Origin of the sequence: Pseudomonas syringae pv. coryli str. NCPPB 4273, from assembly GCF_000972175.1 — a bacterium.
Taxonomy (GTDB): Bacteria; Pseudomonadota; Gammaproteobacteria; order Pseudomonadales; family Pseudomonadaceae; genus Aquipseudomonas; species Aquipseudomonas syringae.
The window spans coordinates 1-57,671 of sequence record NZ_AWQP01000040.1; the positions used below are offsets into that span (position 1 = coordinate 1).

Here is a 57,671-nt window from a genome sequence, read left to right on the forward strand (position 1 = left end):
TTAGCCAAATTGCCCTAAAGTGCTTTTCAACCGCGATGGCACTGACGACGCAGAGTGCGACGTAAGTGACAGGGCGAAGTCGGGCCGGAAACGGAGCCAGGGGGTTTGGTTACTTTGGCCCCATCAAAGTAACTCGCCGAGGGGCGAAAAGGTGACTTGAGCCGAACCTCAATCCACCTGACATCGCAGAACCCCTGTGTGACGCAGAGCGTCACGAACTGCATTCCCACGCTGGAGCGTGAGGAACGATAGTCAGCGTAGTGTCAGCCCTGTATTTCGGGCTCTCCAAGACGCGTATGTCCACATGAGCACTGAAAAGTGGGAACGAGCAATCACGATCAAACCCGCGCCTGCACGTTCACCCAATACCGCGTGAAGCGCTGCACGCGCACCGGGAGGGCGAGTTCGAGCATATCGAGGATGCGCTCGCTGTCGGCCAGCGGGTAGCTGCCGGAAATCAGCAGCCCTGCAACCCTCGCATCGCAATTCAGACGGCCACGGCGGTAGCGGCTCAACTCTGCGAGAAAATCCGCCAGCCTCATGCGCGACGCCACCAGCATCCCGTCCGCCCAGGCGCCACTGCCTGCGTCCAACGGGCGAACCTTGTCCCAGGCATCACGGCTGAACGTCACCTGTTGGCTGGCCTGCAGCATCAAACCGGGGCCGCTCTTGCCGGCAGGGGCTACTTCGAGGGCTCCGGCGAACACGGCCAACTGCGTGCGCCCATTCAGTTGACGCAGGTTGAAACGACTGGCGCCGGTCGAGGCCCTGACCGTGCCTTCCGCGCTCAACAGGTTCAACGGGCGCGTTTCCGCCGAGGCCGTCATGAGGATTTCGCCCTGCAGCAGTTCGATCAGGCGCTGCTGTGCATCGAAACGCACATCCACCGCGCTGGCAGTATTCAGTTGCACCTGACTACCGTCGCTCAACGCCACCTTGCGCTGTTCGCCCACGCCACTGTCGTAGTCGGCCAGCAAAGGTTGCAGGGCGATCCGCTCGCGCAGGCTCCAGCCCGCTGCCGAGCCTGCGCCGAGCAGCAACAGCAGCTTCAACGCATGCCGACGGCTGGCGGACTTCGGCGCATTGAGTGCCGCATGCGCCAGCGGCGAGGACAGTCCGCTCAGCCGTTGATTGACCCGCTGCATGTGCGCCCATGCCCGTTGATGCTCGGCGTTGCCATTGAGCCACAGCTGCCAGGCGTGCTGACGGCGGGCATCCAGCGTGCCTTCCTGCATTTCCAGCAGCCAGCCAACGGCCTGCTGTGCCACGGTGGGCGAGATGTCGGATTTGTTCAGGGACTCGTTGTTCGGATTCATAGGGCGAAATAGCAGCGCAGGGCGGCCTTGTGCAGATGGCGCTTGACCGTGGCGATGGAAATATCCAGTTCGGCAGCGATCCGGCCATGGCTCAAACCGTCCACCTGCGACAGCAGAAACGCCCGCTTGACCAGGGGCGGCAGGCCGTCCAGCAGTTTATCGAGTTCGACCAGGGTTTCGAGAATGATCGCCCGCTCTTCTTCCGAAGGCGCCACGCGCTCCGGCAGTTCGGCCAGTGCCTGATAGTAGGCGTGTTCCAGGTCCTGACGCCGGTAGTGGTTGCACAGCACGCGCTTGGCAATCGTCGTCAGAAAGGCACGCGGCTCGACGATTTGCGATGTATCGCGTGCGCCCAGCACCTTGATGAAGGTGTCCTGCGCCAGGTCCGCCGCGCTGTGCGGGCAGCCGAGTCTGCGTCGCAACCAGGTCGTCAGCCAGACGTTGTGTGCCCTGTACAGGCCTTCGACAGTGTGATTGAGAGCGGAGTGGGCGACGGGCATCACGGGGGAACAATCCACGGGGACTCATTGGTGGTGTGGATTCTGGCAGACTCTTTTGCGTATGAGAATATTTATCATTAATATTGCGGTTCATTTGTCCCGTTCAGGATCAATGGCGCATACCGCTGGCTTTCGTCGCGACCGGCCTCCCAGGTTTTCTGAATCAATGCAGACCCGCTGATGGATGTCACCACCGCAAGCCGCCCGCTGCCGGCAAACGCACGGCAAAAGCCAGAACCCGGGGCGTAACGTGTGGCGAGAGCAACTGCGGCTGGGCAGCGGTGAGTCAGCTATTGGCCTAACGCCGTTCTGTACTCACCCGGTGTCGCCCCCACGGCCTGACGAAAACGGTTGCTGAAATGGCTGGCGCTGGCGAACCCGCATGCCAGCGCGATCTCGCCCAGCGGCTTGCCGGTGCCGCGCAGTAACTGGCGCGCCTGCTCGATACGCCGCGCCAACAGATACTGGTGCGGCGGCAAACCGAAGCTTTCGCGAAACATGCGTGCGAAGTGATATTCCGACAGCGCACACAGGCCGGCCAGTTGGCCAAGGCTCAGCGGGTCGGCGAGATGCATTTCGATGAAGTCCACCAGATGCCGGCGCAGGTGCGGCGCCAGACCGCCTTTCAGGCGCAGCCCTTCGCGCAGGCCTGCCTGATTGAGCAGCGCATGGCTGACCATCTCATGCGCCAGGCTGCTGGTCAGCAGGCGCTCGCCCGGTTCTGCCCAGTTCAGGCGAATCAGCTGCCGGAAGCGGGCCGCCTGTGCGGGGTCTTCCAGAAAGGTGTTTTCCCGCAGTTGCATCTCGCGCGGCTCGCGATCCAGCAGGGTCACGCAGCCCAACGCAAACTGTTCCGGGCTGAAATACAGATGCGCCAGACGGATCTCGCCGTTCACCACCCAGGCGGACTCATGGCCGGCAGGCAAGATGCACAACTTGCCCGGCGCGCCTTTCTGGTCGGGTCTGCCGCGGCGAAAGGTCCCGGTGCCGTCCTCGATATAGCACGACAAGGTATGGTGGGTCGGTGCGTGATACTCCTGCGAGTCATGCCGATTGTTCCACAACGCCGCCACCAGCCCGTCGCCCAGCGGCGCGCTTTGCTCCAGATTGGCATTGGGTGAACTGTTCAGGGCCTGAAAGACCTGGATGGATTCAATGGCGGGCATGACGATTCCTCTAGGATTTGTATCCTACTCGCTGGCGACGTCGCTGCCAGTAACGCTTGAATCAAATGCGCAAGATTGTGCAAGCGCTGGCAGGCCGGCACGCAGCAGACTGATGGCTCATCAAGGAGCCTGCACCATGAACCTCTCGCTTTATCTGTTGACCGTGCTGATCTGGGGCACCACCTGGATCGCCCTGAAACTTCAACTCGGCGATGTCGCGATTCCGGTATCGATCGTCTATCGCTTCGCCCTGGCGGCGTTGGTGCTGTTTGCATTCCTGCTGCTGAGCAAGCGCCTGCAGCCGGTTAATCGTCGCGGCCAGTTGATTTGCCTGGCGCAGGGCGTGTGCCTGTTCTGCGTCAACTTCATGTGCTTCTACACGGCCAGCCAGTGGATACCCAGCGGCCTGATCGCGGTGGTGTTCTCGACCTCGACGCTGTGGAATGCGCTGAACGCACGGGTGTTCTTTCGCCAGAAAATCGCCAGCAATGTGCTGGCCGGTGGCGCGATGGGTCTGCTGGGGTTGGCGTGTCTGTTCTGGCCCGAACTGTCCGGGCACAGCGCCAGCCGCGAGACCCTGATCGGGCTGGGTTTGGCCCTGCTCGGCACACTGTGCTTCTCGGCCGGCAACATGCTGTCGAGCCTGCAACAAAAAGCCGGCCTGCGCCCGTTGACCACCAATGCCTGGGGCATGTTCTACGGGGCGACGATACTGGGCATGTATTGCCTGCTGAGCGGCACGCCGTTCAGCTTCGAATGGAACACGCGTTATGTAGGCTCACTGCTGTTTCTGGTGATACCCGGCTCGGTGATTGCGTTCACGGCCTACCTGACCCTGGTAGGACGCATGGGGCCGGAGCGTGCGGCTTACTGCACGGTGCTGTTCCCGGTCGTGGCGCTGAATATCTCCGCCTGGGTGGAGGGCTATCAGTGGACCCTGGCTGCCTTGCTGGGGCTGGTAGTGGTGATGGTCGGCAACGTGCTGGTGTTCAGGAAGATCAGGCCGGTTGCCGTCGTGGTCGGCGGCAAACTGGCCTGAGTCGGTGTCTATCCTGCACAGCGGCCCTGCACTGCGAGAGAGGCGGGGCCTCAGCCTTTCCACACCTGCGGGTTGACCAGATCCTGCGGTCGTTGACCGAGCAGCGCGCTGCGCAGGTTGCCGTAGGCGCGGTCGGCCATGGCCTGGCGGGTTTCGGTGGTGGCTGAGCCGATGTGCGGCAGGGTCACCGCGTTCTTCAACTGGAACAGCGGCGATTCGCTCAGCGGCTCTTTTTCGTAGACGTCCAGACCGGCACCGCGAATGGTGCCGTTCTGCAGCGCTTCGATCAGTGCGGGTTCATCGACGATCGGGCCGCGGGCGATGTTGACCAGGATGGCGCCGGGCTTCATCAGGCTCAACTCGCGACGGCCGATCAAGTGTTGGGTCTTTTCGCTCAGCGGTACGACCAGGCAGACGAAATCCGCTTCGGCCAGCAATTGATCCAGGCTGCGAAATTGTGCGCCCAGTTCCTGTTCGAGCTCGGTCTTGCGGCTGTTGCCGCTGTACAGAATCGGCATGTTGAAACCCAGACGACCACGGCGGGCAATGGCTGCGCCGATGTTGCCCATGCCAACAATACCCAGCGTCTTGCCATGCACATCGGTGCCGAAGTGCGGCGGTTCGATGCTGCGCGTCCACTGTCCGGCCTTGGTATAGGCGTCCAGTTCGGCCACTCGGCGGGCGCTGCTCATGATCAGCGAGAAGCCCAGGTCAGCGGTGCTTTCGGTCAGTACATCCGGCGTGTTGGTCAGCAGAATGCCGCGCTCGCTCAGGTACTCGACGTCGTAGTTGTCGTAGCCCACCGAGATGCTGGACACCACCTCCAGCTTCGTCGCGTTCTGCAGTTGTTCGCGACCCAGCTTGCGGCCTGCGCCGATCAGCCCGTGGGATTCAGGCAAGGCTTCTGCAAACTGCGCGTTGATATCACCCTGCTTGGGGTTGGGCACGATCACGTTGAAGTCTTGCGCCAGGCGCTCGGCCATTTCAGGAGAAACACGGCTGAAGGCGAGTACGGTTTTTTTCATTGGGCAGTCACTCTTGAGCGGTTGAATGAGTAGCACGCTAACATTCCTCCCCGCTCTTTGGCAGCCGCTTTTTGCAGTTGTACGATGTCAGAACGATGACTTGAGGGCCTGCACATGCAGATCGGCTTCATCAGCAGCGAGAATTTCCGGCAGGGAACCGCGCAGGTATTCAACCCAGGTTCTGATCTTCGCATCCAGATACTGGCGTGAAGGGTAGATGGCGTACAGGTTCAGCTCTTGCGAGCGGTAATCGGACAATACCCGCACCAGTGTGCCGTTGCGCAGCCCCTCGATCGCCGAGTAGATCGGCAGAATGCCAATCCCCATGCCGCTGGAAATCGCGGTCTTCATCGCATCCGCAGAGTTGACCAGCAGCGGCGAGCTGTTGATGGTGACCATCTCCTGGCCTTCCGGGCCGTCGAACAGCCACTTGTCCAGCGGGAACACCGGGCTCACCAGACGCAGACATGCATGATTCAGCAGGTCGGCAGGCTTGTGGGCCATGCCGAAGGTTTTCACGTACTCGGGCGACGCGCACACGATGCTGTAGGTAATGCCCAGGCGCTGAGACACAAAGCCCGAGTCGGCCAGTTCGCTGGCGAGCACGATCGACACGTCATAGCCTTCTTCCAGCAAGTCCGGCACGCGGTGGGTCATGGTCAGGTCGAACGCGACGTCCGGATGGTTGCGCCGGTAACGGGCGATGGCGTCGATCACATAATGCTGGCCGACGCCGGGCATCGAATGCACCTTGAGCTGTCCGGCCGGGCGGGCATGAGCGTCGCTGGCTTCGGCCTCGGCTTCTTCTACCGAGGCGAGAATCTGTTCGCAGCGCAACAGATAACGCTTGCCTGCTTCGGTGAGGGCAATGCGTCGGGTGGTGCGATTGAGCAGGCGCGTTTGTAAATGTGCTTCAAGGTTGGAGACCGCACGCGAGACGTTGGCGGTGGTGGTATCCAGCACGGCGGCGGCAGCAGTGAAGCTGCCCGCTTGCGCCACGCAGCTGAAGGCACGCATGTTTTGCAGGGTGTCCATGGGTACTTCTCTGAGTAGATGGCAAATTGTGACATGAAGTAACGGATGCATGTATCCAGACCAAAGGATTATCGCCGTTTCAGTAACAAAGATTCACAAATCTCCCCGCTTATCGCCGCGTCGAGTGCCGCCTAGAATCGCCGCCATTCAAGGTGTGTCACCTTCGTTCGGGAACTTGCAGCTGTGCCGCGTCGCATCATCAGAGGGCTCTGGCCCGTCGGTCTTCTGGCTTTTACGCTGGTCACCAGCGGCTGTATCGGAACGCATGGAATCAAACCTCAGGGCAGTGTTCTGCACGCTGACAGCCTGGCCACCGATCAGGCGATTCAGAGCGCTACCCTCGACGCCCATTGGCCCGCAGCGCAATGGTGGCGTGCCTACGGCGACGCGCAACTGGACAGCTGGGTCGAGATGGCGACGCTGGGCAGCCCGAGTCTGGCACTTGCCGCAGCTCGTGTGCGTCAGGCAAAGGCGATGGCACAGGTGGCCGAGTCCGCCGAGTCTGTGCAAGTGCAAGGCAACGCCAGCCTGATGCGTCACGACTGGCCCGAGGATCAGTTTTATGGCCCCGGAGCGCTGGCCGATACTCGCACCTGGGACAACAATGCGTCACTGGGCCTGAGCTACGCACTGGACCTGTGGGGACGTGAACGCAACGCCAGCGAGCAGGCCGTTGATCTGGCGCACGTGAGTGCTGCCGAGCAGCGTCAGGCGCAGCTCGAATTGCAGGAAAACGTGGTCCGCGCCTACATCCGGCTGTCCCTCGACTACGCCCGACTGGATATCGCCGAGGCGGCCCTGGCCCAGCAGCAACAGATACTCGACCTGGCGCAGCGTCGCCTCAAGGGCGGGATCGGTACGCACTTCGACGTCAGTCAGGCCCAAACCCCGCTGCCTGAGGCGCATCGGCAGATCGACGCGCTGCAAGAGGCCATCGCGTTGAGTCGCAACCAACTGGCTGCGCTGGCAGGCAAGGGACCGGGGCAGGGCGCGGCGTTGCAGCGGCCTGCGCTGTCCTTGCACACCGCACTGACATTGCCCTCGGCATTGCCCGCCGAACTGCTGGGTCAGCGACCTGACGTGGTGGCTGCGCGCTGGCAGGTGGCGGCGCAGGCACGCGGTATCGACGTTGCACATGCGGGCTTTTATCCCAATGTCGATCTGGTCGGCAGCCTGAGCTACATGGCCACGGGCGGTGGCATGCTCGAGTTTCTGACCGGCAGCAAGCTGGGTTACAAGGTCGGGCCGGCCATAAGCCTGCCGATCTTCGACGCTGGACGCTTGCGGGCCGAGCTGGGCGGGGCGTCGGCTGCTTATGATCAGGCTGTGGCGCATTACAACCAGACGCTGGTCATGGCGTTGAAAAGTGTCTCCGACCAGTTGATTCGGCGTGCCTCGATGGACAAGCAGCAGGCACTCGCCGCCGAGTCGGTGGCGTCGGCGCAAAAGACCTACGACATTGCCCTGATCGCCTGGCAGCGCGGCCTGACCGATTACCTGAATGTGCTCAATGCGCGCACGCAGTTGTTTCGCCAGCAGCAGGTTCAGCAACAGGTCGAGGCCGCGCGGCTGGAAGCCTACGCCGGGCTGGTGGTGGCGCTGGGCGGTGCCGGTGGCGGGAATGGCAATCCCAATGGTCATTTCGCACACACCGTCGCCGAGTCTGAGGGCAGGCAATGATCGCCTCGCTACAGCGCATCACCGACCTGCCGTGGCGTCGCGAATGGCACAGCTGGGCGCGCAGTGACGGGGTGACCTGGGTTTACATCTTCAAGGTGCTGCTCGCCGCATTCCTCACCTACTGGCTGGCACTGCGCCTGGAACTGCCGCAGCCGCACACGGCGATGATCACCGTGTTCATCGTCATGCAGCCACAGAGCGGACAGGTGTTCGCCAAGAGTTTTTATCGCCTGCTGGGGACGCTGGCCGGGTCGGCGATGATGGTGCTGTTGATGGCCCTGTTTGCGCAGAGTCCGCTGCCGTTTCTCGGCAGTCTCGCGCTCTGGGTCGGCCTGTGTTCGGCCGGCGCGGCGCGCTATCGCAACTTTCGCGCGTATGGCTTTGTGCTGGCCGGGTATACGGCAGCCATGGTCGGGCTGCCTGCGCTGGCGCATCCCGAAGGCTCGTTCATGTCGGCGGTGTGGCGGGTACTGGAAATCACCCTGGGCATCCTGTGCTCCACGGCCATCAGCGCGGCGGTGCTGCCGCAGAGTTCCAGCGCTGCGATGCGCAACGCGCTGTATCTGCGCTTCGGCGGGTTCGCGCGCTTCGTGGTCAACGGCCTGCGCGGTGATATCTCACGCGCCGAATTTGAAACCGGCAACGTACGCTTTGTGGCCGAGGCCATCGGTCTTGAAGGACTGCGCAGCGTCACAGTATTCGAAGACCCGCACATGCGTCGCCGCAACGGTCGACTCAACCGTTTGAACAGCGAATTCATGGCGGTCACCACGCGCTTCAATGCTCTGCACCAATTGCTCGAGCGTCTGCGCCTCGAACAGGCCGATCAGGTGTTGAAGCATATCGATCCCGGCCTTGAACACCTTGCAGAGCTGCTCGACGGGTTCGCCGACCGCGCCTTGACCAACGATGACGCGGCGCTGCTGGTCACCCGTCTGGAGTCGTGCAGGGCGCACTTTCCCGAGCGGGTCAGAAGCCTGCGCGCCGAGCTGGAGCGCACCTTGCCCAGCGACGCCGAACGACTGGACTTTCACACCTCGTTCGAGCTGCTGTACCGCTTGCTCAGCGAGTTGCTCGACTACGCACGAACCCATGCATCACTGGCCGACCACAGCCATGAGCGTGAACAGTGGAAGGGCTCGTTCGTACCGCGTACCCACTGGATGACCGCGCTGGCAGCCGGCGCCCGGGCGACCTGCGTGGTCGGTCTGATTAGTCTGTATTGGGTGCTGACGGCGTGGCCCAGCGGCGCGAGCATGGTCCTGGCCTCGGCGGCCACCGTTGCGCTGTCGTCGACCACCCACAACCCCAGACGCATGTCGCTGCAAATGGCCGGCGGTACATTGCTCGGCGCGCTATCGGGCTTTATCGAAACGTTTTTTCTGTTCCCGCACATCGACGGCTTTCCGTTGCTGTGCCTGCTGTTGGCACCGGTGTTTGTGCTCGGCGCGTACCTGGGCTCACGTCCGCAGTGGACGGGTTACGGCCTGGGGCTGCTGATCTTTTTCAGCCTGGGCTCGGTGCCGGACAACCTGACGGTCTACGACCCCTACACCTTCATCAACGATTACATCGCGATGGTCGTCGGCATGCTGATCTGTGCCGCTGCCGGGGCAATCATCCTGCCGCCCAACAGCCGCTGGATGTGGCAACGCCTGGAACAGGCCTTGCGCAATCAGGTGGTGTTTGCGATCAGCGCGCCGCTCAAGCGTCTGGGCTCAAGCTTCGAGAGCCAGACCCGCGACCTGATGCATCAGGCGTATGGCCTGGCGATCGGCAAACCGCTGGTTCAGCGCGAGTTGTTGCGCTGGATGTTCGTGGTGCTGGAAATCGGCCACGCCATTATCGAGCTGCGCCATGAACAGGCGCTGCTGCCGATTCACCCTGCCTACGCCGAGTACCAGCCCTGGCGCATCGCGCTGCGAGTCATGGGGCGCGCCTTGGTGCGGCTGTTCATTCAGCCTGATGCGGTCAATCTGCAGCGCTGCCTGTCGGCAGTCGATCAGGCCATCAAGCAGGTGCAGGAAGCTGATGAACCCTTCGCCTCGCACTTCGATACGTCGGTGCTGCGCCGGGTGAAAAGCTACCTGCACTTTATCCGCACGTCGCTGCTGGACCCGCAATCGCCGCTGGCCGCTTACAGCGTTGCGCGAACCGTTTCAGGAGTCGTCCATGCCACGTGAAATAGCCTTCCACGGCCTGTACATGCCGACCCTCACGCTGATCTTTCTGCTGGCCGTGGTTCTGGCATGGGCGCTGGATCGCCTGCTGGCCGGTTTTGACCTGTATCGGCATTTCTGGCACCCGGCCTTGCTGCGTCTGAGCCTGTTTATCTGCATCTTCGGCGCGTTGGCGCTGCCCCTTTATCGTTGACGCCTGAGTCGGGAAAAATCTCTGGATGAAAAAGTTCTTCAGTCTGTCTGCCACGTTGCTGGTGCTGGCAATCGCGCTCTGGATCGGTCGCACGCTGTGGGTCGACTACATGGATAGCCCATGGACCCGGGATGGCCGGGTGCGTGCCGATATCATCAACGTGGCCGCCGATGTGTCCGGTACCGTGGTCGACGTCCCGGTGCATGACAACCAGTGGGTAAAGCGTGGCGATCTGCTGATGCAGATCGACCCGGATCATTACCGGATCGCCGTGAAGCAGGCGCAGGCATTGCTGGCTTCACGCAAGGCGACCTGGGAGATGCGCAAACTGAATGCCAGGCGGCGTGCCGACATGGATGAACTGGTCATCTCGGCGGAAAATCGTGACGACGCGAGCAACGTAGCCACCTCGGCCCTGGCCGATTACCAGTTGGCCCAGGCGCAACTGGAGGCGGCCGAGCTCAACCTGTCACGCACGCGGGTACTGGCGGCGGTGGACGGTTACGTCACCAACCTCAATGTTCATCGCGGCGACTATGCGCGCATCGGTGAGGCGAAGATGGCCGTGGTCGACATGAACTCGTTCTGGGTCTACGGGTTTTTCGAGGAAACCAAGTTGCCGCACCTGAAAGTGGGTGATCCTGCGGACCTGCAACTGATGAGTGGCGAGGTGCTCAAGGGCCATGTCGAAAGCATTGCACGCGGCATCTACGACCGGGACAACCCGCAAAGCCGCGAACTGATCGCCGACGTGAACCCGACCTTCAACTGGGTGCGTCTGGCCCAGCGCGTGCCGGTGCGTATTCATCTGGATCAGGTACCGCAGGATGTGTTGCTGGCGGCGGGGATGACTTGCACAGTGATCGTCAGGCCGGTAGACGGCTGATACTTGAGGACGCAGAGCGTCCAGAACGGCATGCCAACGCGGAGCATTGGCACGATAGTGACAAGGCTCGACTACAGATCAGCGTTCAGCCCAAAGCGTTTTCTCAGGCCCATATCCAGCAGCCCTTTGGGCAGCAACCACGCCATCAGCGGCAGCAGACGTGAGCCGTTGCCCAGGCGCAGCAGGCGTGGCGGATGGGTGTGTTGCACAGCTTTGAGCAGATCACGAGCGAATTCGGTGACGGGGGTAGGGTTGTCCAGAGAGGCCCTGGCGCGTGCACGAATGCCTTCGCGAATCGGCCACCAGGGCGATTGTTCGCTGATCAACTGCTCGGCCTCGTGGCTGGCGTTCTGTGCGAAGCTCGACGCGATCGCACCGGGCTGAACCTCCATCACCTGGACGCCGAACGGCGCCAGCTCCAGACGCAGCGCATCACTGAGCGCATGCACCGCCGCCTTCGACGCACAGTAAGCCCCCGCGAACGGCGTGACCAGCACACCGGATACGCTGCCGATGTTCACCACCAGCCCCTTGTTGCGGCGCAGTGCCGGAAACAGCGCCCGGGTCACCCCGATGACGGAAAACACATTGGTTTCGAACTGCCGCTGCAAAGCCTGCACACCGCCGTCGAGCAGAGGACCCATCGCGCCATAGCCAGCGTTATTGATCAACACATCCAGGCCGCTGTGCTCCAGACCGGCGGCCAGTTGCTCCAGCGCCAGGCTGTCGTTGACGTCCAGTTGTACAGCGATGAAACCCGCTGCACTGAGTGCCGCGACATCGTCGGCCTTGCGCGCAGTGGCCCAGACCTCATAGCCAGTGGCCTTGAACGCGTCGGCCAGAGCACGGCCGATTCCGCTGGAACAGCCTGTAATCAAAGCGATGGGCATGTGGGATCCTTGTGGTCAGTCCGAGAAACTGCCTTGTAGATGTTCTGCGCGAAAATCCAGGGTTTGCGGGCGGTACCCGTTGCGCAGTGCCGGCACCGGCACGCAATCCTGCCACGTGCCTTTGGCCTGAAGTTCACCGGGGCCGCGATAGCGTGCGGACGCGTAGGTGTTGTCGATCAGATTCACCGAATCACCAGGCGCATAGGCCGCGATTCGCCAACGCAGTTCCTGCAGGGTGACCTGATTGGTGTTGGTGATGCTGACCTGCAACGGACGATCTGCCGGGCAGCCTTGCGGGTTGTAACTCAGGCGGATATCCAGATGCTCAAGCTGGCGCGTTTCCCGACTGTCCTGCCAGATGACGATAGCCGCCACCGCCCCGAGCGCGACCGCCGCGGCCAGCGAGACGGGCAAGGCCTTCGCCGGATAACGGAGCAGAAGGATCAGCCAGGTGAGGATTAACAGGATGCCGATCAACATGCGGCGGGTCTCCAGCAAGATGCAATGTCAGAGATACTACAGACATTGGGCAGGCGTTGACCAATGGGCAAGGCGTCGGCGCGGAGAGCGCTGCAGTCTGCACTTGTTGTGCCACTGGCATAAGTGTCAGTAGGCGCAACGGCGCCACTTATCTAGAGTGTGGGACAGCGCGGAATTTTCCAGCGTCGTCGGACTTGCTGCAGGTGCCAGTCATGGTTAAACGCTCGATTGCCCTTCATCAGCACACGCCGGCATTACAGTTGGTGGATCCACGCGGGTTGCCTGTGGGGTCAATTGCGCTATGCCGTACGAGTAGCGATATCGAGCCGCAAATCCGTACCAGCCATGCGTCCTTCGACATGGCGGGGCGACCTGTCAGCTGTTGGGACCCGCGCCTGTGGGCTGATCGGGCAACCGCCAATCTCAGCGTCATTCATTCGCTCAGCGGTCAGGTTCTGGCCAGCGACAGCGTGGACGCGGGCTGGCGGGTTTTGTTGGCGGGTGAGGCCGGGCAGGTTCTGAAGGCCTGGGATGCTCGGGGCATTGTGCGACGTACGGGGTATGACGCGCTGCTAAGGCCCATCGAGGTTTTTGAAGATGGACACTGCGTCGAGCGTCTGCTTTATGGCGGCCCTGATTCGACTGATCACAACCAGTGTGGTCAGTTGATTCGTCATGACGATCCGGCAGGTACGCGGCTTGACGATGAGTTCGGTCTTTCCGGAAGTGTGATCAGTCAAACGCGGCGCTTCCTGCAAAACCTCGACGAGCCTGACTGGCCCGAGTCACTGACCGGGCGCGATGCCTTGCTGGAGCTTGGCGAAGGGGCGACTACTCGCTGGCGCTACAACTCCGTGAACGAAACTCTCCGGCAGACCGATGCGCAGGGCAATGTTCAGTGTCTGGGTTACACCGTTGCAGGGCAGCTGAAAGACAGTCGTTTACAGCTCAACGGTCAAGCCGAACAGGTTCTGGTCAGTGCCATTCAATACGATGCACAGGAGCGGGTGGTGTCGGAAACGGCGGGCAACGGAGTGATGAGCACGGCGCGGTATGACACTGAAGACGGCCGTTTGCTGGCGTTGAATGCCACGCGTAGTAATGGGCAGTTGTTGCAGGATTTGCGTTACGACTATGACCCGGTCGGTAATGTAATCCGTGTCGATGATTTTGCTCTGCCAGCCATCTCCAAAGGTCAGCGCATCGACTCGGTTTCGACCTATCGATACGACACGCTTTATCAACTGATCGAAGCCTCGGGCAGGGAATGGGCAGTCGTTAATCACGGCCCGGTGCTGCCTGGTTTCCAGAGTCCTGCCGATCCTTCGACGCTGGCTGATTACACGCAGACGTATCGCTACGATGCCGGCGGCAACTTGCAGCAGCTTACCCATACAGGCACGCAGTCCCATTCGCGCACGCTGGTCACCGCGCATTACAGCAACCGCAGTCTGCCGGTGATCAATGGCCACATACCTGACGAAGCAGAAATTGCTGCTGCCTTTGATGCCAACGGTAATCTGCTCGCACTGCAAGCCGGGCAAGACCTGAGCTGGGACCGACGCAACCAGTTGCAGCACGTGCGCCCCGTTATTCGTGACAACGGCATGGACGACAGCGAACGCTACAGCTACGACGCCAGCGGCCAGCGCCTGCGCAAGGTGCGTACCACGCAAGCCAAAACCATGACCCATACGGCCGATGTGCGTTACCTGCCCGGTCTTGAAATCCGTACCGATACGGCCACTGGCGAAACCCTGCACGTTGTTGTAGCCCAGGCCGGGCGCAATAACGTGCGCGTGCTGCATTGGGCGTCTGGCAAGCCCGACGCGCTTGAAAATGATCAGACTCGCTACACCCTGAACGACCACCTGGGGTCCGGCACGCTGGAACTGGATGGGCAGGCGCAGCGTATCAGCCAGGAAAGTTATTACCCGTTCGGCGGCACGTCATGGTGGGCGGGGCGCAATGCGATTGAGGCGAGTTACAAGACCGTGCGTTACTCAGGCAAGGAGCGCGATGCGACAGGGCTTTATTATTACGGTTTGCGGTATTACGCGCCGTGGTTACAGCGCTGGATCAATCCGGACCCGGCCGGTCTTGAGGACGGGCTTAATCTATACGGTATGTTGAGAAACAACCCGCTCACGTTCATCGACGCGGTGGGAGGAGTCGCTGAAATTCCCAAGCATATTCACTACATCTGGTTGGGCGCTGCTGAACCGCTGATGGAGCACCTGGAAGGGATTAAAAACACTTCTGTGCTGAATCCCGACTATCAGTTGACGCTGCATCTGCATCTGGACCTGCGAAAAGGTGATGAAACGGAAATAGCCTCAGCGCTGCGCGGGCGAAAAAACGTCCATATTTCCGACCTCAGGGAAGAGGAATTTTTCAGAAAATTCCAGAAAACACCGTCATACGAGATTTATAAGGATTTATAAGGATTTGTATGGGGATGACCCTCGACACTACTCGGCAGCCAGTGACGTGCTTCGCTACAGCTTGATCAACCATTATGGCGGTATTTATTCGGACACGGATGACATGTTCAAGCGCGGTGTCATGGATACCGATTTCATTACCAAGCCCAAGAGGATTTTCACGATGCGCCCGACGGACACACCTTGGAACCGGGATGAAATCGTGATTAACAATAACTCGTTCGCGTCACCTGCCAACAATCCGGTGCTGAGCACTTTGGAAAAGGAGATCGTCGACCGGTACAGCGTTTATCGTGAGACGGGCCTTGGCGAAGTGCTCAGTAGCACCGCCGATGTGAACGACAGGATGAGAATCGTTTCTGCTGTCACGGGGCCCAGGGTGTTCACAGAGGTATTGCTTAAAGAAGGGCGCGGGCTAAGCAAGCTGTTTACAACGATGATCGATCACCATATTAAAGGTAAACCATTAAAAAACCCGAAGCGTTATCAGGCAGAAGCCCAAAAAAGAATGCCACTCTCGAACTTCATAAAAATGGGAGGCAGCCACTCATGGCAATAGCGCCGGTGAGGCCGTATGAGCGACCTGAATATGAGAGCAAGCTGTTACAGGGCAATGATGTTTGGGACTCAAGGTAAAAAGCCCCCGGCAATAATGTGCGCATGACACTGCGCAAAGAATTACCGAGGGCTGTTTCACTTGCAGCTAAAAGCGTCTGTTACCGAGCAATCGTCTGTGTCTTCACACCCGCTTCCAGCGCGTTCGAACGACCGTAGATGTCTTCGAAACGCTCGATGTCGTCTTCGCCCAGGTAGCTGCCCGATTGCACTTCGATGATTTCCAACGGGATCTTGCCTGGGTTGCGCAGGCGATGGACCGAGGCGATCGGGATGTAGGTGGACTGGTTTTCAGTGAGCAGGAACACGTTCTCGTCACAGGTGACCTGCGCAGTACCGGATACCACGATCCAGTGTTCGGCGCGGTGGTGGTGCATCTGCAGCGACAGGCAGGCGCCCGGCTTGACGGAGATACGCTTGACCTGGAAACGACCGCCCATGTCCACCGAATCGTAGGAGCCCCACGGACGGTACACTTCGAGGTGGTTCTGGGTCTCGGTGCGGCCCTGTTCGTTCAGGGTGGCGACCATCTGTTTGACGCCCTGGACCTTGTCCTTGTGGGCAATCATCATCGCGTCCTTGGTTTCGACGACCACGATGTTGTCCAGGCCGATCACCGAGACCAGTTTGCCGTTGCCGTGGATCATGCAGTTGCGGCTGTCCTGGATAACGACGTCGCCCTTGGTGACGTTGCCGTTGGCGTCCTTTGCGTTGACTTCCCACAGCGACGACCAGCAGCCGACATCGCTCCAGCCGGCCGACAGCGGTACAACGCAGGCGCGCTGGGTTTTTTCCATGACTGCGTAGTCGATGGAGTTGTCCGGGCAGCAGGCGAAGGTCGAGGAGTCGATTTCAAGGGCGTCGCCGTCCTGTACGCTGCGCTCGAGGGTCAGCAGGCAGGTGTCGTAGATGTCCGGATCGTGCTTTTTCAGTTCTTCGAGGAAGCGGCTGGCGCGGAACAGGAACATGCCGCTGTTCCAGTAGTAACCACCGGCTTCGACGAATTCCTTGGCGCGTTTTTCGTCAGGTTTTTCGACGAACTGCGACACGCGGCTGACGCCTTCGGGCAGCAGGGCATCGGCGGTGGACTTGATGTAGCCGTAGCCGGTTTCCGGCTTGTTGGCCGGTACGCCGAACAGCACCATTTCGCCGCGTTCTGCGGCGACGGTTGCCAGTGCCAGTGCGCGTTGCAGGGCTTTCTGGTCTTCGATGACGTGGTCGGCTGGCAGCACCAGCATCAGGCCGTCATTGCCTTCGTTGACCAGCTTCATGGCGGTCAGTGCAACGGCGGGTGCCGTGTTGCGGCCGAACGGTTCCATGAGGATCGCCTGGGTTTCCAGGTTCAGCGCACCGAGTTGCTCGTTGACGATGAAACGGTGGTCCTTGTTGCAGACCACGATAGGCTCCTGCATGCCCTCGAACACCAGACGCTCCAGGGTTTGCTGGAACAGGGTGTGCTCGCCGGTCAACGCCAGGAACTGTTTAGGGAATTGTTTACGCGAAAGCGGCCAGAGTCGTGAACCACTACCGCCTGACAAGATAACTGGAATCATTTTGTTTCTCCAAAAGCATTCAATTAGGGCCGTACGAGGTGTCTGTCGTTTCTGTCTTGTTCTTGTTCCGCGCTGGCCGGTTCAGTGCTGATGCCCTGAACCGACCGGCATAATCCGTTTAGCGGGTAGCGACCGGTGGCTTGACCCACACTGGCGAGAGGCTGCTGCCACTGCCGGTGATGTAGAGCACAGCGGCTTCGCCACGCTCCAGTGCCACAGGTTTCACATCGGTGACTTTCTTGTCGCCGTCGTACAGCGCCAGGCTGACCTTGACCGGGTTGATTTCACGCTCGCCGGTGCCTTTGGCCGCTACAGCCTTGACCACGTCGGTCTTGCCATCAGCGGTTTTCAGGGTCAGGGACTTGTCGCTCAGGTTCTGCACACGAACCAGGGATTTCTGCTTGTTCTTGAACGGTGGCTCTTCGACCAGCTGTGGCTTGCCGCTGGCGTTGTTGACGATGGTGTAGTAGTGATCACCCGCCAGTTTCACCGGCAGGCTCTGGCTGCCCAGCTTGGCGGTGTAGTCGCCCTGCGGCATGAAGCTGAACGCAGTGCTGCCCAGTGGCGCCACTTCGTTGAGGTTGGTGTTGCCGACGGTGGCGCTGATTTCGGCGTTGCTGGCGTTGTAGACACGCACGAAGGTCGAGCCTTTCGGTGCGGTCGGGCCGTACAGGGCGGAGTCACCGGCGAAAGCCTGCAGGGACATCAGGCCCAGACCTGCGGCCATTGCGCAGGTTTTGAACAGGCGTTTTGCGGCCGAACGGTTGGCAGTAGTGTTGAAAGTCATGAGTCAGTCCTCTCAGTTTTGCGCCCGGTTGGGCGACTCGGATTGTTTGGCGTTGAGCGCCACGTTTTCTTGGGTGTCACGCGATTTCTTCAGCTCGGCGATCCACTTCGGATCGAACTCGCCAAGATCGTTGTGTGCCGGCAGGTAGCGCTCCGGGAATTCCCAGATCACCACTTGCGGCGGGGTGTTCTTGAAGGCATCGGTCTGCAGGTACTTGAGCATCGGCAGGATCGGGCCATGGCCGTCTTCGGCGTAGTTGACGACATCGCTGCGCAGCGCTTCTTTCAAGGCACCGACGAAGTTCCAGTTAGGGTTGGCGCTGTAGCTGGTGCCCACCAGACCCACCGGGATGTCGCTGTCTGCGAACAGTGCGTCACCGCCTGCCGCTTCGCCTGCTACCGGATCGGTGCTGCGTTTCTGCAACTCGTCCGGCTTGGGCAGCATGTTGCTGAACAGCGGATCGAGCGGCAGGAATGTAGTCAGGTCACCCTTGTAGGCTTCGGTTCCCTTGGCTTGTGTGACGAACTGCTCAGGTTCGCCTTCCAGTGGTGTTTTCTGGGCAATCGCGGCGCTCAGTTGCTGCGCGGCGACTTCGGCACCCATTGGCGTCCAGTGGGTGTCGGTGCGCAGGAAGACCTGGCCCTGTTGCTTGGCAGCTTGCAGCGGCGCGAGCAGGTCAGGGGCAAAGATCCCGGCCTTGGCCACCTGAGCGTGGAACTGCTGATACAGGTCGGTGTGCAGGCTGGCAGGCTTGCTGTCACCGATGTGTTCCGGGTACAGACGGGTCTTCGCCGGAACGATCGCCAGGACCAGTTTGGTGCCCTGTTTTTCCAGCGCGTCACGCACACCCTGAATGATCGCCAGGTTGTCGGCTTCGTTTTGCTCGCCGTTGGCAACGGCGTCGAATTCTTCGTCGGTGTACAACCACTGGTCCTTGCCGAGCACGACGCCCGGACGACCTTCGTTGAACAGTTTGAAATCCAGCGCCGCCCAGAGGTTGGTGCCCAGACGCTTGATCGGGAACTCATCGTCGTAATGAGTTTCCGCCGCCTTGGTCCACTTGCCGTTGAGCACAGTGGTTTCCGCCGACGTCGAGAAGGTGCTGAAACTGCGCAGCGACCAGATCCCGAGGGCCAGCAGAATGCCCAGAAAGAGGGCGATATAGAGGATTCGTAATGAACGCGTCATGTCAGGCTCCTCAGAACTGGAAGTAAAGGAACGGCGAGAAGCTTTGCGCCGAGAGTTTGAGAATCGAAGCCACGAACAACAGCAGGATCAGTGCGCGCATGGCGTAACGTGGCCAGTCGGCTTCCCAATAGGCCGGTTGCACCTGAGCTTCGCTGCCCACGGTGTAGCCAGGCATGTGCAGGCTGCCGGGTGCGTCGCCAGGAACGGCCTTGATGGTGCCCGGTTGAGCGGTCGCAGGACCGTCGGCCTTGGTGCTCTTGCCGGTGTCTTTTTCGCGATTCTGGTAGAAGTCGCGCAGACCGAAGAACGCCAGCGTCAGATAAGCCACCACCAGTGTTGCCACTTGCAGACCGGTCAGGCTGGCGCGGTTGAGTTCCGAAAGCTGCCACTCGCCGAAGCTGAACATGGCGCCGTACATACGACCGGCGACATGCAGGTTTTCAGCGCGGAAGATCACCCAGCCGATGATCACCAGGAGGAAGGTCAGTGCCCAGCGGATCGGGTTGAAGCTGTAGGGTTTGGTGTTGATACCGACCGCTTTTTCGATCGCCAGCCACATGCCGTGCCAGGCACCCCAGATGATGTAAGTGACGTTGGCACCGTGCCACAGACCGCCGAGCAGCATGGTCAGGAACAGGTTGCGGTAGGTCGCGACCTTGCCGCCACGGTTGCCGCCCAGGGTGATGTAAAGATAGTCACGCAGCCAGGTGGACAGGCTGATGTGCCAGCGACGCCAGAACTCGGTAATCGACTGGCTGATATAGGGCTGTTTGAAGTTTTCCATGAAGCGGAAACCCATCATCAGACCCAGACCGATGGCCATGTCGCTGTAACCGGAGAAGTCGAAGTACAGCTGCGCGGTGTAGGCCAGCGCACCCAGCCAGGCGTCGCCGGTGGTCGGGTTCTGCAGAGCGAAGCAGTGGTCGGCGACCACGGCCAGGGTGTCGGCGATGAACACTTTCTTGATGAAGCCCTGCATGAAGCGCGTGGCACCTTCAGAGAACTTGTCCAGCGTGTGGGTACGGTTGTTGAACTGGTCGGCCAGATCACGGAAACGCAGCACGGGGCCGGCGATCAGGTGCGGGAAGATCGCGACGAATGCAGCGAAGTCGATCAGGTTGCGCGTGGCCGGGGTGTCGCCGCGATAAACGTCGATGATGTAGCTGATGGACTCGAAGACATAGAACGAGATACCGATCGGCAACAGCACGTGAGTCAGGATGAACGGTTCCAGACCCATCGAGGTCATGGCTGCGTTGATGCTGTCCACGCCGAAGTTGGCGTATTTGAAGTAGCCCAGAATGCACAGGTCTACAATCACGCCAAGCAGCAACCACTTCTGTGCCGGCTTGGTCCGCACACCTGCTGCGCCCACCTTGAGACCGATCCAGTAGTTCCAGACGGTCACGCCGATGAACAGCGCCAGAAAGTCCACTCGCCACCAGGCGTAGAAGATATAGCTGGCAATCAGCAGCAGCAGATTGCGATAGCGTTGCCCGCTCAGATAGTACAGGCCGAGGAAGATCGGCATGAACAGGAACAGGAACACGTTGGATGAGAAAACCATCCTTATCTCTCCGTTTGTCCAACATTCAAGGGCTCAAAGCCCCCCCAAACCCCCCGTTGAAATTGGGGGGTAAAACACGTCGCGTTACGACTTGTCGGTGAAGCAGCTCAGGCGAGGTCCGGTCTTACGGATTTAGCGCCTGGGCGTGCCTCTTCGCGAGCAAGCTCGCTCCCACAAAGAACTCTGTGAATCACGAACCGTCGTTATCGTCCTTGTCGCCTTTCTCGTGCGAGGGGTCGTAGACCTTGGTCAGGTCACCGCCCAGGCGGAACGTCTTGAACGGCTGCTTTTCGTGTTTCTCTTCCAGCACATCCGGGCTGCAGGTGTAGAGCGAGCAGTACGGTTCGAGCCAGGCGAATTTCGGATCTTTCTTCAGGTCCGTCATGTCCTGTTTCTCGCCGTTGTGTTCAGCGAAAATCGAAGGGTCTTTGACGCCGGCCAGAACCCGGTCACCCAGACGCTTCAGGGCACCATTGTTTTCCGGACGCAGGTCCACGCCGTTGGCCTGGGCGAAGCTGGCAATCATCGCGAGCGGTGGCAATGCGTAGTTGTGATACGACAGTGCACGCTGACGACGCTTCATCTCGTTGGGCAGGAAACCGTCCTTGTCCACTTGATTGGCAGCGACCTTGTATTCCTTCACGGCCCAGTCGAACAGGTCCTGACGATTGGTGGCGACAGCGGTTGCCATCACTGACCAGGCAGCCCAGTACGAGTGGTTGTTGATTTTTTCCAGCGGCAGATTGCTCCAGTCGCTGACCACCTGATCGGCCAGTTTGCTGAACCAGGTCTCGATGATCTTGGCGTCCTGCTGACGGTTGGCCAGCGGGTGCGACTCGGAGAACTTCAGACGCAGGTAGGCGGAGGACATGCTGCCCAGTGCCCATTTGCGCATGGATTTACCGGTGTGGTTGAACTCGCGCGACTCCAGCGCATCGGCCTTGGCCCAGGTGGTCATCATGTTCAGCGCGCAATCGAGTTGTTCCGGACGACCGTCGCGCATGTACTGCATCACGACTTTGCTGACGCCACGCTCAAGGGTGGTGATGTCCTTGGTCGCATCGCGGAACGCTTCTTCGGATACCGCATTGAGCGTTGCACGTGCCTTGTCCGAACCCTCGTACTTGCTGCGGAAGACCAGCTTGTCGGTGTAGGGCTTTGGAATGGCTTCACAGCTGAAGTTGTGATCGCCAGTCTTCATTTTTTCGATCGGGGCGTCATAGCCCTTGGGTGGAACCAGTGCGGCGGACGCGCCCGTGGCCCAGGCCATCGATGACAGGATTGCCATCGACAGCAGGGTAGGGCGTATCAGTTTAGGAGTCTGCATAAGTCACCTCATAGTCCGGCTTGAGCGGTGTGTGTCGCAGCGCTCGGGAACACGTTGCGTTTGCATACTTTGGCTTCGACTTTTTGTGGTGCCGTGCCTGCTTCCGGTCCCTGGATTTCCAGCGCCAGCAGTTGCTGGTTGGCCCAATCCTCATCCTCGCGCAATTCAAAGGCGAAGCGTCCATCGGTGTCTGACGTTTCCGGTTTCTCGATTTTCAGATCCTCGTGGCGACCGTTCATGTACCAGAGCCTGGCCTGAAGGACTTTCACCGAGGTGTCGTCAAACTTGATGTCGATCTGATTGCTGCCGTTGCGAATGTCCTTGATGCCATTCTTGCCGTTGACCAACACTTCGTTGGTGCCCGGCTTGAGGGTGGTGCTGGCGCTCATGACGGCAGGCTTGCCTTCACAGCCGTTGTCCAGCAGCGACATCATCTGGCGATAGATGGTCTCCTGATCCAGGCGATACAGTGGCGAGAATTCCCAGATGAGAATTTTCGGCGGACGCTTCTGGAAGTCTTCGCTGCCCAGGTACTGCAGCATCGAACCTTCCAGGCCACCACCAGGGAACGCCACGTTCAACACGTCAGCGCCCATGTATTCCTGCAGGAAGCCAGCGAAGTTGTAGTTCTTGCCGCTGTGGCTGGTACCGACCAGGGTGATTTCCGGGTTACCGGAATCGCCGAACAGGTCGCCGTCGCCCGCCTCACCCTTGGGCTCGGTGGTGAACTGGTCCATGTACTGGATCGCGTAGCTGGTGCCGCACAATTGACCCGCCATATTGTGCAAAGTGCCCGTCTTGCCCATGCGTCCGGAAATATGGCTTTCGAACTCACGCTTGGGGATGTCGCTGTAACCCGGAACTTTCTTCACGGTTTCGGCAACGATCTTCGCCGTACGCTGCGCGCCATACGGCGTCCAGTGCTGGTCACCGCGGAAGTAGAAATCATGCGCCTGCTGCTCGTTGGTCAACGGCGACAGGTCAGGGACCCAGTAGCCCATCTTGCTGAAGCGACCGAGCATGGCCTGATAGTTTTTCAGCGCCTTGTCGTAGTCGAACTTGTCGCGTTCGGCCGGGAACAGCTTGTTGCGATCCACCAGACCACGGGTCGGCTGATACACCACGACCAGCTCGACGCCTTTGCTCTTGAACGCATCGTGCAGTTCTTTCATGCGGCGATAGCCGGCAGGCGTGGTATCGAACTCGGTGCGCAGGTCTTCCTGAGTCCGGAACAGCCAGTCGCCCTGCGCCTGGACCAGCGTGGTGAAGTTCTGCTGATAGCGCGTGGTGTAGTTTTTCGCGTCATGCGCGGCCGGGCACAGCGAGCAGCAAGGCTCGGCCTTGAACGTCGGTGCTTGCGAGTCGTCTGCCCGAGCGACACCCGCAGCGGCCATCAAGGCGGCGGTGAGGCTGGACAGGCTCAACAGCTTGATCAGATGTGCGTGCATAACAATACCCTTCCTCATTCCCGCAGCTCGGTCTGGCTTTCGACGGGGTCGATCAATACGGCTTTCTTCTGGCGTACCAGCAGGTCGAGGATTTCGTCCTGGCGCTCACCGAGGACGCCGTTGAGGCTGATACCGACTTCTTTGGTAGGCATCAGCATCGAGACGCGATACAGCTCGACACTCAGTGGCGAGTCGATGGACAGCGGGCCGGAGCCGTTGCTGGACAGTTCGCCGCCGACCATGATCAGCGAGACCTGAGCGTCGAACGGATCGAGCTCAATGTCGCGGTCGGTGTCGCTCAAGTCCTTGATGTGGCCGTAAACGCCCATCAGGCCGTTGCCCATGGCGACGTTCTCGTACAGCTTGATGTTCACACTGTTACGCACGCGGATACCGTGGCGGCGGTTGGCGATCACGCGATTGCCCCACAGCAGGTTGTTGCCGCTTTCGTACAGGGTGATGCCGTCGGTGTGGTTCTGGTAAATCTCGTTGTAGGCGACGATGTTGCCGACGCTGTTACGGTCCAGAACCACGCCGGACAATTTGTTGTTGTGGCTCTTGTTGCGGAAGATGAAGCTGTTGTCCACTTCCCGGGAAATGATGATCCCGTGCTTCTTCTTGGTCCCGTAAACGTCGTTTTCGGCGATGATCAGACCGTGCGAACGGTCGTGCGGGTCAATGCCGTAAATGATGTTGTCGCGGTAGGTGTTGCCCTTGACCACGAAGTCGCGGGTTTCATAGCAGTAGAAGCCGTACCACATGTCCGAGAACTCTGAATCGATGATCCAGCCCGTCGGTTCGGGACGCTTGAGCACCTTCGCGGTGTTGGGCGTGTACTGGGAAATACTGATGCCGTAGGACTTGCTCTGGTCGTAGCCCATGCTCGCCATTTTGGTATTGGCGATCCAGGTTTCCGAGCCACCCCAGGTCAGCAGGAAAGGACGAAACTCGTCAGGCTTGCGATAGGTCGCCAGGCCGTTGCGGGTTTCACTCCAGGCGTTGACCTGAGTGTGAGTGATCAGCATCTTGCCTTCACTGACGATGAACGAGCCCTTTTCCTGAGACAGACGCAATTCCTTGGTCTTGCTGTCGATCTCGAAGGTCCCGGTTTCCTTGATCAGGATCGGCAGGCGCGCCACGTAGACACCTGGCGAGACTTCGTTGAGGAACTGCTTGGGCACCTTCCTGGCCAGGTCCTGCAGGTTCACGTAGCCGTCGGAAATCATGATGGCCTGCGGGATACCGCGCTGACGGTTCACCCATTCGGCCATCTTGTTGTCACCGCCGATGAATTCCTTCAGGCCGGTTTCTTCCATCATCCGCGAAACAGTGACCTTGCCCGGCTTGTTGCGCACGATCTTTTTCAAGGCGGCTTCGGCGGTGTAGCCCTTGAGATCGGGCAGCACCGGATTGGCCATTTCCAGCGGCTCGGTCGGCGGGCTGGTGATGGTGTAGGTCTTGGCCTGGTGCAACTCCTTGACCACCGCCTTCTGTGTGTCGGGTACGACAGGCGCGTTGGCCAGCGCCACACCGCTGGCCATCAGCAGGGCGCTGGTCAGCAGTGCGCTTTCGAGCAGGGCGTGCGGCCAGTGTCGGCTACGCCCGTTGCTTGTATGACTGTTCATCTCTGGCACTCCTTTGGCGGTTCGCATCAGAAGCGCCAGATGACGTCGACAACAGCGCGGTGCATGTAGCTGTCCACGTTGCTCTGATACGCGTCGCCTGGCTTGAAGACACCTGCGCGCAGGCGCACCAGTGCCGAAGGTTCATCGAACGACTGGCTCAACGAGGCTGGCAGCAGGCCTTGCTTGAAGTACTTGGTCACGACCAGGTCCATTTCCTGACCCAGGTCCTTGCTGCCGTCTTCCAGTGGCAGCGAGCTGAACGTACCGTTCTGGTTGTCGCTCACCGCGTTGATGCCCGAGCCGCCGATACCGGTGTTGCCGTCCACGCGACGGAACTTGTGGTAGATCAGCGACGCGTCGTATTCCTCGTTCATCTGCCAGGAGGCGAACAGCGAGCCGGTTTCCACGTTGGCCATTTCGCCCTGGAAGGCTTCGCCGAAGCGATGGATGCGCGAGCGTGTACCGGTCCAGTTGGAGCGGTTACTTTCCAGACCGTTCTGGACGTAGTCCTTGCTGGCGCGCGAGTAGGCGGCGCCGACTTGCCATTGCGGGTCCAGGCGCAGGCGCAGGCCCAGGTCGGTGGCCCAGCCATTCATGTCACGGCTGTTCTTTTCGCCTGCAATGAACTGGTCGTTGGGAGCGGAGGTCACGCCGATTTCGTCGCGCGTTCCGTTCAGCCAGGTCAGGCTGCCCCAGTAGTTGAGCTGATTGGTGTTGCTGCGATAGTTGTAGGCATCGCTGTCAGCCTGCAGGCCGACCCAGGTCAGATCGCCATTGGAGGTCTTGTCCAGATCATCTACCACCTGGCCCTGAGACTTGAGCTTGCCGTCGTCAGCGCTGTGGTGAGCGCGGATACCGGCCCAGTTGCCCGGTGTCCACTGATAACTGACCGAGCCGAACAGGTGCTTGCGATCTTCGTCGTCAGGTGCCAGTTCGGTCAGGTCGGTGCGGTATTCGCTGAAACGCTGGGCAGCACCCAGTTCAGCGCGCAGCAGTGTGGTATCGAACGACCAGTTGATGGCCTCGATGTTAGTGTCGTGCCATTGACCGTCGTCGTTGCGCAGACGCTGACGACCGACTTTCAGGATCTCGCCGGGGTAGGGCGTGAAACCGCTGTAGCCGATCCAGAATTCACGCAGTGCCGCGTAGGTCTTGTCGGCTTCGCGCTCGCTGGCAGTGCCACGCGAGGTCTGCGTGCCGCTGCCGTCGCTGTTGCTCTGCTCCAGCGGGTCGGTCTGAATGATGTCGGTGGCGGTGACCACCTGGCCCATTGCGTAACCGCTCCAGTCGCCGCGCTCGCCATAGACCCAGGGACGCAGGTCCAGGCCCACACCGTTGACGTCGCCGCCCGAACGGGTGCCCAGATCGCGATCATCCTCGGCCTGCGCCGTGGCTTTGATTTCGATACCGAAATTTTGCGGTTGTTCGGTCAGCGCTGCCAGCGTCGGGCAGGCCCACAACAGGGTGAAGCCAAGGCCCATGCCGGCGGCCATCAGGGGATTCAACTTCATAATGCTTCCTCACCGTCTTTTTCTTCTTGCAGGGCCTGCAATGCCATCGCGTTCTGAGTGGCGTTAGCGCCCCGGACTTTTTGCTCGCGTGCCAACAGGTCTTTGGCGGTGGCGAGCTTTTCAGGCGGCAGTTGTGTGTTGAGGGCCTCGGCAAGCTCGGTCGCTTGCGGGGTCTGACTGGCCAGCGCCAGTTGCGCGAACACCCAGGCGTTAACCGGGTCGGGCATAGTGCCCTTGCCCTGCGAGAACAGCTGCGCAAGGGCGAAGTCGGCGCTGTTCTGGCCACCACGGGCGGCGGTCAGCAGCTCGTCCACGGCTTTTTGCGAGTAGACCTGGCCCAGGTAGCCGCGACGGTAGATCTGACCCAGGTAGTAATGGGCCGAGATTTCCGTTGCGGTGGCTTTCTTCAGGTGCTCCTCGGCCTTGACGGCATCGGGCGTGACCCATTTGCCCTCGTAGTACAGGCGTCCAAGCAGCAGCTCGGCGCGCGGCTGGTCAGCCGCACGGCCGTTGTTCAGGTATTCCATCATCTTGTTGACGTCGCCCAGTTCGGGGAAGTCGTAAAGCAGTTTGGCCAGCGTGACCCATGAGATCGGGTAGCCCGGCGCAACGCTTTCCAGCAATTGCTGAGCGGTCTTTTCGTCCGGTGTGCCGATGGTGGAGTCACCCAGTACGCGCGCGACGCTGTCCACTCGTTGGGCATTGACGCGGCCAGCGGCGTATTCGCTCTTGAGCTTTTCGATCAAGGCCGTGCGTTGCTCGGCCTGGCCGCGTGTCTGGTAGACAGTGGCCAGTTCGACGTAGCAGATATCCGTGGCCGACAGCGCCTGTTTGCAGATGCTCTCGACCTCATCGAGGTGTTGAGCATAAGTGCCTTGGGTGCGATACAGCAGCACCTGAGCCAGACCTGCTTCCGGATAACCGGCGGCGCGCCACTCGCTGATCTTCTGCTGCGCATTCACTTCAGGGAAGGTGTGCGGGTATTGCAGATACAGCATCGCCAGCGGGATCAGCGTGCCGGATTCGCCATTGGCGAAGGCCTTTTTCAGCAGGCCTTCGGCTTCGCGGTGTTCGGCTTCGGTCGCGTCGGGCTTGGCCGCCAGCAGACGGCCCAGACGCGACTGCGCACGAGGCGACGTCTCTGCTGCAGCGCGATAGGTCGCTTCGGCCTGCTTGAGCTGAGCCGGGTCGCGAGTCGCGACCTGAATATCAGCCAGGCCGACCTGCGCGTCGCTATAGCCCAGGTCCGCCAGCTGCCGATAGTTCTGCTCCGCCAATGCCGTGTCGCCGTTTTTCAGGGCTTCATTGGCAAGGCGTTGATCAGGCAGGCCGGCACAGCCGCTCAGGCCGAGCGCGACGGCGAGGCTCAATAGCGTGGGGGTCGACAGGCGTCGTAGTGGGCTGTTCATGGTTACAGACCCGCAGCCATGGCTTTATCGATCAGCCAGTTCACGGACGGGCCGCGATCGCTGACCACTTCGACAGGGCGACCGGCAAGCGAGCTGCTCAGGCTTTCGTCAGGCTTGATCTGCACGCGGATGTCGGTGGACAGGTCGGCGTCGCTCAGGTTGGTGCTGCTGACGATCTGACCGGTACGCAGTTTGTCTTCGCCAGCGATCTGGAAGCTGACACGTGTGCCTGGCTTGACGTCGTTGAACTGGCGATAAGTGAAGCGCGCTTCAACCGTAGCCGGCGCGTTGCGTGGCACCAGTTGGAAGATCACCTGACCCTTGGACGCGAACTGACCGTCGGCCACCAGTTGGCGAGCCACGACGCAATCGCACGGGCTGGTCATGGTGCCGCTCATCTGCTTGCCATACAGCTCTTCGATCTTGGCTGGCTGCAGGTCTTCACCGGTCAGGCTGCCCTTGAGCATTTCCAGCATGCTGGTGTTGAAGGACGCCAGTGGTGCGCCTTTGGCAGCTTCGCCGTTCTGGGCGACCAGGCTTTGCACGGTACCTTCACGCGGCATGGTCACGTCCATGCTTGGAATGGTGACCAAACCAGCCGATGCATGGCTGACGAAGTACAGGCCGTAGATCGTCTTGAAGATAAAACCGAAAGCGGCCAGACCGACAATGAACACGCCCAGGCTGAAGGTCACAGCGCGCAGGCGACCCATGGCGCTCATGCCGCCGTCCTTGCCCTTGACCTTGCGTGCCTTGGTGAAGTTGTCGCGCTGCAGGGTGGCCAGCACTTCGCCCAGGGTGACGACTTCGCCGGACAGGTGCGAGGTGATCAGGTGGCGCAGGGTAGCGATGTCCTGAGGTTCGAGGTTCTGGAACTGGCAACCGATGCGGTTGCTGGCGTTGTCGATCGAGCGCACTTGCAGGTCGACGTCCATGGCCAGGCCAAGGTTGTCGATGATGAATTGCAGGCGGCCCTTGACGATCTGACCTTCGCTGAATTTCTGCCCGGACGGAGCAACGAAACTCAGGCCGCCGGCCGACAGGTCTTCGATACGTACCAGTGGCGCGTTGGGCTGATCATTCAGCAGGCGCAGCTTGGCAGGGATCTTGATCCGCGCGTGTTGGCGCTGGGCTTCGGATTCATGTACGACGTTCGCATTCACGGCTGTATTCATGGCTATTTTTCCTACTTAAGCAATTAATCCGTTGGCCCGGTCAAACCATCGTCAACAGCACAGCGACGAAGATGGTGCCAGCCGAGAAAGTCATGGTTCGGGACGACCACGTGTTGAACCAGCCCTGAAAGCTGGCCATGTCGCGGCTTAGTTTGGTGTCCTGGCGAGTCCAGGACTGGCGGTCCAGGCGGAAGAAGACATAGATCTTCATCAGCGCGCCGACGATCTGGTTGTAATAGAGAATGATCGGGTAGGCAGGCCCGATCCTGTGTCCCGACAGGGACAGCAGCAGGGTGAGGATCAGGCGGGTCATGCCGATCCACAGCAGATACATCAGCAGGAACGCGCCGCCGTACTTGAAGCTGGCGATCAGGGCGACGGTCAGACCGAGAATGGAGGTCCACATCGACACACGCTGGTCGAACAGCACGATGCTGGTGAAGATCCCCAGGCGACGTACGCCCAGACCCAGTGCACGCGAGTTCTGACGCAGGTTGTTGCCGTACCAGCGATACATCAGCTTGCGGCTGGCTTTCAGGAAGCTCTTCTCGGGCGGGTGTTCCACGGTGTTGATCGCTGCGTCCGGCACGTAGAACGTGTCGTAACCCAGGCGCATCAGGCTGAACCAGCTGGACTTGTCGTCGCCGGTCAGGAAGCGGAAGGTGCCCAGACGCCAGTGATTGAGCGAGTCGCTTTCCACGTCGGCAATGAACTCGGGGTCGGTTACCACGGTTGCGCGGAACACCGACATGCGACCGGTCATGGTCAACACGCGTTTGGACAGGGCCATCGAGCACATGTTGATGTGACGCTGAGCAAAACGCAGCTTGTGCCACTCGCTCATGATGTAGCCGCCACGCACTTCACAGAACTCGTTGGTGGTCAGGCCGCCGACATTGTCGAACAGCTGGAACCACGGCACGGTCTTGGCGACCACACCTTCGTTGAGCACGGTGTCGCCGTCGATCACCGCAACCACCGCGCGGCTGTCGGGCAAGTGACGCGAGATGGCGCGGAAGCCATAGGCCAGACCATCGCGCTTGCCGGTGCCCGGAATGCGTACGAAGTCCAGCTTGACGCGCTCTGGCGGATTGAACTTGGCCCACATGCTCTTGACCAGCAGCTCATCGGACATTTCCACCAGCGAGCAGACGATCGTCGTCGGCAGGCCGCAGTCGATGGCTTCGCGGATAACCGAGTTGTAGACCTGTGCGGTGGTCAGCGCGTCGATACGGAAGCTGGTGACCATCAGAAACACATGGGACGGGTCTGCTGCACTGCCCAGCTTGCGAACCTTGCGGCGCAAGTGCGGGTAAACGATGTACAGGAAAATCATCCCGCGCACGAAGTGCGTGATCCCCATCGAGTAGCGCCAGATACCAACGGCGCCAATCAGGAATATAAAGTTCTTCGACTGTGAGTCGAAGATACTGGTAGGCAATGCCGCGGCAAGGCCCATGAGTAAACTTAAATAGAACAGCCAACCTGCGGCCTGTAACAGGCCGTGCTTGAGCCTCTGCATAATCGTATCCCTAAGTCAGTTGCGAGCCTCAAGCCCCAGGCTGCAAGCACATTGCTTGAGCCTGTGGCCTGGAGCCTGGCGCTTGTGGCTTGCGGCTGATTTACCAGCAGATACCTTCGGCACGACCGTCTTCGCTGGTGGCGTTGGCCATGAAGCCCACCAGATCGATGACGCGCTTGCCTTCAGGGGTCTTGTTGGCGAGGGCGCGGAAACGCTCATCGCGGTTGCCGAGGATGATGACGTCGGAGTCATTGATGACCTGGTCGAAGTCCGAGTTCAGCAGCGAGGAAACGTGCGGAATCTTGGATTCGATGTAGTCCTTGTTGGCACCGTGAACGCGTGCATATTCAACGTTGCTGTCGAAGATGCTCAGGTCGAAGCCCTTACCGATCAGCATTTCGGCCAGCTCTACCAGCGGGCTTTCACGCAGATCGTCAGTGCCGGCCTTGAAGCTCAGACCCAGCAGTGCAACCTTGCGGGTGTCGTAGCTGGCAACCATGTCGAAAGCGTTCTGCACTTGCGAAGTGTTACTGCGCATCAGCGAGTTGAGCAGAGGTGCTTCAACGTCCAGGCTGCTGGCGCGGTAGGTCAGGGCGCGAACGTCTTTCGGCAGGCAGGAGCCGCCGAATGCGAAGCCAGGGCGCATGTAGTACTGGGACAGGTTCAGCGCCTTGTCCTGGCAGACCACGTCCATCACTTCACGGCCATCGACGCCGACGGCCTTGGCAATGTTGCCGATTTCGTTGGCGAAAGTAACCTTGGTGGCGTGCCACACGTTGCAGGTGTACTTGATCATCTCGGCAACGGCGATGTCCTTGCGGATGATCGGTGCATCGAGTTCTTCGTACAGCGACTGCAGAACGTCGCCCGAGGCTTTGTCGAACTCGCCGATGACGGTCATTGGCGGCAGGTCGTAGTCCTTGATCGCAGTACTTTCGCGCAGGAACTCAGGGTTGACGGCGACACCGAAGTCAACGCCGGCTTTCTTGCCGGAGCAGTCTTCCAGAATCGGGATAACAACGTTGGCAACAGTGCCCGGCAGGACGGTACTGCGAATCACGATAGTGTGGCGGGTGGCTTTGTCACGCAGGACATAACCGATTTCGCGGCACACCGATTCAATGTAATCCAGTTCCAGATCGCCGTTCTTCTTGCTCGGCGTACCGACGCAGATCATCGACAGATCGGTGGCGCGAATGGCTTCGGCGAAGTCTGTAGTGCCGCGCAGTTTTCCGGTACTGATACCTTTCTGCAACAGCTCTTCCAGACCCGGTTCAACGATAGGTGACTTGCCGTTGTTGATCAGGTCGATCTTGGTGCTGGAAATATCCACACCCACTACTTCGTGACCGCGGGCAGACAGGCAACCGGCACAGACTGCACCGACATAACCCAAACCAAATATGCTGATACGCATCGTATTCTCCTCGATTTTTCACGCCATAGATTGGCTGGATATTAATTTTGGCCAGCAGATGTCACGCGCTATCCCTTACGGCTAACAACGCCGTAGAACTAACGCAGGCATATTTAATGAGTGAGTGCCCAAAACAAGTAAGGCGAACTCAAATGACACTATGTGCAAGCGGCAAGTAACCTGTCCTTTCGGTCAGGGCCCTGCTCTCCTTGGATGCAGTAAACCACTCCTGTTCGACGATTGACGGCGGACCTCGTTAAGCCTGCCTCTGGCGCTAGCCAGGGCCGTCCTGTTCGAATCCTGCGCGTCGCACCGGGCCGGTGCTTCGCCTGTCTACAACATCAACTAGTGATGTGAGTTTAGTTCTGGTACCTGACACCAGGGTCACGTGGACCTGGCTTCCTTGTCGGTAACTTCCCGTTCTTCAAGGCGACCTGTAAGTGATCTCTTACACGTCAGCCCAGAATTGTTACGGGATGTAGGAGCGTACGAATTCGCATTTAGTTCCTGGCCACTCGTCCTGATTTGCAGATTTTGGTGTATCCGTCTTGTGACATGAGCGGTATCGCGATGATGGCTTTTTTCTTAAAAGCCTCGACTTGCAAGGGGTGTAGCGGGGTGAGTACGAAAGTGCCACTACTGCAAAAAGCTGAAATGCCACTACTTAAAAAAATGGATTTTTTTTTAAGAAAAAAACGCACGTGAGTTGGGAGTCGAAAAGTTGACGTTTGTCTGGCGTCATGAAGTTGTCATTCGGTGTTGGATCGTAGGACAGGCCGTGTAACAGCGCTCTGTTACACGACGGTTACAGCAGTTAGTCTTCCGCGATGTTGCGCAAAAATACCAACTTGTCGGGGGTCGACTGTTCGCGGTTGTAACGGTAGCCCTGTACATCGAACGCTTGTAACGCCTGGGGATCGTTGATGCGCTCTTCTATAACGAAGCGGCTCATCATGCCGCGGGCCTTTTTCGCATAAAAGCTGATGATCTTGTACTGGCCGTTCTTGAAGTCCTTGAACTCGGTGTCGATGATCCGCGCTTTGAGCGACGAACGTTTGACGGCAGAGAAGTATTCGGTCGAGGCAAGGTTGAGCAGCAGGTCGTCGCCCTGGTCTGCCAGCGCTTCATTGAGCCATTCGCTGATCCGCGTGCCCCAGAAGGCATAAAGGTCCTTGCCGCGAGCGTTGGCCAGCCGGGTGCCCATTTCCAGGCGGTAGGGTTGCATAAGGTCCAGTGGGCGCAGCAGGCCGTACAGACCTGACAGCATGCGCAAGTGGCCCTGCGCGTAGTCTAGCTGCGCTTCGCTCAGCGTTTCCGCTTCCAGGCCCGTGTAGACATCACCCTTGAAGGCCAGCAGTGCCTGCTTGGCGTTGTCGAGGGTGAAGTCCGGGTTCCAGCTGCCAAAGCGTGCCGCGTTCAATCCGGCCAGCTTGTCGGACAGGTGCATCAGTTCGCTGATCTGCGCCGGCGTCAGTTCACGCAACTGGTCGATCAACTCCTGGGAATGCTCCAGGTACTGCGGCTGAGTGAAGCGGCCGGTCGTGGGCGGTGTCTCGAAATCGAGGGTTTTTGCCGGGGAAATCACCATCAGCATGAAGTCGTCTCCTTTTATCGTCCGGGGATTCTAGGGGCTGATAGCCTGCGACTCCAGCTATGGTGGCGATAGAGGTCGCCCGGATGGTGATGGCAGTCGCACCTGCGGCTTTGTATGCGCGCCGACATAAGAAGCCATGCGCATATCAGCTATAGTGGCGCGCTGGTCATGACGTTAATGGTTGATCGAGAGGGCATCGGGTTTGCGTATCGTTTTAGCAGTGTGTGCAGGTCTGTTCTGGCTTCAGGCGCAGGCGGCAGCGCCGGTCATTGCCACCATTGACCGCAGCGTCTGGCCTGAGCGGCTGGAGACGCCGGGGTTGTTCGACGTCGCGTCGCGTGCAGAGATCCTCGCCTTTGCCCACGAGCTGTACCTCAGCGAAAAGCTCGACGAGGAGGGCCTCAAGCAGCGCCTCGGCCTGCGCTTCGTCAACGTGCCGTCTTTGAATGTGGTTCGTCATCGGCTGTGGCTGCGCTTGCTGGAGAACTACCAGAACGCGCAAAAGAGCTGCGAGCAGGACGCCAATTTCTGTGTGCTGGTCGAGGACATGGACCAGTTGCGACAGCGCGCCGAGGAATATCAGGTATCCAACGATTCGTTCTACGCCAACTGGGCCAGACCCGGCGCCGCATTCCACCAGCGTTATCTGAACGAGCTGCTGTTCATGGCGGCGCTGTTTCCACAGACCAGCAGCGAGATCGAGCGTTACAACTCCGATGAGATGAGTGGCGACGAGATGCCGGATCGTACGTTCATGCTCAACTTCGAAAGTGGCCCGAGCCCGGCCGACGGTGGTACCGACTGGCTGGCCGACTTCATGCGCCAGCAGAAAATGACCGCCACCTTCTTCGTGCTGGGCAAAAGTCTTCAGGAGCGTCTCGAGAGCACGTCGGTTGCAGGTGTGCAGGCGCTGTATCGCCAGCAGTGTGTGGGCATTCAGGGCTGGGAGTACCGCTCGCACAGCCAGTGGCTGGACTGGCAGGACTCGGTGCGACGCAGCGCGGCACTGGTTCAGCAGGTGTTGCCGGACAACTTCGTGCCGCTGTTTCGCCCACCTTATGGTCATCGACGTGCCGACAGCGGCGACTTCTTCCGCGCCGAGCATTTGCGCGTGTCACTGTGGAATATCGACGCCGAAGACGACACCGGACGGCTTTCTGCGGAGCAGGTGGGCGACCGTGTACTGACCCTCATGCTGCTCTGGCGCAAAGGGACGGTGGTATTCCACGACGTGGCCAACAAGGCGCAGTCGGCGCTGCCATTGCTGCTGGCCAATACCGCGCAAAGCGAGTTGATCTGGGACGATTGCCGAAATATCTCTGAAGCGCCCGAGGAACAAGGGCTGCAGAGCAGTGAAGAGGCTGCGCCGGAAGGGGAATGAAGGCAGATTCGGCGTGGGCGGACTTCCGACTTTAAACGTGACGGGTACGTCCGCCAAGCCCTATTCGTCAGGCTGTGAAATAAACTTCAAAAAACTGTCAAAGAGCTTTTTTCTGTCATCCCTTTTGCTGTATTACGAATACAGACCGCCGAAACCTGCAACACAGGTGGCGTCTTCCAAGACCCACCTTGAGCGACATTTCTGCCCTGCCTGAAGGGGAGAATCCGGCGGCCTTTTCGTGGCGCAGTACTGTCGTGGTTCTGCGTCGCCCGGCTTCTACAAAGGTGAGCGAGTATGGATGACCACGGACGCACCCCTTCCACCAACCAGCCAATCCTTTACGTGCTCGATACCAACGTATTGATTCATGATCCAAACGCACTGCTGAACTTCGAAGAACACCACGTCGCCATCCCCATGACGGTTCTGGAGGAACTGGACAAACTCAAGGCCGGTAAACATTCGGTTGCTGCCGAATGCCGCCAGGCCATCCGCCTGATCGACAAGACCCTGGGCGAAGCTTCGCCGGAGGAAGTCGAGAAGGGCGTGCCCATCGACCGTGGAACAGGCGTATTCAAGGGCTACCTGTCGATTTTGATGAGCAAGCGCGAGGAACCCAACAGCCTGCTGCCCGAGCACCTGAACGACAACATCATCATCAACCAATTGATTGACCTGCATGCGCGCAACAAGGACTTGAGCGTCGTGCTGGTGACCAAAGACATCAACATGCGCCTCAAGGCGCGCGCCTGCGGCATTGCTGCCGAGGATTACAGCACCGATCAGCTGGTCGACGACGTTTCACTGTTGTCGCGTGGCTACCATGACATGACCGGTTCGTTCTGGGACCGCGTCAGCAAGGTCGACACCCGTCAGGAGCGCGGCCGTACCTGGCACCGCGTGCAGCTCACTGAAATGCTGCCGGCGGTTCATATCAACGAGTTCATTGTCGATGAACAGGGTTTCGTCGGCTGGATCAAGGGCGTCAAGAACGACGAACTGCTGATTCTGGATATGCACCAGGAGCCTTTGCTGCATCAGGAGGCCTGGGGGCTGAAGCCGCGCGATATCTATCAGGGGCTGGCGCTGTTTGCGTTGCTCGACCCGGATATTCATCTGGTCAACCTGTCAGGTGCCGCAGGCTCGGGTAAAACCATTCTGGCCCTGGCTGCTGCCATCGAGCAGACCATGGTCACCAAGCGCTATCGGCGCATCATCGCTACCCGCAGCGTTCAGGGTCTGGATCAGGAAATCGGCTTCCTGCCCGGCACCGAGGCGGAGAAGATGGAGCCGTGGCTCGGCGCGATCACCGATAACCTCGAAGCGTTGCACATGGATGACGAAAACACCCATGGCAGTGTCGATTACATCCTCAGCAAGGTGCCGTTGCAGTTCAAATCCCTCAACTACATTCGAGGTCGCAGCTTCCAGCAAAGCCTGATCCTGATCGATGAATGCCAGAACCTGACCCCGCACCAGATGAAAACCATCATCACCCGTGCCGGTGCCGGTTCCAAAGTGGTCTGCCTGGGCAACCTGGCGCAGATCGACACCCCTTACCTGTCGGCCACCAGTTCCGGGCTGACCTACCTGACGGAGCGCTTCAAGGACTTCCCGAACGGCGTGCACATCACCCTGCAGGGCGTGCCACGCTCGATACTGGCCGAATACGCGGAGAGTCATCTTTAGCTGAAAAGCAGCTGTAAGCTTCAGGTGGGGGACTTCGGTGTACGAGATCCCTCGCTTGCAGCTTTTGATTGTCGCGCCCATGCGCCAAGCTTATCGTCACACACAAGTTCGCTTCTGGCCGAAAGGCGTAGGAGCGAACTTGTTCGCGAAGGCTATATTGTGGGCGATAAATCATTTGTGCATGTACAGCCCTCTTCGCGAACAAGTTCGCTCCTACGCCCTCCGGGCAGAAGCCAGGATTTTCGTACGCTTTAAAACCTGTGTAAAACGCCGGGCACTTTCAGCTTGTAGCTTGTAGCTTGCAGCTGCCACACTTCTTGCTTCTGCCAAGGAGTAACGTTGTGCTCACTCATCTCGATTCCCAGGGTCGCGCCAATATGGTTGATGTCACGGATAAAGCCGTGACGTCCCGTGAGGCTGTGGCCGAAGCCTTCGTGCGCATGCTGCCGACGACGCTGCAAATGATCGTCAGCGGTGGTCATCCCAAGGGTGACGTGTTTGCCGTCGCGCGTATCGCCGGCATTCAGGCGGCGAAGAAAACCAGCGATCTGATCCCGCTTTGCCATCCGTTGATGCTCACCAGCATCAAGGTCCACCTCGCCGCTGAGGGTGATGATGCCGTGCGCATCACTGCGAGCTGCAAGCTGGCCGGGCAGACCGGTGTGGAAATGGAGGCCCTGACGGCTGCCAGTGTTGCCGCGCTGACCATTTACGACATGTGCAAGGCGGTGGACCGCGGCATGGTCATCGAGTCGGTTCGGCTGCTGGAAAAGCTGGGCGGCAAGAGCGGTCACTTCATTGCCGATCAGGCACAGGTTTCCTCATGAAGGTTCAGGTTCAGTATTTCGCTCGTTACCGTGAACTCCTGGGCCTTGAAAACGAGTCTGTCGAAGGCGAGTTCGCCACGCTGGACGCGTTGCGCCAGACGCTGCTGCAGCGTGGCGAGGCCTGGCAGGTGCTTGCCGAGCAGAACCTGATGTGCGCTCGCAACCAGGAGCTGTGCAAGCCGACCGAGCCGTTGGCCGACGGCGATGAAGTCGCGTTCTTTCCGCCCGTGACCGGAGGTTGATGATGAGCGTTCGCGTCCAGGCGGCAGCCTTCGACCCAGGCACCGAAGTCAACGCGCTGCATGCTGCCAACCTGGGCATCGGCGCGGTGGTCAGTTTTGTCGGCTATGTTCGGGATTTCAACGAGGGGCGTGAAGTGTCCGGCATGTTTCTCGAGCACTATCCGGGGATGACCGAGAAGGCACTGGCAAAAATCATTGCCGAGGCCGAACAGCGCTGGCCGTTGCTGCGCGTCGATGTGCTGCATAGAGTAGGGGCGCTGGAGCCTGGCGAGCCGATCGTGTTCGTCGGCGTTGCCAGCGCGCACCGTCAGGCAGCGTTCGAAGCCTGTGACTTCGTCATGGATTACCTCAAGACCCGCGCGCCGTTCTGGAAGCGTGAAAACACCTCAGAAGGTACGCACTGGGTCGAAGGTCGTCACAGCGATCACCAAGCGGCTGATCGCTGGAAGTAAGCATCAGGCGTTGCTGCGCACCACGGCCCTGAGCAAATGAGTCGGCGGTGTCTCGCAGCTGATCTTGCGGCCCAGTTTTTCCTCGATGGCGGGCAACTGGTAAGAGTCATCCTCACCGGCAAAACTGATAGAGACGCCATCGGCGCCAGCGCGACCGGTACGGCCGATGCGGTGCACGTAATCGTCCGGTACTTCGGGCAGGGTGAAGTTGATCACGTGGCTGATGCCGTCGATGTGAATGCCGCGACCGGCCACATCGGTGGCGACCAGCACGCGGATCTTGCCTTCGCGGAAGCCTTCAAGGGTCTTGATGCGCTTGTGCTGAGGCACATCGCCTGACAGCTGCGCCGCGTTCACGCCATCGCGCACCAGACGCTCTTCGATGCGTCGGACTTCGTCTTTGCGGTTGGCGAAGACCATGACCCGTTCCCAACCGTTGTCGGTCACCAGGTTGTAGAGCAGCTTGTATTTGTCGGCACCGGCGACGGCATAGATATGCTGTTCGACGTTGTCACTGGCAACGTTCAACGATTCGATCTCGACGATCGAAGGGTCCGTGGTCCACTGCTTGGCGAGGTTCATCACGTCTTCGGTGAAGGTCGCAGAGAACAGCAGGGTCTGGCGCTCACCCTTGTGCGGCGTCTGACGAATGATCTGACGCACCTGCGGGATGAAGCCCATGTCCAGCATGCGGTCGGCTTCGTCGAGGACCATCACTTCGACCATGTCCAGATGCACTTCGCCGCGCTGGTTGAAGTCCAGCAGGCGGCCTGGCGTGGCGACCAGAATGTCGCAGTGGCGTGCTTCGAGTTGTTTGAGCTGCTTGTCGAAGTCCATGCCACCAACGAACGTCATGACGTTCAGGTTGGTGTACTTGGTCAGGTCGGCGGCGTCCTTGGCGATCTGCACCACCAGCTCGCGGGTCGGAGCAATGATCAGCGCGCGCGGCTCACCCATGTAGCGTTCTGCAGGCGGCGGCGTCTGGGTCAACTGCTCGATGATCGAGATCAGAAACGCAGCGGTCTTGCCGGTGCCGGTCTGGGCGCGTCCGATCGCATCCTTGCCCTTGAGGGTGAAGCCCAGTACGCCCGCCTGGATCGGTGTGCAGTACGGGAAACCAAGGTCCTGAATTGCGTGCATCAGTTCAGGCGCGAGGTTGAAGTCATGGAAGCGGGTCTTGCCTTCCTGGGGTTCGACGACGAAATCTTCGAGTTTCCAGGCCGGCGCGGGCGGTTTTGTCACGCGCTCGCGACGCGGGCGCTCGGCCCTCGGCTTGTCGGTGCGCGGCGCTCTGGCTTTGGAGGGCTCGCTGGTCGCATCCAGAGCCTGAGTCTGGACAGCATGATCCGGTGTGTCGCCTGTGGCAGCGGGAGAGGCGGGAATAGAGGTTATCGGAGTAGGCGCAGGCTGCTCAGCCTCGCTCTTACCGAACATCTTTTTAAGTGCTTTGAGCACGGTCATCTCATCAATTGGTTAAGGAATGTACGCCGAGCAGTGTAAAGCAAGAACCGTGCTCGGCGTAGTGCCATCCATGGCGAGCTACAAAAGCGGTCCGTCGCAAGGGGTTCAGAGCGCTTCAGCGAAGCCTTTCAGCAAGCCAGACGCCGATGTCGCGAATTTCCTCCGGTAACACTTGATGCTCCATTGGGTATTCCTGCCATTCAACGGTTACACCCTGGGCGGTGAGATGGTCGTAGACGGCGCGGCCCATCGGATAAGGCACGACCGCGTCATGCTTGCCATGCAGGCAGTAGGCAGGAATGCGTTGCTGACTCGCCGACAGGGTCATCTCGTTGCTGAATGTGGGGGCATAAGTGGACAGCGCGAGTACGCCGCCCAACGGGCCTTGCCAGCGTCGGTAGCCGGCGTGCAAGACCACCGCGCCACCCTGGGAGAAGCCAGCCAGGAAGATTCGCGCCGGGTCGATGCCGCTGTCGCGCTGCTGCTCGATCAGGTCCAGTACCTTCTGCGCCGAGGCCTCCATCTGATCATGGTCAATGGCCCGGGCCTCTGAACTCATGGACTTGATGTCATACCAACTGGGCATTGCATAACCGCCATTGACGGTCACAGCACGTGTCGGTGCCTGAGGCAGTACGAAGCGTGTGGTGCGCAACGACTCCTGCAGTGCTTCGGCGACCGGCAGAAAATCATAGCGGTCGGCGCCCAATCCATGCAGCCAGATAACGCAGGCGTCGGCGGGACTGGAAGGTTCGATGATCAGAGAATCGCTCATGTCTGCTCCATTTGTGTGCGCTGGCTCTTTTTGAGCGCATTAATAAAGTGCGCGGTTAGATTAAAAATGAAAGAAGATGTCGCAAGGTTACAAGTTTTTGTCTTGACCTGTCGCTAATTCGACTTAGCCAGCATGCTGGTACGGGCTTTGCTACAGCAGGACTGGAGTCGAGTCGCTCACATCGTTCGGTAACACTATAAGGCTATTACTTATAGCGATCGAAAAGCAGCTCGGGAGTCCATGCGTCAGGATTCGCGGCACGATTCAACCTGTACCGCTCAGGTCCGGGAAAATCATGGAGTTTCAGTCCACGGGGCCGATTCTGAATGATGAAGACGCATGACGGGATGATCCTGCAGGCAATTCGTTATTCAGGCCCAGCGTCGCATGACCCAAAAATAAGCCAGCACGGGTCATTAGCGCCTCACAAAGGTGCGACGCGACTGAGACACCTACACAACAAAGAGCAAACTGGAGGTTTTTGAATGAAGATGTTGAAATCCACCCTGGCTGTCGTCACTGCCTTGGCCGCATTTGGTGTGATCGGGGCTGCAAATGCCGGTACCACCCTTGACGCTATCAAGAAGAAAGGTTTTATCCAGTGCGGCGTCAGCGATGGCCTGCCAGGGTTTTCCGTTCCAGACTCCACCGGCAAGATCACCGGTATCGATGCTGACGTCTGCCGCGCAGTAGCCGCCGCAGTATTCGGCGACGCCACCAAGGTCAAGTTCAGCCAGTTGAACGCCAAGGAGCGCTTCACTGCACTGCAATCGGGCGAGATCGACATCCTTTCGCGTAACACCACCTGGACCAGCTCCCGTGATGCGGGCATGGGCCTGGTGTTCACCGGCGTGACTTACTACGACGGTATCGGCTTCCTGGTAAACAACAAGCTGGGCGTCAATAGCGCCAAGGAACTGGACGGTGCAACCATCTGCATCCAGGCCGGTACCACTACCGAGCTGAACGTCTCCGACTACTTCCGCTCGAACGGCCTGAAATACACCCCGATTACCTTCGACACCTCCGACGAAAGCGCCAAGTCGCTGGAAGGCGGCCGTTGCGACGTACTGACTTCCGACCAGTCGCAGCTCTACGCACAGCGCAGCAAGCTGGCCAAGCCGGACGATTACATCGTTCTGCCTGAAGTGATCTCCAAGGAGCCTTTGGGCCCTGTCGTGCGTAAAGGCGACGAAGAGTGGTTCTCGATCGTTCGCTGGACCCTGTTCGCCATGCTCAACGCCGAAGAAGCCAAAATCACTTCCAAGAACGTTGAAGCTGAAGCCAAATCGACCAAGAACCCTGACGTAGCCCGTATGCTGGGTGCTGACGGTACTTACGGCACGGACCTCAAACTGCCGAAAGACTGGGTCGTGCAGATCGTCAAGCAGGTCGGCAACTACGGCGAAGTGTTCGAACGCAACCTGGGCGAAGGCACCCCGCTGAAAATCAAGCGTGGCCAGAACGCTCTGTGGAATGCCGGCGGCATTCAATACGCTCCACCTATTCGTTGATTGACCCGGCGCCCGACAGGCTTCCCAGCCTGTCGGGCGTTGTTCTGTTGGATTTTTCCTGGGGCATTTCATGGAAAAGCAAATCGTCGCACCCAAGCAAAAGCTCTCTCTGAGCGATCCGAAAGTGCGCGCGTGGTTATTTCAGATCATCACTGTCGTGGCGGTGATCGCGTTGGGCTGGTTTATCTTCGATAACACCCAGACCAACCTGCAACACCGTGGTATCACCTCGGGTTTCGGTTTTCTTGAGAACAGTGCCGGTTTCGGTATCGCTCAGCACCTGATCGACTACAGCGAAGCGGACAGCTATGCCCGTGTGTTCGTCATCGGTCTGCTGAATACCTTGCTGGTGTCGGTTATCGGTATTGTCCTGGCGACCTTGCTGGGCTTTGTCATTGGTGTCGCTCGCCTGTCTCCGAACTGGATGATCAGCAAGCTGGCCACCGTGTATGTCGAAGTCTTCCGCAACATTCCGCCATTGCTGCAGATCCTTTTCTGGTATACCGCCGTATTCCTCACGCTGCCTGGGCCGCGTCAGGCGCATGGCTATCTGGACATGTTCTTCGTCAGCAGTCGCGGGCTCAACATGCCCAGAGCATTGCCTGCCGAAGGCGCCTGGGCATTCCTGATCAGTCTGGTTGTTGCCGTGATCGCCATCATCATGATGGTGCGCTGGGCCAACAAGCGCTTCGAAGCCACCGGCCAGCCGTTTCACAAGTTCTGGGTCGGCCTGGCGTTGCTGCTGGTCATCCCTGGCCTGAGCGTGCTGATCTTCGGCAGCCCGGTGCATTGGGAACTGCCACAACTGAAGGGCTTCAACTTCACGGGCGGCTGGGTGCTGATCCCTGAACTGATCTCCCTGACCTTGGCACTGACTATCTATACGGCGGCGTTCATCGCCGAAATCGTGCGCTCCGGCATCAAGTCGGTCAGCCACGGCCAGACCGAAGCTGCCCGCTCACTGGGCCTGCGCCCCGGGCCGACGCTGCGCAAGGTGATCATCCCGCAGGCGCTGCGCGTGATCATTCCGCCGCTGACCAGTCAGTTCCTGAACCTGGCGAAGAACTCTTCGCTGGCAGCCGCCATCGGCTACCCGGAAATGGTTTCCCTGTTTGCCGGTACGGTGCTCAACCAGACCGGGCAGGCCATTGAAGTCATTGCCATCACCATGAGCGTGTACCTGGCGATCAGTATCAGCATTTCCCTGCTGATGAACTGGTACAACAAGCGCATTGCGCTGATCGAGCGGTGAGGAAAAGCGCATGACAACTCATACTTTCAAACCTGATATGCCACCACCGGGCAAAGTGTTCGGCCCGGTAGCGTGGATGCGGCAGAACCTGTTCTCCAGCTGGATCAACACCCTGCTGACCCTGTTCTCGCTGTATCTGATCTATCTGGTCGTGCCGCCGATCATCAGTTGGTCCCTGCTGGACGCCAACTGGATCGGCACGACCAAGGCAGACTGCACCAAGGCGGGCGCCTGCTGGGTGTTCATCGAGCAGCGTTTCGGTCAGTTCATGTACGGCTACTTCCCCAATGAACTGCGCTGGAGGGTCGACCTGACCGCCATCTTGGCGATCGTCGGTGCTGCGCCGTTGTTCATCTCGAAGTTTCCGCGCAAGGCTGTCTACGGTATTGCCTTCCTGGTGATCTACCCGGTTGTCGCGTTCTACCTGCTGCATGGCGGCGCGTTCGGTCTGACCAACGTACCGACCAGCCAGTGGGGCGGTCTGATGCTGACTCTGGTGATCGCCACCGTGGGTATCGTCGGTGCCTTGCCGCTGGGTATCCTGCTGGCGCTCGGTCGTCGTTCCAACATGCCGGCCGTGCGTGTGGTGTGCGTGACGTTCATCGAGTTCTGGCGCGGCGTGCCGCTGATCACCGTGCTGTTCATGTCGTCGGTGATGCTGCCGCTGTTCATGCCAGAGGGCATGAACTTCGACAAGCTGCTGCGCGCGCTGATCGGCGTCATCCTGTTCCAGTCCGCTTACATTGCTGAAGTGGTGCGTGGCGGCATGCAGGCCATTCCCAAGGGCCAGTACGAAGCAGCCTCGGCGATGGGCCTGGGTTACTGGCGCAGCATGGGTCTGGTGATCCTGCCGCAGGCGTTGAAGATGGTCATTCCCGGCATCGTCAACACCTTCATTGCCTTGTTCAAGGACACCAGTCTGGTGATCATTATCGGTCTGTTCGACCTGCTCAACAGCGTCAAGCAGGCTACCGCCGACCCGGCATGGCTGGGTATGGCCACTGAAGGCTACGTCTTCGCGGCCCTGGTGTTCTGGATCTTCTGTTTCGGTATGTCCCGCTATTCCATGCATTTGGAACGTAAGCTGGACACAGGCCACAAGCGTTAGGAGTTTTGTGATGAGTGAAGTTATCAATAAGCCTCTGGGCGCTGAAGGCATGATCCGCATGGAGGGCGTACACAAGTGGTACGGCCAGTTCCATGTACTCAAGGACATCAACCTGAATGTGCGCCAGGGTGAGCGTATCGTGCTGTGCGGCCCGTCGGGCTCGGGCAAGTCGACCACCATTCGCTGCCTCAACCGTCTGGAAGAGCACCAGCAGGGTCGCATCATTGTCGATGGCACCGAACTGACCTCGGACCTTAAACAGATCGAGACCATCCGCCGCGAAGTGGGCATGGTGTTTCAGCACTTCAACCTGTTCCCGCACCTGACCATCCTGCAGAACTGCACGCTGGCACCAATGTGGGTGCGCAAGATGCCGAAGAAGAAAGCCGAAGAAATCGCCATGCACTATCTGGAGCGTGTGCGGATTCCGGAGCAGGCCCACAAGTTTCCGGGTCAGCTTTCCGGCGGTCAGCAGCAGCGTGTGGCAATTGCCCGTGCCTTGTGCATGAAGCCGAAAATCATGCTGTTTGATGAACCGACGTCGGCCCTTGACCCGGAAATGGTCAAGGAAGTGCTCGACACCATGGTGGGCCTGGCTGAAGAAGGCATGACCATGCTGTGCGTGACCCACGAAATGGGCTTTGCCCGTACCGTGGCAAATCGGGTGATCTTCATGGACAAGGGCGAAATCGTCGAACAGGCTGCGCCGAACGACTTCTTCGATAACCCGCAGAGCGACCGTACCAAGCTGTTCCTCAGCCAGATCATCCACTGATTGGATATCTGCTGAGCAAGGAAACCGGGCCATGTGCCCGGTTTTTTTTATGCCTGTCGTCGCTGTGTGGGGTGTATGCAATTGCGCTGAACCTTGTATTCGCGATGATTCTCCAACAGGATACCGCCCCCCTGAAAAGGGTCGACATACCTGATGACCGAGAAACTGATGACTGCCAAGGCTCAACCCAGCCCCCAACCGACCACCGATCAACCCCATTCTGCTTTGAAGCGCCCCTGGCTGTTGCTGCTGGGTCTGGTGCTGGTCGCCCTCAACCTGCGCCCGGCGTTGTCCAGCATTGCGCCGCTGCTTGACACGGTGTCCGACAGCCTGGGCATGTCCGCTGCCGAAGCCGGACTGCTGACCACCTTGCCGGTTTTGTGTCTGGGCCTGTTCGCGCCCTTGGCACCCATCCTCGCCCGCCGGTTTGGCAGTGAGCGGGTGGTGATGGTGGTGCTTCTGACACTGGCTGCAGGCCTGGCAGTGCGCAGCCTGTTTGGTCAGGCCGGGCTGTTTGCCGGCAGCCTGCTGGCGGGTGCCAGCATCGGGATCATTGGCGTGTTGCTGCCGGGTATCGTCAAACGTGATTTCCCGCACAAGGCCGGAGCCATGACCGGTGTCTACACCATGGCCTTGTGCCTGGGCGCGGCCATTGCAGCCGGTTCGACGGTGCCGCTGAGTCAGTACGTCGGCGGCAGTTGGCAGATTGGCCTGGGTTTCTGGCTGGTTCCGGCACTGATTGCCGCCGCGTTATGGTTTCCGCAGGCGCGTGAAGTGCATGGCACGCATCGCGATGTCTACCGGGTCCGCGGTCTGTTGCGTGACCCGCTGGCCTGGCAGGTCACGCTGTACATGGGCCTGCAATCGTCGCTGTCGTACATCGTCTTCGGCTGGTTGCCGTCGATCCTCATCGGTCGCGGCCTGACGCCGACCCAGGCCGGCCTGCTGTTGTCCGGCTCGATCATTGCGCAGGTCATCAGCGCGCTGGCGGTGCCTTATCTGGCCACACGCGGCAAGGATCAGCGTCTGGCGATCATGCTGGTCATGTCGCTGACCCTGATCGGCCTGTTCGGCTGCCTGTATGCGCCGCTTGGCGGGCTGTGGGGCTGGGCGATCCTGCTGGGGATCGGGCAGGGCGGCACGTTCAGTCTGGCGCTGGCCTTGATCGTCCTGCGCTCGCGTGACTCACATGTCGCCGCCAACCTGTCGAGCATGGCACAAGGCGTCGGCTACACCATCGCCTCGACCGGCCCGTTTGCCGTGGGTGTGGTGCATGACATGACCGGCAGCTGGAGCGCGATTGGCTGGATCTTCGCGGTGCTCGGGCTGGGCGCCATCATCGCGGGCATGGGCGCCGGTCGGGCGCTGCAGGTGCAGGTCAGTAGCGAGAAGGTTTGAGGCCATCAACCACTCGCCATTTTCCGCAGCGCCGCTTATCGTGCACGGATAATCCGCCAAGGAATGTGCACGCATGAACTATGAAGAACAAAGTCAGGCCAACAGCGCACTGATCACCCGCTTTTATGAGGCATTCGCGCAGCTGGATGCCGAGGCGATGAGTGCCTGCTACACCGATGACGTGCTGTTCAGCGACCCTGCCTTTGGTGAATTGCGCGGCGCTCAGGTCGGCGACATGTGGCGCATGCTGACTTCCCGGGCAAAGGATTTCTCGGTGGTCTTCGATCAGGTGCGAGCCGATGACCAGACTGGCAGTGCGCATTGGGTGGCGACGTATCTGTTCAGTCAGACCGGGCGCACGGTGGTGAACGATATTCAGGCGCGCTTCGTGTTCCGTGACGGCAAGATCTGCGAGCACCGTGATGATTTCGATATGTGGCGCTGGTCGCGTCAGGCCCTGGGTTTGAAGGGCCTGCTGCTTGGCTGGACGCCTTTGGTGCGCAACGCCGTCAGGGCTCAGGCGCTCAAGGGCCTGAAGACCTTTTCAGAGAATCGCCGTGCCTGAGGTCGCCAGCACTTCGAGTGCGTCGACTGCCGAACAGGTGGTCGGCAAACCCTGGTTTGTCTATCTGGTGCGCGCTGCCAACGGCTCGCTGTACTGTGGCATCAGTGATGATCCGCAGCGGCGATTCGCTGCGCACCAGAGTGGCAAGGGCGCGCGCTTTTTCTCTTCGAGTCCGGCGATGGCGCTGGTCTACGTTGAACAATGGCCCAGCAAGGGCGAGGCGTTGCGCCACGAGCGGCTGATCAAGAAGCTCAAAAAAAGCGCCAAAGAGGCGTTGGCTGCCAGCTACGTAAAGTCATCGATCCATGAGCGTGATGCCGTCCCATCAGTTTGAGGCTGTGTGCGGGCAGGGTGCTGCGGGTTAAGCTGTGTTTTTCCCACGCGCACAGAGGCTGAACATGTCCGAGTTGATCCTTCACCACTACCCCACGTCGCTGTTCGCCGAAAAAGCCCGTCTGATGCTGGGTTTCAAAGGCCTTGCATGGCGTTCGGTGACTATCCCTTCGATCATGCCCAAGCCTGACCTGACTGCATTGACGGGCGGCTACCGCAGGACTCCGGTATTGCAGGCCGGTGCGGACATTTACTGTGACACGGCACTGATGGCTCGGCGTCTGGAGCAGGAAAAAGCCTCGCCAGCGTTTTATCCGAAAGGGCAGGAATTCAGCGTTGCCGGCCTGGCCGCCTGGGCCGATTCGGTGTTGTTCATGCATGCTGTGAGTCTGGTGTTTCAGCCAGAATCAATGGCTGTGCGCTTTGCCAAGGTACCACCAGACGCCGCCAAGGCGTTCGTGGCTGACCGTTCGACGCTGTTCAACGGCGGCACTGCGTCGCGCCCACCTGTGGAGCAGGTCAAACACCAATGGCCTACGCTGATGTCGCGTCTGGAGCTGCAACTCTCGCACGGCGGTGACTTCCTGTTCGGCGTAGCGTCGATTGCCGATTTCTCGGTTGCCCATACGTTGTGGTTTCTCAAGCAGACGTCGGTCACCGCACCTTTTGTCGATGATTATCCGAGTGTCAGGGCCTGGCTCGATCGCGTGCTGGGTTTTGGTCATGGCACGTTCAGCGACCTGAGCTCGGCAGATGCCATCGAAATCGCCAGAAATGCCACGCCTGCGCCATTGCCCGATGAAACTCTCGTCGATCCAAATGGCTTCAAGGCAGGTGACAAGGTTGCGGTTTCTGCGGTCGACTACGGCGTCGAAGCGGTTGAGGGCGAGTTGGTATTTACCGGCCGCGAAGAGCTGATCCTGCGCCGCGAGGACGAGCGTGCAGGCGTCGTGCACGTCCACTTCCCGAGAATGGGCTATCGGATCGAGAAGCGCTGAGGTGCAACGATGCTCTGCGTCGCAAGGAGGACGCCGAGCATTGGCACGATAGCCTGGTGGGCTACTTCAATGCCGCCAGTATCTGATCCGGGTCAAACCCCCGGATCAACGTGCCGTTGACGTCGATCAGCGGGATGCCTCTGCCGCCCAGCGCTTCATACGCCTTGCGGCCTTCTTCCGACTTCTCGATGTCGAACTCCTGATACGCAATCCCCTTGCTGTCCAGAAAACGCCGGGTCTGCTTGCAGTAGCCGCACCAGTCAGTGGCGTACATCACCACTTTTGCCTGGCTGTAGCTCTGCGCGACGTCTGCCGGGGGCGGGTTGACGAAGTTTTCGATCCTGCCCCAGTTCTGGTAAATCACGACCACCAGCATGATCAGGGCAAACTTCTTCAGGGTGCGCAGCAGCATGTCGGTTACCGTCGCTTCAACTGGTCGGTCAGTTGCGTCGGCAGCCCTTTGATGATCAGGGTGCCGGCGGTTTCGTCGTATTCGATCTTGTCGCCCAGCAGGTGCGCTTCAAAACTGATCGACAGGCCCTCGGCGCGGCCGGTGAAGCGCCGGAACTGGTTGAGGGTGCGCTTATCCGCCGGTATTTCCGGGGATAGGCCGTAATCCTTGTTGCGAATGTGATCATAGAAGGCGCGCGGACGATCTTCGTCGATGAGTTCGGACAGCTCCTCCAGGCCCATCGGTTCGCCCATCTTGCTCTGACTGCTGGCGTAGTCGACCAGGGTCTTGGTCTTCTCGCGGGCCGATTCTTCCGGCAGGTCTTCGCTTTCCACGAAATCACTGAACGCCTTGAGCAGGGTACGGGTTTCGCCGGGCCCGTCCACGCCTTCCTGGCAACCGATGAAGTCGCGGAAGTACTCGGAAACCTTCTTGCCGTTCTTGCCCTTGATGAACGAGATGTATTGCTTGGACTGCTTGTTGTTCTGCCACTCGGAAATATTGATCCGGGCGGCGAGGTGCAACTGGCCAAGGTCCAGGTGTCGGGACGGGGTCACGTCCAGCTCGGCATTCACTGCCACGCCTTCGCTGTGGTGCAGCAGGGCGATGGCCAGGTAGTCGGTCATGCCTTGCTGATAATGGGCGAACAGCACGTGGCCGCCCACTGACAGATTGGATTCTTCCATGAGCTTTTGCAGATGCTCGACAGCCACCCTCGAGAACGCCGTGAAGTCGCTGCCACCGTCGATATATTCTTTGAGCCAGCCGCTGAAAGGGTGCGCGCCGGACTCGGGATGGAACAGGCCCCATGCCTTGCCCTGTTTGGCGTTGTAGCTTTCGTTGAGGTCGGCCAGCATGTTCTCGATGGCCTGGGACTCAGCGAGTTCGGAGTCGCGTGCATGGAGAACAGCGGGCGTACCGTCGGGTTTCTTCTCGATCAGGTGGACGATGCAGTGACGGATCGGCATGGGCTTCTCGGCTGAAAAAGGTGAAGAGCGTGCAGCTCGTTGCAAGACGCCCAGTGTAACGCACGCATGCGCCCGATGGCCCCGGACAGACTGGTTTTCGCCAGCAGCGAGTGTTTGCTGGGTGTTTTTTGTGCAATTAACATTAAAACCTGACCAAAAGGATAGGTAGAGGCGGATATTTGCCCGGCTCTGTGCTAGTTTTGCCCGGTCTTGCGCACTTAGCGCGTCAAGCATGCAGTTAGCGCACACGTAGGTCGAACCATTACCCGGTTTCAGTATCTACACTTTCGCGATTAATCGTGGCTGCTAGCGGGTGGCCAGGTTCGTTGCCTGGCCACGGGCCGACGTTGCGCTCTGCAATCCAAATGAATTTGATAGGGAAGGAACACCACCATGGCTCTTACTAAAGACCAATTGATCGCCGATATCGCTGAAGCTATCGACGCGCCAAAAACCACCGCGCGTAATGCTCTTGAGCAATTGGGCCAAATTGTTGCCGACCAATTGGAAAACGGCGTGGAAATCACTTTGCCAGGTATCGGCAAACTGAAAGTTGCAGAGCGTCCAGCTCGCACTGGCCGCAACCCTTCGACTGGCGCTGCCATCGAAATCGCTGCCAAGAAAGTTATCAAGTTCGTTCCAGCCAAAGTGCTGACCGACTCGATCAACAAGTAAGCAACCGCTTGCTGTGAAAAAGCCGTGCACCGGTTAACCGGGCACGGCTTTTTTGTGGGCGCCTGATTAGACACCTCCCGCAAAGTCGAACGCAGAGCGTCCAGAACGGTCCTCCAGACGCCTATCGTTCCTCACGCTCCAGCGTGGGAATGCCTTGCGTGACGCTCTGCGTCACAGATCTGTGCTGCACTGCATATTCAAGAGAGGACGCAGAGCGTCCAGAACGGCATGCCGACGCGGAGCGTCGCACGATAGTCGAGATTAAGGCATGTCGCTGTGGAGTCGCACGATAATCGAGATTAAGGCCTGCCGACGTGGCGTCGCACGATAGTCGATGCGGCACGATAGCCCTATCCGTGGGGTGTGCGTTGTGCCTTGTCAAGGAAGGTCCAGGCCACAAAACGGCTTTGCTTCTGGCCCTGGCCCATTTCCACCACCTTTATTTCAAGCACGCCGGCTTTTTTCAGGGCGCTCTGGATCGGCGGCAGGTTGGAGGCCTTGGACACCAGTGTGCTGAACCATGCCACCTGGCTCGGCAGCAAGGCGCTTTCCTGGATCAGTTGGTTCACGAAGCCGATCTCGCCGCCGTCGCACCACAACTCTTGTGACTGGCCGCCGAAATTGAGCACCGGCAGCTTGCGCTTGGGATCAGCCTTGCCCAGCGCGCGCCACTTGCGCTGGCTGCCACGCTGCGCTTCTTCCAGCGAGGCATGGAAGGGCGGGTTGCAGAGGCTGACGTGGAAGCGTTCGCTACTGTCGAGCAGCCCGAGCAGGATCTGCTTGCGATTGCCCTGCTGGCGCACGCTGATGGCCTTGCTGAGGCCGTTGGCCTTCACAATGGTGGTGGCTGCAGCGATGGCGGTGCTGTCGATGTCCGAACCCACGAACTGCCAGCCGTAGTCGCTATGTCCCAGCAACGGGTAGATGCAATTGGCGCCGGTGCCGATGTCCAGCGCCTTGATGGATGCGCCGCGTGGTATCACGCCTTCGTTATCTTCGGCCAGCAGGTCGGCGAGGAAGTGCAGGTAGTCCGCACGCCCCGGAATCGGCGGGCACAGGTAATCGGCCGGAATGTCCCAATGGGCGATGCCATAGAACGCTTTGAGCAGCGCGCGGTTGAACACCCGTACCGCCTGCGGATTGGCGAAGTCGATGCTTTCCTTGCCGTAAGGATTGAGGATCACGAACGCTGCCAGCTCGGGGCTGGATTTGATCAGCTTCGCAAAGTCGTACTGGCCCTGATGCCGATTGCGCGGGTGCAAGGTGGCCTTTTCACGCGGCGCAGCAGGTTTGGCTGGCCGCTGAGGCTTCTTGCGCGGTGGTTTGCGGGTATCGGTCATGGATTCGATGTCAGCCGTGAGGTTGAGTTGCCTGGCTTATTCGCGAGCAAGCGCAGCGTCGCCTTGGCGGGGTACGCGTTGCTCGCGAATAAGTCAGTACAGAAGTTCAGATAACAAAAAGCCAGCCCATGATCGGGCTGGCTTTTCTGGCCACCTTACAGGCTGGCGATGCGTGCGTGTTGCTCGGCCAGCTTGCCCAGCGCCTGTTCGGCTTCGGTCAGCTTGGCGCGTTCCTTGGCGATGACTTCAGGCGGTGCCTTGTCGACGAAGGCGGCGTTGGACAGCTTGCCGCCGACGCGTTGCACTTCGCCTTGCAGGCGCTGGATTTCCTTGTCCAGGCGCGCCAGCTCGGCCCCTTTGTCGATCAACCCGGCCATCGGCACCAGCACTTCCATGTCACCGACCAGCGCGGTGGCGGACAGCGGTGCTTCTGCGCCTTCGGTCAGTACGGTCATGGATTCGAGCTTGGCGAGCTTCTTGAGCAGGTAATCGTTTTCGCTCAAACGACGCTGATCTTCGGCGCTGACGTTCTTGAGGAACAGTTGCAGCGGCTTGCCCGGACCGATGTTCATCTCGCCACGGATGTTGCGCACGGCGAGCATCAGGCCCTTGAGCCATTCGATATCGTCTTCGGCGGCCTGATCGATGCGTGCTTCATTGGCCACCGGCCAGGGTTGCAGCATGATGGTCTTGCCTTGCGCACCGGCCAGCGGCGCGAGGCGCTGCCAGATTTCTTCGGTGATGAACGGCATGAACGGGTGCGCAAGACGCAACGCCACTTCCAGAACGCGAACCAGCGTGCGGCGTGTGCCGCGCTGACGCTCGACCGGCGCTGTTTCGTCCCACAGTACGGGCTTGGACAGCTCCAGATACCAGTCGCAATACTGGTTCCAGATGAACTCGTACAACGCTTGGGCGGCGAGGTCGAAGCGGAACTGGTCCAGCTGGCGGGTCACTTCGGCTTCGGTGCGCTGCAACTGCGAGATGATCCAGCGATCAGCCAGCGACAGTTCGACCGCTTCGCCGTTCTGACCGCAGTCTTCGCCCTTGTCCAGCACGTAGCGCGCTGCGTTCCAGATCTTGTTGCAGAAGTTGCGGTAGCCTTCGACGCGGCCCATGTCGAACTTGATGTCGCGACCGGTGGACGCCAGCGAGCAGAAGGTAAAGCGCAGGGCATCGGTGCCGTAGCTGGCGATGCCGTCGGCGAATTCCTGGCGGGTCTGCTTCTCGATCTTTTTCGCCAATTGCGGCTGCATCAGGCCACTGGTGCGTTTCTCTACCAGCGTTTCGAGGTCGATACCGTCGACGATGTCCAGCGGGTCAAGTACGTTGCCCTTGGACTTGGACATCTTCTGGCCCTGGCCATCGCGCACCAGACCATGCACATAGACAGTCTTGAACGGGACTTGCGGGGTGCCATCCTCGTTCTTCACCAGGTGCATGGTGAGCATGATCATCCGCGCGACCCAGAAGAAAATGATGTCGAAGCCGGTGACCAGCACGTCGGTGGAGTGGAAGGTTTCCAGTGCCTTGGTCTTTTCCGGCCAGCCGAGGGTGGAGAAGGTCCACAGGCCCGAGCTGAACCAGGTGTCCAGCACGTCGTTGTCCTGCTGCAGCGCGATTTCCGGCCCCAGGTTGTTCTTGGCACGGACTTCGGCTTCGTCGCGGCCGACGTAAACCTTGCCGGACTCGTCGTACCACGCCGGAATGCGGTGGCCCCACCAGAGCTGACGGCTGATGCACCAGTCCTGGATGTCGCGCATCCACGAGAAGTACATGTTTTCATACTGCTTGGGCACGAACGCGATGCGGCCGTCTTCGACAGCAGCAATCGCAGGCTCGGCCAGCGGCTTGGTGGAGACGTACCACTGATCGGTCAGCCACGGTTCGATGATGGTGCCGGAACGGTCGCCTTTCGGCACCTTCAGGGCGTGATCATCAACGCTGACCAGCAACCCGGCGGCATCGAATGCGGCAACGATCTGTTTGCGCGCTTCGAAGCGGTCCAGCCCGGCATAGGCGGCGGGCAGGCTGCCGTCGACGCTTTCGTTCAGCGTGCCGTCGAGGTTGAACACCTGAGCGGCGGGCAATACGTTGGCATTCTTGTCGAAAATGTTCAGCAGCGGCAGGTTGTGGCGCTTGCCGACTTCATAGTCGTTGAAATCGTGGGCCGGGGTGATTTTCACGCAGCCGGTGCCGAACTCGGGATCGCAGTAATCATCCGCGATGATCGGGATGCGACGGCCTACCAAGGGCAATTCGACGAACTTGCCGATCAGCGCCTTGTAGCGCTCGTCCTGCGGGTTAACCGCAACGGCGGCATCACCGAGCATGGTTTCCGGGCGGGTGGTGGCTACGATCAGGTAATCTAGACCTTCGGCGGTCTTTGCGCCGTCAGCCAGTGGATAACGCAGGTTCCACAGATGACCTTTCTCGTCGTGGTTCTCCACTTCGAGGTCGGAAATGGCGGTGTGCAGCTTGGTGTCCCAGTTGACCAGGCGCTTGCCACGGTAGATCAGGCCGTCTTCATGCAGACGCACGAAAGCTTCCTTTACCGCTTCGGACAGGCCGTCGTCCATGGTGAAGCGCTCGCGGCTCCAGTCGACGGACGAGCCCAGGCGGCGGATCTGGCGGCTGATGTTGCCGCCGGACTCGGCTTTCCATTCCCAGATCTTGTCCAGAAACTTCTCGCGGCCCAGTTCATGACGGCTTACGCCTTGCGCTTCGAGCCGACGCTCGACCAGCATCTGCGTGGCGATACCCGCGTGGTCGGTGCCCGGTTGCCACAGCGTATTGCGGCCCTGCATGCGACGGAAACGGATCAGTGCATCCATGATCGCGTTATTGAAACCGTGGCCCATGTGCAGGCTGCCGGTGACGTTCGGCGGCGGGATCATGATGGTGTACGAGTCACCCACGCCTTGCGGAGCGAAGTAGTTCTCGGACTCCCAGGTCTGGTACCAGGAAGTTTCGATGGCGTGCGGCTGGTAAGTCTTGTCCATGCGCGGCGGGAACCTGTGGCATTGATTCGGAAACCGGTAAGTATAGACCTGACGACCAGCGACAAGCCATAAGTGCCGGGCCACAACTGGCAGATCTGTCAGTAGGCGGCGAGTGTTCCGAGGGTCGGCTGGCGGCTCTGATACGCTCGCAGTTAGATACGCGCCGACAAAATATCCAGTTACCCGAGGTGCAGGTCCCGAGTCAGAAACTTCACTTCTGCTGCTGCGCCAATAACCGCTCCAGCCTTGCCTCCAGCCGGCGCTTGATCTCGTTTTCGATATGCGGGGCGAAGTCGTCGATCACGTCCTGCATGATCAATTGCGCGGCTGCGCGCAGTTCGTTGTCCAGATGCAGCAGCGCATCAGGGTTGGGCAGCGCTTGCGGCTGGGCTGTCTGTTGCACCTGCGGGGCGGGCGCTGTATGGACATCAGGTGTCAGTGTCGGAATGTCGTCTTCGTCGAAGTCCTGTTGATACGCCGCGTCGGGGCGAGCGCCGACTACATCGAACAGCAGGGGAATCTGGCCTTCGGGACGAGCGGCGTCGTTCGACAGGGGGGAATGTGCGGGGTCATCGCCGAGCAGTTGGCGGATCGACTCGAGGTCGTTCAGCAAGTGCGCGGATTCAGCTTTTTTTGAAGTATCCATCGTGTCCTCAAAGGCGCTGCAGTCGGTGATCTTGCGGAGGATAGCCCTGTTCGCGGTAGGAACGGAAACTCTCGCGTGCGGCAAGACGTATGGCCGGGTCTTCGACAACGACTTCGGCCACGCGGGCGAAGCGTTTGAAGAAGGCCGGAATGCTCAGGTCGAGGTTGACCAGCAGGTCACTGTGTTCGCCCGAGTCGTCGCCCAGGCCCAGCACCACGGCAGCATCGTGATCGCTCTCGGCGTCGCCATGGGGTAGAAACACTTCGCCTCTGAAACGCCAGAGCCGGGCATCGAGGTCCTCACGCTGCGCAGCATCGCTGCAATGCAGATAGACCTTGTGACCCAGGCGCCAGGCCTTTTCCGTGAGCTTGCAGGCAAAGTCCAGGCGGGCCGCAGGATCGGCGCTGGGCAGGATGTAGAAGTCGACTTGAGTCATGTGGGTTCCAGAACCGGAGGCGTATCGATTGTGCAGCCGATACGCCAGGGTCTCTTTTTATACGCCGGCGCGGTCGAGCAGGTATTGGGTCAGCAAAGGAACCGGACGCCCGGTGGCGCCTTTTTCCTTGCCGCCGCTCAACCATGCAGTGCCGGCGATGTCCAGGTGAGCCCAGTGGTAGGCCTTGGTGAAGCGCGACAGGAAGCAGGCCGCGGTGATGGTGCCGCCTTTCGGGCCGCCGATGTTGGCGATGTCGGCGAACGGGCTGTCGAGCTGCTCCTGGTACTCATCGAACAACGGCAGCTGCCAGGCACGGTCATCGGCCTGTTTGCCCGCGTCGAGCAACTGATTGATCAGCGCGTCGTTATTGCCCAGCAGACCGGAGGTATGGCCGCCCAGTGCAACGACGCAGGCGCCGGTCAGGGTTGCAATATCGATGACCGCCTGCGGCTTGAAACGCTCGGCGTAGGTCAGTGCATCGCACAGCACCAGACGGCCTTCGGCGTCGGTGTTGAGGATTTCTACGGTCTGGCCGCTCATGGTCGTGACGATGTCGCCCGGACGTGTCGCAGTGCCGCTCGGCATGTTTTCGGCACAGGCCAGAATGCACACCAGATTGATCGGCAGCTTCAATTCGAGCACCGCACGCAGGGTGCCGAACACACTGGCTGCGCCGCACATGTCGAACTTCATCTCGTCCATGCCAGAGGCAGGCTTGATGCTGATGCCGCCGGTATCGAAGGTGATGCCTTTACCGACCAGCACGAACGGCTGGTCGCCTTTTTTGGCGCCCTGGTAGTTCATGACGATGAGGCGCGGCGGCTGGGCGCTGCCCTGTGCTACCGCGAGGAAAGAACCCATGCCCAGGTCGGCCAGTTTCTTCTCGTCGTGGACTTCCACTTTCAGGTTCTTGTGTGCCTTGCCCAGCGCCTTGGCTTCTTCGCCCAGGTAGGTCGGGTGGCAGATGTTCGGCGGCAGATTGCCGAGGTCGCGGGTCAGCGCCATGCCGGTGGCGATTGCCTGAGCATGAGTCGAAGCGCGTTCGACGTCGGCCGCCTTGATCTTGTCGGTCAGCAGGGTGATTTTCTTCAGGGCGCGAACGTCGGCTTTCTGGGTCTTGAAGCGGTCGAAGACGTATTCGCCGTCGGCCAGAGCTTCGACCAGCAGGCGAGCCATGCCATAGGTGTCGCGGTTTTTCACCGACAGGTCATCGAGCGCAATCGCTGCATCGGTGCCGCCCAGGCCCTTGAGGCAGGTGAGCGCTGCGCCGACGATTTTTTTCAACTGACGGTCCGACAGCTCGTCTTCCTTGCCAGTGCCGACCAGCAGGACGCGCTCGGCCTTGATGTTGGGCAGATTGTGCAACAGCAGGCTCTGGCCGACCTTGCCGGCCAGATCGCCGCGCTTGAGAATCAGCGAAACGGCTCCGCCGCTGAGGATATCCACAGTCCTGGCAGCACCGGCCAATACACGGCTTTCACCGACGGTGACCACCAGCGTTGCGGTTTTCAAGGTTTCTGGGCTTACGCTTTTAACAACCAATTCCATGTGGGGTCCCCGAATAGACGATGAGAGTCGCAATATGAATGTCGTACGCGGCATGGCCTGAGTGTTTTCAGGGGCGATGCCTGCGCTAAGCCTTGCAGTTTGACCCCGCTGCACGACTGCTGACAACCCCGCAGAGCTGCCTGTCTGGCGTCTATGTGCGAACTATCCCCGGTGCGCAGTGACAGAAACACACAATCACAGGATAATGCCGCATATTTTTTGAGGCCCACGCCTTTTGTCGGCGTGAAGCTCTGGTTGCCGTG

General features: G+C 59.8%; 50 protein-coding genes. 21 read left to right on the forward strand and 29 right to left on the reverse strand.

Going from position 1 to position 57,671, the window contains the following annotated elements:
• Positions 1-338: 338 nt before the first annotated feature.
• The 3 genes from P406_RS16990 to P406_RS17000 form a co-directional block, all read right to left on the reverse strand.
• Entirely contained in the window at positions 339-1,316 is a 978-nt protein-coding gene (locus P406_RS16990) for a FecR domain-containing protein (RefSeq protein WP_046236809.1), read from the reverse strand.
• Positions 1,313-1,816 carry a sigma-70 family RNA polymerase sigma factor gene (locus P406_RS16995; RefSeq protein WP_046236810.1) on the reverse strand — a complete coding sequence of 168 codons (504 nt, stop codon included), beginning with the start codon at positions 1,814-1,816 and terminating at the stop codon, positions 1,313-1,315. The genes P406_RS16990 and P406_RS16995 overlap by 4 nt, the downstream gene beginning before the upstream one ends.
• 290 nt (positions 1,817-2,106) lie before the next feature.
• Positions 2,107-2,982 carry an AraC family transcriptional regulator gene (locus P406_RS17000; protein ID WP_003408842.1) on the reverse strand — a complete coding sequence of 292 codons (876 nt, stop codon included), beginning with the start codon at positions 2,980-2,982 and terminating at the stop codon, positions 2,107-2,109.
• A gap of 136 nt (positions 2,983-3,118) precedes the next feature.
• Between P406_RS17000 and P406_RS17005 the strand changes: the two genes are divergently transcribed.
• Positions 3,119-4,021, forward strand: a complete 903-nt coding sequence (locus P406_RS17005; protein ID WP_046236811.1) for a DMT family transporter — start codon at positions 3,119-3,121, stop codon at positions 4,019-4,021.
• 50 nt (positions 4,022-4,071) lie between these two features.
• On the opposite strand, the gene P406_RS17010 is transcribed toward P406_RS17005, so the two are convergent.
• Together P406_RS17010 and P406_RS17015 are read right to left on the reverse strand one after the other, a co-directional pair.
• Positions 4,072-5,046, reverse strand: coding sequence for a 2-hydroxyacid dehydrogenase (locus P406_RS17010; RefSeq protein WP_003316953.1), 975 nt, complete (start codon positions 5,044-5,046; stop codon positions 4,072-4,074).
• Between the two features lie 87 nt (positions 5,047-5,133).
• Positions 5,134-6,081: a LysR family transcriptional regulator gene (locus P406_RS17015; protein WP_002552240.1), complete on the reverse strand. Its 948-nt coding sequence runs from the start codon at positions 6,079-6,081 to the stop codon at positions 5,134-5,136.
• A 183-nt stretch (positions 6,082-6,264) separates the two neighbouring features.
• On the opposite strand from P406_RS17015, the gene P406_RS17020 reads away from it, so the two are divergent.
• Genes P406_RS17020 through P406_RS17035 form a run of 4 tightly spaced genes read left to right on the forward strand, consistent with a single transcriptional unit; the run spans position 6,265 to position 11,020 of the window.
• Positions 6,265-7,761, forward strand: coding sequence for an efflux transporter outer membrane subunit (locus P406_RS17020; RefSeq protein ID WP_046236812.1), 1,497 nt, complete (start codon positions 6,265-6,267; stop codon positions 7,759-7,761).
• Positions 7,758-9,944 carry an FUSC family protein gene (locus P406_RS17025; RefSeq protein ID WP_046236813.1) on the forward strand — a complete coding sequence of 729 codons (2,187 nt, stop codon included), beginning with the start codon at positions 7,758-7,760 and terminating at the stop codon, positions 9,942-9,944. The genes P406_RS17020 and P406_RS17025 overlap by 4 nt, the downstream gene beginning before the upstream one ends.
• Positions 9,934-10,134 (forward strand): DUF1656 domain-containing protein, encoded by a 201-nt coding sequence (locus P406_RS17030; protein ID WP_003365425.1) that lies wholly within the window; start codon positions 9,934-9,936, stop codon positions 10,132-10,134. The genes P406_RS17025 and P406_RS17030 overlap by 11 nt, the downstream gene beginning before the upstream one ends.
• 25 nt (positions 10,135-10,159) lie before the next feature.
• Positions 10,160-11,020, forward strand: a complete 861-nt coding sequence (locus tag P406_RS17035; protein ID WP_046236814.1) for an efflux RND transporter periplasmic adaptor subunit — start codon at positions 10,160-10,162, stop codon at positions 11,018-11,020.
• 71 nt (positions 11,021-11,091) lie between these two features.
• On the opposite strand, the gene P406_RS17040 is transcribed toward P406_RS17035, so the two are convergent.
• Positions 11,092-11,910: an SDR family oxidoreductase gene (locus P406_RS17040; RefSeq protein ID WP_003408857.1), complete on the reverse strand. Its 819-nt coding sequence runs from the start codon at positions 11,908-11,910 to the stop codon at positions 11,092-11,094.
• Between the two features lie 15 nt (positions 11,911-11,925).
• Positions 11,926-12,390: a hypothetical protein gene (locus P406_RS17045; protein WP_003408861.1), complete on the reverse strand. Its 465-nt coding sequence runs from the start codon at positions 12,388-12,390 to the stop codon at positions 11,926-11,928.
• A 212-nt stretch (positions 12,391-12,602) separates the two neighbouring features.
• Between P406_RS17045 and P406_RS17050 the strand changes: the two genes are divergently transcribed.
• Positions 12,603-14,834, forward strand: a complete 2,232-nt coding sequence (locus P406_RS17050; protein ID WP_235810331.1) for an RHS repeat-associated core domain-containing protein — start codon at positions 12,603-12,605, stop codon at positions 14,832-14,834.
• Positions 14,835-14,838: 4 nt separating this feature from the next.
• Positions 14,839-15,393: a glycosyltransferase gene (locus P406_RS29870; RefSeq protein WP_046236815.1), complete on the forward strand. Its 555-nt coding sequence runs from the start codon at positions 14,839-14,841 to the stop codon at positions 15,391-15,393.
• Positions 15,394-15,550: 157 nt separating this feature from the next.
• On the opposite strand, the gene P406_RS17060 is transcribed toward P406_RS29870, so the two are convergent.
• The 13 genes from P406_RS17060 to yaaA form a co-directional block, all read right to left on the reverse strand.
• Positions 15,551-17,002, reverse strand: coding sequence for a mannose-1-phosphate guanylyltransferase/mannose-6-phosphate isomerase (locus P406_RS17060; RefSeq protein WP_046236816.1), 1,452 nt, complete (start codon positions 17,000-17,002; stop codon positions 15,551-15,553).
• 118 nt (positions 17,003-17,120) lie between these two features.
• On the reverse strand, positions 17,121-17,789 hold the full coding sequence (locus P406_RS17065; RefSeq protein WP_003316943.1) for an alginate O-acetyltransferase AlgF: 669 nt from the start codon (positions 17,787-17,789) through the stop codon (positions 17,121-17,123).
• Positions 17,790-17,801: 12 nt separating this feature from the next.
• On the reverse strand, positions 17,802-18,977 hold the full coding sequence (locus P406_RS17070) for an alginate O-acetyltransferase (protein ID WP_046236817.1): 1,176 nt from the start codon (positions 18,975-18,977) through the stop codon (positions 17,802-17,804).
• A gap of 10 nt (positions 18,978-18,987) precedes the next feature.
• A complete protein-coding gene (locus P406_RS17075) occupies positions 18,988-20,544 on the reverse strand; it encodes an MBOAT family O-acyltransferase (RefSeq protein ID WP_003408871.1) in 1,557 nt (518 codons plus the stop codon).
• A 190-nt stretch (positions 20,545-20,734) separates the two neighbouring features.
• Positions 20,735-21,871 (reverse strand): mannuronate-specific alginate lyase, encoded by a 1,137-nt coding sequence (locus tag P406_RS17080; protein ID WP_046236818.1) that lies wholly within the window; start codon positions 21,869-21,871, stop codon positions 20,735-20,737.
• An 8-nt stretch (positions 21,872-21,879) separates the two neighbouring features.
• Positions 21,880-23,319: an alginate O-acetyltransferase AlgX-related protein gene (locus P406_RS17085; protein WP_003408874.1), complete on the reverse strand. Its 1,440-nt coding sequence runs from the start codon at positions 23,317-23,319 to the stop codon at positions 21,880-21,882.
• 14 nt (positions 23,320-23,333) lie between these two features.
• The gene (gene algG / locus P406_RS17090) at positions 23,334-24,944 is read right to left on the reverse strand and encodes a mannuronan 5-epimerase AlgG (protein WP_046236819.1); all 1,611 of its coding nucleotides are present in this window, start codon (positions 24,942-24,944) and stop codon (positions 23,334-23,336) included.
• Between the two features lie 26 nt (positions 24,945-24,970).
• On the reverse strand, positions 24,971-26,455 hold the full coding sequence (locus tag P406_RS17095) for an alginate export family protein (protein ID WP_003408878.1): 1,485 nt from the start codon (positions 26,453-26,455) through the stop codon (positions 24,971-24,973).
• The gene (gene algK, locus P406_RS17100) at positions 26,452-27,864 is read right to left on the reverse strand and encodes an alginate biosynthesis TPR repeat lipoprotein AlgK (protein ID WP_003408880.1); all 1,413 of its coding nucleotides are present in this window, start codon (positions 27,862-27,864) and stop codon (positions 26,452-26,454) included. Before algK ends, P406_RS17095 begins: the two co-directional genes overlap by 4 nt.
• A 2-nt stretch (positions 27,865-27,866) precedes the next feature.
• Positions 27,867-29,039, reverse strand: a complete 1,173-nt coding sequence (locus tag P406_RS17105) for an alginate biosynthesis protein Alg44 (RefSeq protein WP_046236820.1) — start codon at positions 29,037-29,039, stop codon at positions 27,867-27,869.
• Positions 29,040-29,079: 40 nt separating this feature from the next.
• A complete protein-coding gene (alg8, locus tag P406_RS17110; RefSeq protein WP_002552255.1) occupies positions 29,080-30,561 on the reverse strand; it encodes a mannuronan synthase in 1,482 nt (493 codons plus the stop codon).
• A gap of 100 nt (positions 30,562-30,661) precedes the next feature.
• Complete coding sequence (locus P406_RS17115; protein ID WP_046236821.1) at positions 30,662-31,978, reverse strand: nucleotide sugar dehydrogenase; 1,317 nt, start codon at positions 31,976-31,978, stop codon at positions 30,662-30,664.
• Between the two features lie 814 nt (positions 31,979-32,792).
• A complete protein-coding gene (gene yaaA / locus P406_RS17120; RefSeq protein ID WP_046236822.1) occupies positions 32,793-33,572 on the reverse strand; it encodes a peroxide stress protein YaaA in 780 nt (259 codons plus the stop codon).
• A 202-nt stretch (positions 33,573-33,774) separates the two neighbouring features.
• Here yaaA and P406_RS17125 point away from each other — a divergent pair, with 202 nt between their 5' ends.
• From P406_RS17125 to moaE, 5 genes are all read left to right on the forward strand, one after another.
• Positions 33,775-34,953: a polysaccharide deacetylase family protein gene (locus P406_RS17125; RefSeq protein WP_046236823.1), complete on the forward strand. Its 1,179-nt coding sequence runs from the start codon at positions 33,775-33,777 to the stop codon at positions 34,951-34,953.
• Positions 34,954-35,247: 294 nt separating this feature from the next.
• The gene (locus tag P406_RS17130; RefSeq protein ID WP_003341739.1) at positions 35,248-36,642 is read left to right on the forward strand and encodes a PhoH family protein; all 1,395 of its coding nucleotides are present in this window, start codon (positions 35,248-35,250) and stop codon (positions 36,640-36,642) included.
• A gap of 341 nt (positions 36,643-36,983) precedes the next feature.
• Positions 36,984-37,469 carry a cyclic pyranopterin monophosphate synthase MoaC gene (gene moaC / locus P406_RS17135; RefSeq protein ID WP_003341741.1) on the forward strand — a complete coding sequence of 162 codons (486 nt, stop codon included), beginning with the start codon at positions 36,984-36,986 and terminating at the stop codon, positions 37,467-37,469.
• Complete coding sequence (gene moaD / locus P406_RS17140; RefSeq protein ID WP_046236824.1) at positions 37,466-37,711, forward strand: molybdopterin converting factor subunit 1; 246 nt, start codon at positions 37,466-37,468, stop codon at positions 37,709-37,711. The genes moaC and moaD overlap by 4 nt, the downstream gene beginning before the upstream one ends.
• A 2-nt stretch (positions 37,712-37,713) precedes the next feature.
• A complete protein-coding gene (gene moaE / locus P406_RS17145) occupies positions 37,714-38,163 on the forward strand; it encodes a molybdopterin synthase catalytic subunit MoaE (RefSeq protein WP_003341745.1) in 450 nt (149 codons plus the stop codon).
• 3 nt (positions 38,164-38,166) lie between these two features.
• On the opposite strand, the gene rhlB is transcribed toward moaE, so the two are convergent.
• Complete coding sequence (gene rhlB / locus P406_RS17150; RefSeq protein WP_167338284.1) at positions 38,167-39,624, reverse strand: ATP-dependent RNA helicase RhlB; 1,458 nt, start codon at positions 39,622-39,624, stop codon at positions 38,167-38,169.
• Positions 39,625-39,739: 115 nt separating this feature from the next.
• Positions 39,740-40,399, reverse strand: coding sequence for an alpha/beta hydrolase (locus P406_RS17155; protein WP_003415217.1), 660 nt, complete (start codon positions 40,397-40,399; stop codon positions 39,740-39,742).
• 485 nt (positions 40,400-40,884) lie between these two features.
• On the opposite strand from P406_RS17155, the gene P406_RS17160 reads away from it, so the two are divergent.
• The 8 genes from P406_RS17160 to P406_RS17195 all read left to right on the forward strand — a co-directional run bounded on the left by P406_RS17160 (position 40,885) and on the right by P406_RS17195 (position 48,342).
• Complete coding sequence (locus P406_RS17160) at positions 40,885-41,913, forward strand: amino acid ABC transporter substrate-binding protein (protein WP_003415218.1); 1,029 nt, start codon at positions 40,885-40,887, stop codon at positions 41,911-41,913.
• A 70-nt stretch (positions 41,914-41,983) separates the two neighbouring features.
• Positions 41,984-43,165, forward strand: a complete 1,182-nt coding sequence (locus tag P406_RS17165; protein WP_046236825.1) for an amino acid ABC transporter permease — start codon at positions 41,984-41,986, stop codon at positions 43,163-43,165.
• Between the two features lie 10 nt (positions 43,166-43,175).
• Entirely contained in the window at positions 43,176-44,273 is a 1,098-nt protein-coding gene (locus tag P406_RS17170) for an amino acid ABC transporter permease (RefSeq protein WP_004402865.1), read from the forward strand.
• 10 nt (positions 44,274-44,283) lie between these two features.
• A complete protein-coding gene (locus P406_RS17175) occupies positions 44,284-45,048 on the forward strand; it encodes an amino acid ABC transporter ATP-binding protein (RefSeq protein ID WP_003408905.1) in 765 nt (254 codons plus the stop codon).
• A 168-nt stretch (positions 45,049-45,216) separates the two neighbouring features.
• Positions 45,217-46,446, forward strand: coding sequence for a CynX/NimT family MFS transporter (locus tag P406_RS17180; protein ID WP_032702654.1), 1,230 nt, complete (start codon positions 45,217-45,219; stop codon positions 46,444-46,446).
• A gap of 73 nt (positions 46,447-46,519) precedes the next feature.
• Positions 46,520-47,011, forward strand: coding sequence for a nuclear transport factor 2 family protein (locus P406_RS17185; protein WP_046236826.1), 492 nt, complete (start codon positions 46,520-46,522; stop codon positions 47,009-47,011).
• The gene (locus P406_RS17190) at positions 47,004-47,345 is read left to right on the forward strand and encodes a GIY-YIG nuclease family protein (RefSeq protein ID WP_046236827.1); all 342 of its coding nucleotides are present in this window, start codon (positions 47,004-47,006) and stop codon (positions 47,343-47,345) included. Before P406_RS17185 ends, P406_RS17190 begins: the two co-directional genes overlap by 8 nt.
• 64 nt (positions 47,346-47,409) lie before the next feature.
• A complete protein-coding gene (locus P406_RS17195) occupies positions 47,410-48,342 on the forward strand; it encodes a glutathione S-transferase family protein (protein WP_046236828.1) in 933 nt (310 codons plus the stop codon).
• A 61-nt stretch (positions 48,343-48,403) separates the two neighbouring features.
• Here the strand turns inward: P406_RS17195 and P406_RS17200 are convergent, their stop codons facing one another.
• Positions 48,404-48,754 (reverse strand): glutaredoxin family protein, encoded by a 351-nt coding sequence (locus P406_RS17200; RefSeq protein ID WP_003408919.1) that lies wholly within the window; start codon positions 48,752-48,754, stop codon positions 48,404-48,406.
• Between the two features lie 5 nt (positions 48,755-48,759).
• Positions 48,760-49,761, reverse strand: coding sequence for a nucleoid-associated protein YejK (gene yejK / locus P406_RS17205; RefSeq protein ID WP_024662369.1), 1,002 nt, complete (start codon positions 49,759-49,761; stop codon positions 48,760-48,762).
• Positions 49,762-50,154: 393 nt separating this feature from the next.
• Here yejK and P406_RS17210 point away from each other — a divergent pair, with 393 nt between their 5' ends.
• Complete coding sequence (locus P406_RS17210; protein WP_002552279.1) at positions 50,155-50,436, forward strand: HU family DNA-binding protein; 282 nt, start codon at positions 50,155-50,157, stop codon at positions 50,434-50,436.
• A 350-nt stretch (positions 50,437-50,786) separates the two neighbouring features.
• Here the strand turns inward: P406_RS17210 and rlmF are convergent, their stop codons facing one another.
• The 5 genes from rlmF to P406_RS17235 all read right to left on the reverse strand — a co-directional run bounded on the left by rlmF (position 50,787) and on the right by P406_RS17235 (position 57,408).
• Entirely contained in the window at positions 50,787-51,776 is a 990-nt protein-coding gene (rlmF, locus tag P406_RS17215) for a 23S rRNA (adenine(1618)-N(6))-methyltransferase RlmF (protein ID WP_046236829.1), read from the reverse strand.
• 155 nt (positions 51,777-51,931) lie between these two features.
• A complete protein-coding gene (locus tag P406_RS17220) occupies positions 51,932-54,778 on the reverse strand; it encodes a valine--tRNA ligase (RefSeq protein WP_046236830.1) in 2,847 nt (948 codons plus the stop codon).
• A gap of 211 nt (positions 54,779-54,989) precedes the next feature.
• Positions 54,990-55,424, reverse strand: coding sequence for a hypothetical protein (locus P406_RS17225; RefSeq protein WP_003341779.1), 435 nt, complete (start codon positions 55,422-55,424; stop codon positions 54,990-54,992).
• 7 nt (positions 55,425-55,431) lie between these two features.
• Positions 55,432-55,860 carry a DNA polymerase III subunit chi gene (locus P406_RS17230; RefSeq protein ID WP_002552284.1) on the reverse strand — a complete coding sequence of 143 codons (429 nt, stop codon included), beginning with the start codon at positions 55,858-55,860 and terminating at the stop codon, positions 55,432-55,434.
• A 57-nt stretch (positions 55,861-55,917) separates the two neighbouring features.
• Positions 55,918-57,408 carry a leucyl aminopeptidase gene (locus P406_RS17235; protein ID WP_003415233.1) on the reverse strand — a complete coding sequence of 497 codons (1,491 nt, stop codon included), beginning with the start codon at positions 57,406-57,408 and terminating at the stop codon, positions 55,918-55,920.
• Between the last annotated feature and the right edge of the window lie 263 nt (positions 57,409-57,671).

What these genes read in the sequence shown, in the direction of transcription:
- P406_RS16990 (WP_046236809.1), bottom strand. Translation starts at nt 1,316, where the DNA reads ATGAATCCGAACAACGAGTCCCTGAACAAATCCGACATCTCGCCCACC.
- P406_RS16995 (WP_046236810.1), bottom strand. Translation starts at nt 1,816, where the DNA reads ATGCCCGTCGCCCACTCCGCTCTCAATCACACTGTCGAAGGCCTGTAC.
- P406_RS17000 (WP_003408842.1), bottom strand. Translation starts at nt 2,982, where the DNA reads ATGCCCGCCATTGAATCCATCCAGGTCTTTCAGGCCCTGAACAGTTCA.
- P406_RS17005 (WP_046236811.1), top strand. Translation starts at nt 3,119, where the DNA reads ATGAACCTCTCGCTTTATCTGTTGACCGTGCTGATCTGGGGCACCACC.
- P406_RS17010 (WP_003316953.1), bottom strand. Translation starts at nt 5,046, where the DNA reads ATGAAAAAAACCGTACTCGCCTTCAGCCGTGTTTCTCCTGAAATGGCC.
- P406_RS17015 (WP_002552240.1), bottom strand. Translation starts at nt 6,081, where the DNA reads ATGGACACCCTGCAAAACATGCGTGCCTTCAGCTGCGTGGCGCAAGCG.
- P406_RS17025 (WP_046236813.1), top strand. Translation starts at nt 7,758, where the DNA reads ATGATCGCCTCGCTACAGCGCATCACCGACCTGCCGTGGCGTCGCGAA.
- P406_RS17030 (WP_003365425.1), top strand. Translation starts at nt 9,934, where the DNA reads ATGCCACGTGAAATAGCCTTCCACGGCCTGTACATGCCGACCCTCACG.
- P406_RS17035 (WP_046236814.1), top strand. Translation starts at nt 10,160, where the DNA reads ATGAAAAAGTTCTTCAGTCTGTCTGCCACGTTGCTGGTGCTGGCAATC.
- P406_RS17040 (WP_003408857.1), bottom strand. Translation starts at nt 11,910, where the DNA reads ATGCCCATCGCTTTGATTACAGGCTGTTCCAGCGGAATCGGCCGTGCT.
- P406_RS17045 (WP_003408861.1), bottom strand. Translation starts at nt 12,390, where the DNA reads ATGTTGATCGGCATCCTGTTAATCCTCACCTGGCTGATCCTTCTGCTC.
- P406_RS17050 (WP_235810331.1), top strand. Translation starts at nt 12,603, where the DNA reads ATGGTTAAACGCTCGATTGCCCTTCATCAGCACACGCCGGCATTACAG.
- P406_RS17060 (WP_046236816.1), bottom strand. Translation starts at nt 17,002, where the DNA reads ATGATTCCAGTTATCTTGTCAGGCGGTAGTGGTTCACGACTCTGGCCG.
- P406_RS17065 (WP_003316943.1), bottom strand. Translation starts at nt 17,789, where the DNA reads ATGACTTTCAACACTACTGCCAACCGTTCGGCCGCAAAACGCCTGTTC.
- P406_RS17070 (WP_046236817.1), bottom strand. Translation starts at nt 18,977, where the DNA reads ATGACGCGTTCATTACGAATCCTCTATATCGCCCTCTTTCTGGGCATT.
- P406_RS17075 (WP_003408871.1), bottom strand. Translation starts at nt 20,544, where the DNA reads ATGGTTTTCTCATCCAACGTGTTCCTGTTCCTGTTCATGCCGATCTTC.
- P406_RS17080 (WP_046236818.1), bottom strand. Translation starts at nt 21,871, where the DNA reads ATGCAGACTCCTAAACTGATACGCCCTACCCTGCTGTCGATGGCAATC.
- P406_RS17085 (WP_003408874.1), bottom strand. Translation starts at nt 23,319, where the DNA reads ATGCACGCACATCTGATCAAGCTGTTGAGCCTGTCCAGCCTCACCGCC.
- algG (WP_046236819.1), bottom strand. Translation starts at nt 24,944, where the DNA reads ATGAACAGTCATACAAGCAACGGGCGTAGCCGACACTGGCCGCACGCC.
- P406_RS17095 (WP_003408878.1), bottom strand. Translation starts at nt 26,455, where the DNA reads ATGAAGTTGAATCCCCTGATGGCCGCCGGCATGGGCCTTGGCTTCACC.
- algK (WP_003408880.1), bottom strand. Translation starts at nt 27,864, where the DNA reads ATGAACAGCCCACTACGACGCCTGTCGACCCCCACGCTATTGAGCCTC.
- P406_RS17105 (WP_046236820.1), bottom strand. Translation starts at nt 29,039, where the DNA reads ATGAATACAGCCGTGAATGCGAACGTCGTACATGAATCCGAAGCCCAG.
- alg8 (WP_002552255.1), bottom strand. Translation starts at nt 30,561, where the DNA reads ATGCAGAGGCTCAAGCACGGCCTGTTACAGGCCGCAGGTTGGCTGTTC.
- P406_RS17115 (WP_046236821.1), bottom strand. Translation starts at nt 31,978, where the DNA reads ATGCGTATCAGCATATTTGGTTTGGGTTATGTCGGTGCAGTCTGTGCC.
- yaaA (WP_046236822.1), bottom strand. Translation starts at nt 33,572, where the DNA reads ATGCTGATGGTGATTTCCCCGGCAAAAACCCTCGATTTCGAGACACCG.
- P406_RS17130 (WP_003341739.1), top strand. Translation starts at nt 35,248, where the DNA reads ATGGATGACCACGGACGCACCCCTTCCACCAACCAGCCAATCCTTTAC.
- moaD (WP_046236824.1), top strand. Translation starts at nt 37,466, where the DNA reads ATGAAGGTTCAGGTTCAGTATTTCGCTCGTTACCGTGAACTCCTGGGC.
- moaE (WP_003341745.1), top strand. Translation starts at nt 37,714, where the DNA reads ATGAGCGTTCGCGTCCAGGCGGCAGCCTTCGACCCAGGCACCGAAGTC.
- rhlB (WP_167338284.1), bottom strand. Translation starts at nt 39,624, where the DNA reads ATGACCGTGCTCAAAGCACTTAAAAAGATGTTCGGTAAGAGCGAGGCT.
- P406_RS17155 (WP_003415217.1), bottom strand. Translation starts at nt 40,399, where the DNA reads ATGAGCGATTCTCTGATCATCGAACCTTCCAGTCCCGCCGACGCCTGC.
- P406_RS17160 (WP_003415218.1), top strand. Translation starts at nt 40,885, where the DNA reads ATGAAGATGTTGAAATCCACCCTGGCTGTCGTCACTGCCTTGGCCGCA.
- P406_RS17165 (WP_046236825.1), top strand. Translation starts at nt 41,984, where the DNA reads ATGGAAAAGCAAATCGTCGCACCCAAGCAAAAGCTCTCTCTGAGCGAT.
- P406_RS17170 (WP_004402865.1), top strand. Translation starts at nt 43,176, where the DNA reads ATGACAACTCATACTTTCAAACCTGATATGCCACCACCGGGCAAAGTG.
- P406_RS17175 (WP_003408905.1), top strand. Translation starts at nt 44,284, where the DNA reads ATGAGTGAAGTTATCAATAAGCCTCTGGGCGCTGAAGGCATGATCCGC.
- P406_RS17180 (WP_032702654.1), top strand. Translation starts at nt 45,217, where the DNA reads ATGACTGCCAAGGCTCAACCCAGCCCCCAACCGACCACCGATCAACCC.
- P406_RS17185 (WP_046236826.1), top strand. Translation starts at nt 46,520, where the DNA reads ATGAACTATGAAGAACAAAGTCAGGCCAACAGCGCACTGATCACCCGC.
- P406_RS17195 (WP_046236828.1), top strand. Translation starts at nt 47,410, where the DNA reads ATGTCCGAGTTGATCCTTCACCACTACCCCACGTCGCTGTTCGCCGAA.
- P406_RS17200 (WP_003408919.1), bottom strand. Translation starts at nt 48,754, where the DNA reads ATGCTGCTGCGCACCCTGAAGAAGTTTGCCCTGATCATGCTGGTGGTC.
- yejK (WP_024662369.1), bottom strand. Translation starts at nt 49,761, where the DNA reads ATGCCGATCCGTCACTGCATCGTCCACCTGATCGAGAAGAAACCCGAC.
- P406_RS17210 (WP_002552279.1), top strand. Translation starts at nt 50,155, where the DNA reads ATGGCTCTTACTAAAGACCAATTGATCGCCGATATCGCTGAAGCTATC.
- rlmF (WP_046236829.1), bottom strand. Translation starts at nt 51,776, where the DNA reads ATGACCGATACCCGCAAACCACCGCGCAAGAAGCCTCAGCGGCCAGCC.
- P406_RS17220 (WP_046236830.1), bottom strand. Translation starts at nt 54,778, where the DNA reads ATGGACAAGACTTACCAGCCGCACGCCATCGAAACTTCCTGGTACCAG.
- P406_RS17225 (WP_003341779.1), bottom strand. Translation starts at nt 55,424, where the DNA reads ATGGATACTTCAAAAAAAGCTGAATCCGCGCACTTGCTGAACGACCTC.
- P406_RS17230 (WP_002552284.1), bottom strand. Translation starts at nt 55,860, where the DNA reads ATGACTCAAGTCGACTTCTACATCCTGCCCAGCGCCGATCCTGCGGCC.
- P406_RS17235 (WP_003415233.1), bottom strand. Translation starts at nt 57,408, where the DNA reads ATGGAATTGGTTGTTAAAAGCGTAAGCCCAGAAACCTTGAAAACCGCA.